Here is a 56,137-nt window from a genome sequence, read left to right as displayed (position 1 = left end):
CGAGCCCTGTGCGTCCGGCCCGCCCGGGTCCGGTCCGCGGCGTTCCGGGCCCCGGGGCCCGGGTCCGCGCGGGTCCGGGCCGTAGACGTCGATGCCGTGCTCGTCGGTGGCGTGCTCCTCGCCGGTCCGCTCCCCGGCCTCGCTCCCCTGCCGGGTGACGACCCAGGGAGCGTAGGCGAGGAGCAGCGAGCCGGCGAACCAGCCCGCGTCGAGGAGCTGGCCCGAGTGGTAGCTGTTGTGCAGGAGCGGCGAGGTGAACAACGCGTCGCACATCACCGTCAGGGCGAGCGCCCCGATCGCCGTGTTCACCGCCGACCGGTTCACCGAGGAGCGCCTGAAGTGCAGGGCGAGCACCATGCTGACGAGCGCGATGTCCAGCAGCGGGTACGCGAGCGAAAGCGCGGTGTGGGCGACGCTCGGCCCGTCGAACCGCGCGGCCTGCGCGAGCGCCAGACTCCAGGACAGGGTGAGCAGCGATCCGCCGATCAGCCAGGCGTCCAGCACGAGGCACACCCAGCCCGCCTTGGTGACCGGCCGCTTGGCGAGCACCAGCAGTCCCACGATGGCGGGCGGGGCGAAACAGAGGAAGAAGAGATCGGCGTAGCTCGGGGTGGGCACGGGACGGTCGAGGACCACCTCGTACCACCCCCAGACCAGGTTGCCGAGCGAGGCCATCGCCGAGGAGAGCGCGAACAGCAGCCACGCGGGCCGAAAGCGGCTTCGGCGCCTGCGGGCGTAGAGGAAACAGGAGACCGCCGCGGTGCCCGCGGCGACGCTCAGCCCGAAGTCGCCCATGACCAGGGCGAGATGTGTGGAGCCCCAGCCGAGCGCGGAACCGACGGCGTAGGCCGCGCACACCAGGGCCAGCACGAGTTGCGAGAACAGGCCCGTCCCGCCGTCGAACACCGTCCGACGGGTCACCAGCGCTCCTGGGGAGCTCACCGGGCCCACCCTGTCCGCGCCCCGGGGTCCAGCCGGTCCCGGCCCGCCGGGTGCCCGTGCCTCCGGCGGCCCGGATGCCTGCGGTGGTGATGGCTGCCGTGACCGCGGCTGTGCGTGGCCGCGCGCCAGGGTCGTCGGCGGCGGCCCCGCCGCGTCGGATCGTTGGTCCATAGGCCGTGCATCGCCCGTCGCCCCCCTCGCAGTCTCAAAGTCCGTCCCCGGCGCCGAACGGTGCGCGGCGCAGCCCCTGTCCGGACGATACACCAGTCTCGTCACTCAGGGACATAGTTCCTCTACGCTCCGTGACGACCAGGGACTATGCCGGTACTGCCCGCATCCGGAGAACTGCGGAGAGTGCCCGAGGCGGGCGGCGAGCGGACAGGGCGTCGCTCAGGTGCCGGTGGTAATGACCACGTTGCGCAACGGCTCCCGGTTCACGAAGCGGGTGAGCTGATCGGCGAGCAGCCGCTTCGCGCGGGGCCAGAACGCCGATGTGGGCCCCCCGACATGGGGGCTGATGAGCACCCCGGGCGCCTGCCACAGCGGGTGGCCCGGCGGGAGCGGTTCGGGGTCGGTGACGTCGAGGGCCGCGGTGATGCGCCCGCTCTTCAGCTCGCCGAGCAGCGCGTCGGTGTCGACGACGGGTCCGCGGGCCATGTTCACCAGGAGCGCGCCGTCCTTCATCCGGGACAGGAAGCCGGCGTCCACCAGGCCGCGGGTGCCGTCGGTGAGCGGTACGGACAGCACGACGACGTCGAACTCGGGCAACAGGGAGGGCAGTTCGGTGAGGGGGCGCACGGGACCGCGCGCGGTGGCGCGGGCGGAGCGTGCGACGCGCGCCACCCGTGCGAGCTCGAACGGCGCGAGCCTGTCCTCGATGGCGGCGCCGATCGAGCCGTACCCCACGATGAGAACGGACTTGTCGGCCAGCGAGGGACGGAAGCCCGAGCGCCACTCCTGCTTGTCCTGGCCCCGCACGAAGTCGGGGATGCCGCGCAGCGAGGCGAGGATCAGGGCGAGCGCGAGTTCGGCGGTGCTCGCCTCGTGCACCCCGCGGGCGTTGCACAACTCCACGCCGGAGGGCAGGGAGTTGAGGCTCGGCAGCACGTGGTCGACACCGGCGGAGAGGGTCTGCACGACGCGGACCGACGTCATTTCGGCCATCGGCCGCTGCGAGACGGCGGGCGGCTTCATGTAGGGCACGACGTAGAACGCGCAGTCGGCGGGATCCGCGGGAAACTCCTGGCCGCCGTCCCAGAAGAGACAGTTGAGGCCCTCGGGGAGTCCGTCGATCTCGTCCGCGCGGAAGGGGAGCCAGACATCGGAAGTCATGGTCAGGAGGTTATGCCAGGCGCCCATGCGCGCAGAGGTTAGGTTGGGAGCCGGCAGAAGGAGGATCACGGCCAGGTGGAGCGCAGAACGATCGGGGCCGCGGCGCTCGGTGTGGGGGCGGTCGGACTCGGATGCATGCCGATGAGCTGGGCTTACACCGGGTCACGACAGCGCGGCGAGGAGTCGCTGCGCGCGGTGAACGCGGCACTGGACCGGGGGTCGACGCTGCTCGACACGGCCGACATGTACGGGCCCTTCACCAATGAGCTGCTCGTGGGACGCGTACTGCGGGAACGGCGCTCCGAGGCCTTCGTGTCGACCAAGGTAGGTCTGCTGGTGGGTGACCAGCACCTCGTGGCCAACGGCCGCCCAGGCTACGTGAAGCGGGCGTGCGACGCGTCGCTGCGCCGGCTCCAGACGGACGTCATCGACCTCTACCAGCTCCACCGCGCGGACCCGGAGATACCGGTCGAGGAGACGTGGGGCGCGATGGCCGAGCTCGTCGCGGCCGGAAAGGTCCGCTCGCTCGGGCTGTGCGCGGTGGGTGCCGGGTCCGGCCGCCGGACGGGGACGCGGCTGCACGACGGAACGATCCGGCTGCTGGAGCGGGTGCAGCAGGTCTTCCCGGTGAGCACGGTGCAGGCCGAGCTGTCGGTGTGGTCGACGGAGGCCCTGGAGGCGCTGCTGCCGTGGTGCGCGGCGCGCGGGGTCGGGTTCCTCGCGGCGATGCCGCTCGGCAACGGCTTCCTGACCGGGACGCTGACCCCCGGCGAGGGCTTCGAGCCCGACGATCACCGGGCCCGCCATCCCCGCTTCACCGCGGAGATGATGGCCGCGAACCAGCCCATCGTCGTGGGGCTGCGGCGCGTCGCGCGGCGGCACGGGGGCGGCGCCCGTCCCGTCACGCCCGCGCAGGTGGCGCTGGCGTGGGTCCTGGCGCAGGGGCCGCACGTCGTCCCGGTGCCGGGGGCCAAGCGGGAGCGCTGGGTCGCCGAGAACGCGGGGGCGGCCGGACTGCGGCTGACGGCGGAGGATCTCGCCGAGGTGGCGGCGCTGCCGGGGGCGCTGGGATCCTGGGACTGAACGGCGCTTCCGGAGCCCGGCGCGGATCTCCCGGCCCGGACCGGGAACCCAGGGGGACGCGAGCGGTGTATGAACAGGAGGACCGCCGCGTCGAAGGGACACAGATGGTGCAAGTTCGAGCAGTGACAGTCGTGTTGGCCGCGAGCGCGCTTCTGGTGACGGCCGGCTGTTCTTCCGGGGAGGGGGGAGGCGCGGACGGCTCGGGCACGCCTCCCGGCATCCAGGGCGGGTCGTCCCACGCGCCGTCCGCCCCGAGCGCCACCGCGACCGCCACCGGTGAGACCCCTCCGGCGAAGGGCTCGGTGAAGGTCCTGCGCACCGTCACCGAGGGCCTGGACAGTCCCTGGGGCCTCGCGCCGCTGGCCGACGGCGGCCTGCTGGTGTCCTCGCGGGACAAGGGGACGATCACCCGGATCGACGAGAAGACCGGCGCGAAGACCGTGCTGGGCGAGGTTCCCGGAGTGGCCCCGGCCGGCGAGGGCGGCCTCCTCGGCATCGCGCTCTCGCCCGACTACGCCTCCGACCACATGATCTACGCGTATCTGACCACGGTCTCCGACAACCGCATCGTCCGCATGCTGTACGACGAGCGGAAGCCCTCCGGCGAGCAGCTCGGCGCGCCCGACACGATCTTCAAGGGTATTCCCAAGGGCATGATCCACAACGGCGGCCGGATCGCCTTCGGTCCGGACCGGATGCTCTACGCGGGCGCGGGCGAGACGGGCGACCGGGGCCTGGCCCAGGACAAGAAGTCGCTCGGCGGGAAGATCCTGCGCATGACGCCGGAGGGCGAGCCCGCGCCGGGCAACCCGTTCCCGGACTCGGTCGTGTACTCGTACGGGCACCGCAACGTCCAGGGGCTCGCCTGGGACGACAAACAGCGGCTGTGGGCCTCGGAGTTCGGCCAGGACACCTGGGACGAGCTGAACCAGATCAAGCCGGGCGACAACTACGGCTGGCCGGTGGTGGAAGGGATCAGCCACAACTCGGCGTACCACGATCCGGTCGTGCAGTGGAAGACCGACGAGGCCTCCCCGAGCGGGATCGCCTACGCCGGGGGGTCCATATGGATGGCGGCTCTGAGGGGCGAACGCCTGTGGCGTATCCCGCTGAACGGCACCGAGGCGTCCGCGGCGCCGCAGGCCTTCCTTTCGGGGAAGTACGGCCGCCTCCGTACGGTCGTCTCCGCGGGCGGGGACCGGCTCTGGCTGACGACGAGCGAGACCGACGGCCGCGGCACTCCCGTGAAGGGCGACGACCGGCTCCTGGAGCTGGAGGTGGAGTAGGGCGGCGGCGGGCCGGGGCGGCTGCCGCGCGACGATCGGGCGGGCCGAAGGGTGACCGCGCTGCGCCCGCGGGCCGACGCGACGCCCGGGCGGGCCGAAGGGTGACCACGACGAACGCGCTGTTCCCCGGCCCGGTCTCCCCCGGGTGCGGCCCTCAGCCGGCCGCCCGGGTGGCCGGGGTGTCCGGCGGGAAGAGCCGGAGCCGGTGGGCCACCGCGGCCGCCTCGCCCCGTCCCGAGACGTCCAGCTTGGCCAGGATGTTCGAGACGTGGACGCTGGCCGTCTTCGGGGAGATGAAGAGTTCCTCGGCGATCTGGCGGTTGCTGCGCCCGGCGGCGACCAGCCGCAGGACGTCGCGCTCGCGGCTCGTGAGGCCGAACGCGGCCGCGGGGTCGGCCGGAGCGGCCCGGGACGGTTCGGGCAGGTGCTCCAGGGTGAGGCGGGCGCGCTGGGCGAGCAGCGTGACGGCCTCGGCGAGCGGGCGTGCCCCGAGGTGTGCGGCGGCGGCGCCGGCCAGCCGCAGGAGTTCCGCGGCGCGGTCGCGCACGTGGTCGTCCGCGCCCGTGAGCAGCAGGGACTCGGCGAGACGCAGGCGGACCCGGGCGAGGTCGTAGGGGCGCTCCAGAGGTTCGACGGCCTCGACCACCTCGGACCACCGGTCCGGGCTGATCGCGCCGTCGGCCCGCCGGAGTTCGGCGCCCAGCCATGCGGCGTGGGCGTTCCAGACGGGTGCCCCGGTGGCCAGGGTCCGCGCGGCCGTGCGGACGCGTTCCAGGGTGGGGGCGCGGCCGGGGGCGGCGACGGGCAGGCCGCGGGCGTCGGCCTCCGCGGTGACGGCGGCCAGCAGCAGCGGCCAGGCGTAGCGCTGGGTGCCGGGCGGGAAGCCGGTGGCCAGGGCCTCCTCCAGGGTGGTGCGGGCGTCGAGGAAGCGGCCCTCGCCCGCCGCGATGCCGATGGTGGTGCACAGCAGCGGCAGGGAGTGCTGGGGCATCGGGTCATGGGTGCCGAAGTGTTCGCGGGCGGCGGCCAGTTGGCGTCCCGCCTCGCCGAGGTCACCGCGGGCCAGGGCCACGGGCGCGAGCCGGGAGGCGCCCACCCCGGAGGCCTTGCCGCCGAGTCCGATGGCCAGGGCGTTGCGGGCGGCTTCGGCGGCCTCGTCCCAGCGGCCGAGCGCGTACAGCGATTCGGACAGGTTGCCCCAGACCCAGGCCTGGGTGTCCAGCAGGCCGTTCCGGCAGGCGAGTTCTATGCCCTCGCGGAGGATGGCGACGGCCTCGCGGGAACGGCCGACCGACTCCAGGTGGGAGGGCAGGTTGATGTGCAGACGGCCCACGACGTACGCGGCGCCCTGGCGGTTGGCCCGCTCCCTGACCCGGTACATCTCCGCGAGTCCCGCCTCGACGTCCCCCGCGTCGACCATCAGGCCGCCGAGGGTGAGCCGGGCGTTCAGCTCGGTGTCCCGGGCGCCCACCATGTGCGCGTACTCCACGGCGCGTTCGGCGGCGGAGAGGGCTCCGTGGCCCGGCTGGTGGACCATGCACCAGGCGGCGACCATGGACAGCACCTCGGCGTGCACCTGGGAGGGCGGCAGACCGCGCACCAGGTCCTGGGCGGTGGCGAGTTCCTTCCAGCCGTTGCCGCGGACCTGCGCCTGTACGAGCCGGGAGCGCTGGATCCAGAACCAGGCGGCGCGCAGCGGATCGCCCTCGTCCTCCAGGAGGTGCAGCGCCCGCCGGGTCGTCCTCAGGGCCCGTTCGCGTTCCCCGCACAGCCGGCCGGCGACAGCGGCCTCCGCCATCAGGTCCAGGTAACTCAGGGGCTTGGAAGGGCAGTCGGGGCCGGCGGGAACGTCTCCGTGGCCGTCGGGCAGCGGAGGGGGATAGGCCTCCACGTAGTCGATGGGGCGCAGTTCGGCCCGTACGGTGTCGGGGACCGCCTCCCACAGCTCCATCGCCCGCTCCAGGAGCCGCAGTTGCTCGGAGTGGGCGTGCCGGCGGCGGGCCTCGACCGAGGCGTCGAGGACGGCGGGCAGGGCCTTGGCGGCGTCGTGGGCGTGGTACCAGTAGCTGGCCAGCCGGGTGACGCGTTCGTCGGCCGGTACGAGCGCCGGGTCGGTCTCCAGGGCCTCGGCGTAGCGGCGGTTGAAGCGGGAGCGCTCGCCGGGCAGCAGGTCGTCGCTGACGGCCTCGCGGACCAGGGAGTGGCGGAAGCGGTAGCCGTCGCCGCCGGGCGAGGCGATCAGGATGTTGGCGCCGACGCAGGCGCGCAGGGCCTCGATGAGGTCGTCCTCGGCGAGCCGGGCCACGGCGGCGAGCAGCGGGTACTCGACGGTGCTGCCGCCCTCGGCGACGATCCGGGCGACCCGCTGGGCGCTCTCGGGCAGTCCTTCGACCCGGACGAGGAGCAGGTCGCGCAGGGTGTCCGTGAGTCCGGTGCGACAGCCTTCACCGGCGGCGACGGCGAGTTCCTCGACAAAGAACGCGTTGCCGTCGGAGCGGGCGAAGATCTCGTCGGCCTGGGCGGTGTCGGGTTCGCGGGCGAGGATTCCGGCGATCTGGCGGCCGACCTCGGCCCGGTTGAAGCGGCCGAGGTCGATGCGGCGGACCGTGCGCAGGCGGTCGAGTTCGGCGAGCAGGGGGCGCAGCGGATGGCGGCGGTGGATGTCGTCGGCGCGGTAGGTGGCGATCACGACGAGACGGCCGCTGCGCAGCGTGCGGAAGAGGTAGGCGAGCAGATGGCGGGTGGAGGCGTCGGCCCAGTGCAGGTCCTCGAGCACGACGACGACCGTGCGGTCCGCGGCGACCCGTTCCAGCAGGCGGGCTGTGAGTTCGAAGAGACGGGCCATGCCGTGCTCCTCGTACTGCCGTTCCCGGGTCGTCTGCGCGAGTTCGGGCAGGAGGCGGGCCAGTTCCTCCTCCTGTCCGGCGGCCGCGGCGGCCAGTTCGCCGGGCAGGGCGCGGCGCAGGGCGCGCAGGGCGGTGGAGAAGGGTGCGAAGGGAAGGCCGTCGGCGCCGATCTCTACACAGCCGCCGGAGGCGACGACGGCGCCCTCGCGGGTGGCGGCGCCGGAGAACTCCTCCAGGAAGCGGGTCTTGCCGACGCCGGCCTCGCCGCCGAGCAGGAACGCCTGTGGCTCTCCCCCGGCGGCGGCGCGGGCGAGCGCGTCGTTCAGCACGTCCAGTTCGGCGGCGCGTCCGACGAACACCGGGCTGACGGACCTGGTCTCCACGGGCCCGAGCATGGCACAGCCGTCCGCCGGCGGGGCACCGGTCGCCGGGACGGCGATCAGTGCCCCGCCGGCCGGACGGCCCGTGGACGGTGGGAGGCGGCCGGCCGCCGCGGGACGGCCCTCCCGCACGGCCTGTGGACGGCCGGAGGGTGCCCGGCCGTCCACGGGTGCCCCGGTGCTCACGCGGTGCGGGCCGACCGGTGCCTGCGGGGGCGGTCGCTATGGGCCCGTTCGGTGTCGCCCTGTGCGGACCGCTGGGCGCGGCGGGCGGCCCGGCGGCCGCCGGCGGCCTCCTTGGCGAGCCGGTAGGTCTGGGCCCTGCGGATCATTTCCTCGGACCGGGCCTGCTGGAGCTCGAACTCGAACATCTCGTACCCCTCGTGAAGTGTCGGTTTCGGTCTCGCTTGTTCGCGATGCCTCAACCTTCGTCTCCCAGGGGGGTGCGCCACATCGGGAGAGTTCCGCATCTTGGGAACGCGAAGGGCCTTAGGGCGGCGGCCGGTTTCCCGTGCCGGCCCTAAGGCCCCTCTGAGGTGTCGGTTCTCCGGTCCTGCCCGGCCCCGGGACTCAGCTCGTGGAGGGCAGTCCGAGGAGGACGTCGGAGTACTTGGCGACGGCGAGCACCAGACCCACGACGCCGAGGGAGACGCCCGCCCAGGCGACGGACTTGATCCAGGCGGCCTGCGGCCTGCCGGGGGCGCCGAAGGCGGGCCTGACCAGCACGAAGACGCCGATGATCAGGGCGGCCAGCGCGAAGAGGCCGCCGACCAGCGCGGTGGTCGCCCAGGCGTCGCCGTAGACCTCCTTGACCTGCGTGGCCACGCTCGCGGTCGACGACGTCTCGAGCTGGCCGACCAGGGTCTCGCGGGCGGCCGCCACGGTGGCGACCCAGCTCCCGGTCAGCGACACCAGGCCGAGGGCGGCGGACACCACGGCGGCGGCACCCTGGCCGACACCGCCGTCCCGGTCCGCCTCGGACTCCTCGGCGGCGGCGAGGGCTTCGTCGGCGTCCTCGTCGGCCTCGTCCTGCTCGTCGGCGTCCTGGTCGGCCTCGTCCCGCGCCTCGGTGTCGGACGCGGGCCCGGCCCCTTCGCCGGTGGACGCCGCGGCCGTGCCGGCCTCGGTGACGTCCACGGTCTGCTCGTCGCGCTCCGCCTCGGTACCGGTCTCGGCCCCGGCCTCGTCAACTGTCTTGGTTCCCATGCGGGCACCGTACGGACGATGTCTGAGAGCTTCCTTAACGATGCGCGGGAGCGGTGTCCGCGCGTGCGGCACGCCACTCGGGGGCGAGCAGGGACCACACCTCGAGGTCGTGCCGGACGCCGTGATGGGGATGCTTCTCGCGGAGCACGCCGTCCCGGCTCATGCCGAGGCGCCGGGCCACGTTCAGGCTCGGGACGTTGCCCGCCGCGGCGACCCACTCCACGCGGTGGATGCCGCGCTCCTCGACCGCCCAGTCGATGAGGATCCGCATCGCGCGGGTGACCAGACCGCGGCCGGAGGCGGCGGGTTCCAGCCAGCAGCCGACCTCGCAGGTGCCCTGGGCCGCGTCGAAGTTCAGGAAGAGCACGCCGCCCACGAGTTTGCCGTCGAGCCACAGTCCGTGCAGGGACCCGGTGTCCGCGCAGCGCATGTCCGCGTACCTCTGGAGCTGTGCCCGCGCGGACGGCACGTCCGTGGACCGGGCCCCGAAGGGGATGAACCGCCCGATGAACTCGCGTCCGCGGTCCAGGTGCGCGAGGAACTCCTCGGCGTGCCAGGGCTCCAGCGGCCGCAGCTGCGCTCCGTCGTCGCCCAGGGATATCGCGTACATCCCGTCACCGCTCCTTGATCGTCACGTCCTTCGCCCCGGCGTCCGGTACCTCGGCGTCCCGCAGGACGGCGCCGGCCGCCGCGTGGCCCAGTACGTCCGCCGCCTCGGCGTCCGTGGCCTCGGCCAGCCTCTCATGCGCGGCCCGGCATTCGGGCGGCTCGATGCTGATGCGCGGCAGCCTCCGGTCGAGCGCCCGGGGCAGCCACCAGTTGGCGTCGCCGAGCAGGTGCATGAGGGCGGGGACGAGGAGCGTGCGCAGGACGAAGGCGTCCAGGGCCACGGCGGCGGCCAGGGCGATGCCGAACATCGCGATGACGCGGTCTCCGCTGAGCACGAAGGCGAGGAAGACCGAGATCATGATGACGGCGGCGGAGTTGATCACCCGGCTGGTCTCGGCGAGGCCGACGCGTACGGCACGCCGGTTGTCACCGGTCTCCAGCCACTCCTCGTACATCCGGCTGACCAGGAACACCTGGTAGTCCATGGAGAGCCCGAAGAGCACCGACACCATGATCACGGGGAGGAACGGCTCGATCGGGCCGGCGCGGCCGAGGCCGAGCAGTTCGCTCCCCCAGCCCCACTGGAAGATCGCGACGACGACTCCGAAGGCGGCGGCGACGGCGGCGATGTTCATGACCGCGGCCTTGAGGGGGATGCCGATCGAACGGAACGCGAGCAGCAGCAGGACACAGCCGAGGCTGATCACGACACCGACGAAGAGCGGGAGCTTGCCGATGATGACGTCCGCGAAGTCGTCGTAGCTCGCCGTCACACCGCCGACCTGTACGTCGAGGGAGGTGCCGGACTCGGCGCGCGGCAGGACGTCCGTGCGCAGCCGGTCGACGAGGTCGCTGGTCTTCTGGGACTGCGGAGCGGAGTCCGGGACGACGGTGAGCAGGGCGGTGTCCCCGGCGCTGTTGTACGTCACCGGGGTCGCCGAGGCGACGCCCTCGGTGGTGCGCAGCGTGGAGTCCAGGTTGTCCAGGGCGAGCCTGTCCTCGGCGCCGCCGACCTTGGTGACGAGGGTCAGGGGTCCGTTCACCCCGGGGCCGAAGCCCTCCGAGACGAGGTCGTACGCCTGCCGGGTGGTCGTCGTCCTCGGGTCGTTGCCCTGGTCGGACGTGCCCAGGTGGAGGGAGAGCGTGGGGAGGGCGAGCACGGTCATCACGACGACGGCCACGACGCCGAGCAGCTTGGGGTGGCGCTCCACGAAGGCGGACCAGCGGGCGGCGAACCCGGTGGCCATCTCCGGCTCGGGCCCGTGCTCCTCCAGCCGCCGCCGCTCGCGGCGGCTGAGCGCGCGCGGACCGATGAAGGAGAGCAGCGCGGGCAGCAGGGTCACGGAGGCCGCGACGGTGAGCACGACGGTCAGGGAGGCGGCGATCGCCACACCGTTGAGGAAGCTGAGCCTGAGGATGAGCATGCCCAGCAGGGCGATGCAGACGGTGGCGCCGGCGAAGACGACCGCGCGTCCGGTGGTCGCCACGGCGTTCTGGGCCGCCTCGGCCACCGTCAGTCCGCGTTTGAGGCCGCGCCGGTGTCTGGTCACGATGAACAGCGCGTAGTCGATGCCGACGCCGAGGCCCACCAGCATGCCGAGCATGGGTGCGAAGTCGGCGACGGTCATGGCGTGTCCGAGGAGCACGATGCCGAAGTAGGCGGTGCCGACGCCGACCAGGGCGGTGGCGATGGGCAGCATGGAGGCGGCGAGCGAGCCGAAGGCGAGGAAGAGGACCACGGCGGCCACGGCCACGCCGACGATCTCGGCCGTGTGTCCGCCGGACGGCTTGGTGAGGGAGATCGCGGTGCCGCCGAGCTCGACGTCGAGGCCCTTGGCCTCGGCGTCCTTGGCGGTGTCGACGACGGCCTGCACCTCGCCCTTGTCGAGGTCCTCGGCCCGGTCGGCGAAGGTGATGGTGGCGTACGCCGTCCGGCCGTCCTGGCTGATCCGGCCGTCCGAGTCCGTCCGTCCCGATCCCTGCTGCGTGTACGGGCTGTCGACGGAGGCCACTCCGGGCAGCTTCTCGATCTTGTCCAGGGCCCGGGTCATCGACTGTTCGACGTCCGCGGAGCGGACCGTGCCCGAGCCGGTGTGCCAGACGACGGTGTCGCTGTCGCCGCCGAGTCCGGGGAAGCCGCTGTTCAGGAGCTGCGTCGCGCGGCCCGATTCGGTGCCGGGGACTTCGTAGTCGTTGGAGTACGCGGAACCCGTCACGGCCGCGGCAGCGGTCACCCCGCCGAAGGCCACAAGCCAGAGCAGAAGGGCGATGAGGCGATGCTGGACGCACCACCGTGCAAGGGCTGCCACGAACGAGCTCCCCGGGGGATTTGTGGATCTTTACCGGGAATTGCCCGCAAAGAACACATGACTAATGCGTCATCACTCTTGCAGCCGGAAGTGATCCTTTGTCGCATTCGTGGGCTTACTCACAGGGCCGCGTCCGATGTCACAGGGAATACGCGTGGCCCCGGTCACCCCGCCCGTCACAGCTCAGTCCAACTGGTCACCCACAGCCATGACCATCACGCCGACGATCATCAGCCACAGTGCCCGCCGGGTGCGGCCCTTGGCGCCGAGCACCGACGCGCCGGCGCACAGAACGGCTCCCGAGGCATAGGAGAGGGGTATGAGCGCGGTGCCCGAGCCGCCGGTGCGCATCACCGACGCGGCGAGTCCGGCGACGGTCAGCAGGACTCCGGTCCCGACTGCGGTCCAGCGCGCCCGGCGCGCCTCCGGATCGTCGCCTTGATCCTCGTCCTGGTCCTCGCCTTGGTCCTCGCGCTCGGCCGGGTCGGGATCCCGGGCCTCCGGGGTCCGGGCCTCCGGGTCCTCGGCCCCGGCGTCGCGGGGCTCGCGGTCCTGCGTCGTGCCGTCCTGCGTCGTACTGTCCTGCCTCGTGCCGTCCTGCGTCGTACGGTCGTGCGCTTCTGTCGTGCGGTCGTGCGTCTCGGAGTCGGTGCTTCCACTCATGGCGCGGGAGCGTAGCGCGTTGACCTGAGCACGCCGACACAGACCCCGGGGGGTGCACCGGTCGCGGCGCACCCCCCGGGATGTGGGAAAACCCTGATCTCAGCCTTCGGAGACGCCCAGCTTCTCCAGGATGAGCTCCTTGACGCGCGCGGCGTCGGCCTGGCCACGGGTGGCCTTCATGACCGCCCCGACGAGCGCGCCGACGGCCTGGACCTTGCCGCCACGGATCTTGTCGGCGATGCCCGCGTTCCCGGCGATGGCCTCGTCGACGGCGGCGGTCAGCGCGCCCTCGTCCGAGACGACCTTCAGGCCGCGCTTGTCGACGACCTCGTCCGGGGTGCCCTCGCCGGCGAGGACGCCCTCGATGACCTGACGGGCCAGCTTGTCGTTCAGGTCGCCGGCGGCGACCAGCTCGGACACCCGGGCGACCTGGGCCGGGGTGATCGGCAGGTCCTCCAGGGCCGTGCCCGACTCGTTGGCGCTGCGGGCCAGCTCACCCATCCACCACTTGCGGGCGGAGGCGGAGTCGGCACCGGCCTCGATCGTCGCGACGATCGAGTCGATGGCACCGGCGTTGAGCATCGACTGCATGTCGTGGGCGTTGACGTCCCACTCCTCGCGCAGCCGGTTGCGGCGGGCCAGCGGCTGCTCGGGCAGTCCGGCGCGCAGCTCCTCGACCCACTCGCGGGACGGAGCGACGGGGACCAGGTCGGGCTCCGGGAAGTACCGGTAGTCCTCCGCCTCCTCCTTCACGCGGCCCGAGGTCGTGGACCCGGTGTCCTCGTGGAAGTGGCGGGTCTCCTGGATGATCGTGCCGCCGGAGTTCAGCACCGCGGCGTGGCGCTGGATCTCGAAGCGGGCGGCACGCTCGACGGAACGCAGGGAGTTGACGTTCTTCGTCTCGGAGCGCGTGCCGAACTTCTCACGCCCGTGCGGGCGCAGCGAGAGGTTCACGTCGCAGCGCATCTGGCCCTGCTCCATACGGGCCTCGGAGACACCGAGCGCCTTGATGAGCTCGCGCAGCTCGGCGACGTACGCCTTGGCGACCTCGGGAGCCCGCTCGCCCGCGCCCTCGATCGGCTTGGTGACGATCTCGATGAGGGGGATGCCCGCGCGGTTGTAGTCGAGCAGGGAGTGCGAGGCGCCGTGGATGCGGCCGGTGGCACCGCCGACGTGCAGCGACTTGCCGGTGTCCTCCTCCATGTGGGCGCGCTCGATCTCCACGCGGAAGACCTCGCCGTCCTCGAGCTGGACGTCCAGATAGCCGTTGAAGGCGATCGGCTCGTCGTACTGCGAGGTCTGGAAGTTCTTCGGCATGTCCGGATAGAAGTAGTTCTTCCGGGCGAAGCGGCACCATTCGGCGATCTCGCAGTGCAGCGCGAGGCCGATCTTGATGGCGGACTCGACGCCGGTCGCGTTGACGACCGGCAGGGCGCCGGGCATGCCGAGGCACGTCGGGCACGTCTGCGAGTTGGGCTCGGCACCCAGCTCGGTCGAGCAGCCGCAGAACATCTTCGTCTTGGTGCCGAGTTCGACATGGACTTCGAGGCCCATGACGGGGTCGTACGACGCGAGCGCGTCCTCGTACGACACCAGGTCGATCGTGGTGGTCACGGTGAAAACTTCCCTCTCAGCCCAGCAGGACGTCGTCGTCGCCCAGGCGCTTGAGCTCCCGGTAGAGGATGGCGAGGCCGGTGACGATGGCGGCGGCGGACACGGCCGCGTCGATGAGACGCAGCGTGTCGTTCTCCTTGCGGGCCCTCTTGACCTGCTTCGCGACACCGAGGGCACCGAACGCCGTGCCCGCCATGGACAGATACGTGCCGGACTTCGACTTCTTGAAACCCTTGGCCTTGGACATTGCCTTGCTCACAGCGACGGAGCCTCCTCAAGCAGCGGGTGGCCCCACTTTTCCACGAAGGCGGCCTCGACGGCGGCTCCGACCTTGTACAGACGGTCGTCCTTCAGCGCCGGGGCGATGATCTGCAGGCCCACCGGGAGGTTGTCCTCGGGGGCGAGACCGCAGGGCAGCGACATGGCGGAGTTGCCGGCCAGGTTGGTCGGAATGGTGCACAGGTCCGCGAGGTACATCGCCATCGGGTCGTCGGCGCGCTCGCCGATCGGGAAGGCGGTGGTCGGCGTGGTCGGCGAGACGATCACGTCGACCTGCTCGAAGGCCTTCTCGAAGTCGCGCGTGATGAGCGTGCGGACCTTCTGGGCGCTGCCGTAGTACGCGTCGTAGTAGCCGGAGCTGAGCGCGTACGTGCCGAGCATGACGCGGCGCTTGACCTCGGGGCCGAAGCCGGCCTCGCGGGTGAGGGCGGTGACGTCCTCGGCGGAGCGCGTGCCGTCGTCGCCCGTGCGCAGGCCGTAGCGCAGGCCGTCGAAGCGGGCGAGGTTGCTCGAACACTCGGACGGGGCGATCAGGTAGTACGCGGAGAGCGCCAGGTCGAAGGACGGGCAGTCCAGCTCGACGATCTCGGCGCCGAGCTCCTTGAGCATCGTGACGGCCTCGTCGAAGCGCTGCACGACACCGGCCTGGTAGCCCTCGCCGCGGAACTGCTTGACGACGCCGACGCGCATGCCGGAGACGCTGCCGTTGCGGGCGGCCTCGACGACCGGCGGGACCGGGGCGTCGATGGAGGTCGAGTCGAGCGGGTCGTGCCCGGCGATGACCTCGTGCAGGAGGGCGGCGTCGAGGACCGTACGGGCGCACGGGCCACCCTGGTCCAGGGAGCTGGAGAACGCCACCATGCCGTAGCGGGAGACCGCGCCGTACGTCGGCTTGACGCCGACCGTGCCGGTGACGGCGGCCGGCTGGCGGATCGAGCCGCCGGTGTCGGTGCCGATGGCCAGCGGCGCCTGGTACGAGGCGAGGGCCGCGGAGGAGCCGCCGCCGGAGCCGCCGGGGATCCGGGTGAGGTCCCAGGGGTTGCCGGTCGGGCCGTACGCGCTGTTCTCGGTGGAGGACCCCATGGCGAACTCGTCCATGTTGGTCTTGCCGAGGATGACGACGTCGGCGGCCTTCAGCCGCTTGGTGAGCGTCGCGTCGTACGGCGGGATCCAGCCTTCGAGGATCTTCGAGCCGACGGTGGTCGGGATGCCCTCGGTGGTGAAGATGTCCTTGAGCGCGAGCGGAACGCCGGCGAGCGGGCCGAGCTTCTCGCCGGCCTCCCGCTTGGCGTCCACGGCACGGGCCTGGGCGAGGGCGCCCTCGCGGTCGACGTGCAGGAAGGCGTGCACCTTCTCGTCGACGGCGTCGATCCGGGCGAGGTGGGCCTCGGTGACCTCGACGGCGGTGAGCTCGCCGGCCGCGATCTTCTCGGCGATCTCGGCCGCGGTGAGCTTGATGATGTTGACGTTGGTGTCCGTCATGGTGATTAGTCCTCCCCCAGGATCTGCGGCACCTTGAAACGCTGCTGCTCCTGGGCCGGGGCGCCGGAGAGCGCCTGCTCGGGGGTGAGCGACGGACGGACCTCGTCCACGCGCATGACGTTCGTCAGCGGCAGCGGATGAGAGGTCGGCGGTACGTCTTGGTCGGCGACCTCGCTGACGCGGGCGACCGCGCCGATGATGTCGTCGAGCTGGCCTGCGAAGTGGTCGAGCTCTTCGCCCTTCAGCTCCAGACGCGCCAGCCGTGCGAGGTGGGCGACCTCCTCGCGCGTGATGCCAGGCATGCAGCGATCCTCTGGGGGTGAGTGCGTGTGTTTTGGCCCAATCCTATGGGGCCCGGCCCCATGCCCGCGCCCGGGTTTGCCCCGGGCCCCCGCGCCCCGCCCCATCCACCCCCGGCCCCCGGCCGGACATCCCCCACCCACGCACCACCCGTTCACCGTCCCCCCGTAGGCGCCGCCGGGCTCCCCCGGCCTCCGGCCGGACGTCCCCCACCCACGCACCACCCGTGACTCCCTGCGAACGGGCGAGCTCTCCCGTAGGGCCGTCCCGCCGTTGGCGGCGCCGGGCTCCACCGGCCTTCGGCCGGACGTCCCCCACCCACGCACCACCCGTGACTGCCTGCGAACAGGCTGGGCTCTGCGGCGGGTCGTCCCGCCGTCGGCGGCGCCGGGCTCCACCGGCCTCCGGCCGGACGTCCCCCACCCACACACCACCCGTGACTGTCTCCGAAAAGGCGAACTCTCCCTCGGGGGTGTCCCGCCGTCGGCGACCCCGCGCCCATGGGGAACAGGCGAAACCGATCGCCGCCGACGGCGGGCCCGGCGCACCGGAGAGCCCAGCTTGTCGGCGGACGGTGAACGGGTGGTGCGTGGGCGGGGAACATTCGGCCGCAGGCCGGTCAGGCGGTCGCCGCCGACGGCGGGACGCCCCACCGCAGAGCCCAGCCTGTCGGCGGACGGTGAACGGGTGGTGCGTGGGCGGGGAGCATTCGGCCGCAGGCCGATCGGGCGGGCGCCGCCGACGGCGGGACGCCCCACCGGAGAGCCCAGCTTGTCGGCGGACGGGTGGTGCCGGGGGCGGAGATGGGCGGTCGGGGTTACTCGGCTGCGGGGAGGGCGGCTCGGGGGCGTTGCCAGCCTCGTACGCCCCGGGCGAGCAGCCACGCCGTGGCCTCGTCCGGCGGCATCGCCGCAGCAACCAGCCACCCCTGAACGGCATCACACCCCAGATCCCGCAACCGCTCCCACGTCTCGTCGTCCTCGACCCCCTCGGCCACGACGAGAAGCCCCAGCGAATGAGCGAGATCGACGGTGCACCGCACGATCTCCGCGTCCTCGGCGTCCACGGCGAGCCGCGCCACGAACGACCGGTCGATCTTCAGCTCACTGACCGGCAGCCGCCGCAGATGCACCAGCGAGGAGTACCCGGTGCCGAAGTCGTCCAGCGACATCTTCACGCCGTGCCCGGTGAGCGCCGCGAGGGTGTCCGCGGCCCGCTGCGGGTCCTCCAGGAGCACATGCTCCGTTATCTCCAGTTGGAGCGCTCCCGCGGGAACTCCGTGCCGGGCGAGACGGGCGGCGACGGCACCGGCGAAGCCCGGGGTGTGCACGTCGCGCGGCGACACGTTCACCGCGACCGGGACGTACAGCCCCTGCGCCCGCCAGCGCGCGACCTGTCCGAGAGCCGTCTCCAGGACGTACTCGGTGAGGTGCGGCATCAGCCCGGACGACTCGGCGATGGCGATGAACTCGTCCGGCGGCACCTTGCCGCGCTCGGGGTGCACCCAGCGCACCAGCGCCTCGAGCCCGGCCACCTGTCCGTCGAAGCGGACCTTGGGCTGGTAGTGCAGTTCGACGTCACCGGTGTCCAGGGCCCGGCGCAGATCGCCCAGCAGGCCCAGCCGGTCCGGGGTGTTCGAGTCCCGCTTGGACTCGTACACCTCCACGCCCGTACGGTCCCGCTTCGCCTGGTACATCGCGATGTCCGCGCGGCGCAGCAGCCCCTCCGCGTCGAGCGCGTGGTCGGGGAAGACGGCGAGCCCGGCGCTGGCCTCCAGGACGAGGGTGAGTCCGTCCAGGTCGAGCGGCGAGCCGAGGGTGGCGACCAGATTGCGGGCGACCCGCGTGGCCGAGGTGGTGGAGTCCGCGACCGGCAGTAAGACGGCGAACTCGTCGCCGCCGAGCCGCGCGGCCTCCGCCCCGCGCGGCAGTGCGAGCCGCAGCCTCTCGGCTATCTGCAGGAGCAGCCGGTCACCGGCGAGGTGTCCCAGCGTGTCGTTCACCGAACGGAAGCGGTCCAGGTCGATGAGCAGGAGGGCGGAGCGCGCGCCGATGCGCTCGGCGTCGTCCAGGGCCGTCCAGGTGCGCTCAAGGAGCCACTGACGGTTCGGCAGCCCGGTCAGCGGGTCACGCAGTTGCTCCTCGGCCCGGGCCCGGGCTATCCACAGGGTGGAGTCCAGGGCGATCAGCGGGATCGAGAACAGCGGCAGCAGCATCGGCTGGGCCACCGCGACGACACAGATCAGCGGCGCGATGCCGAGCAGTGCCACGGCGACGAGCCCGTGCCGGACCAGGGCCGTACGGGCGACGGTGGGGAGCCCTCCGCCGGGCGTGTTCAGGTACCAGAGCAGGGCGCGGGTGACGGCGAGGTAGGCGCCGGCGACGAGCACGACCTGAGGGGCGGCGTAGAGCGTCCAGGTGTCGGGGGCCCAGGGTGTCTCGACGCTCGGGAACCGTCCGAACGACGCGAGGACCAGGGCTCCGGCGCCGATGCCGAGGATGTCGACGGCGCCGTGCAGGACGCCCTGGCGCCAGCGGTTGCGGCGGGCCGTGCCCACCAGGACGACGACGGTGAGGCTGACCATGCCGGCCGGCACCCAGCCGTACAGCAGCAGGACCGCGAGGGTGAGCGCGGCGCCGGAGCCGGTGCCGCCCCACCAGCGGGCCCGGCCGAGGGCGACCAGGTGACCGACGATGACGCCGGTCAGCAGGGCCAGCGCCCAGCCGACGGTGCCGCACGGGAAGAGGGCGTGATGGCCGCTGAACGCCCGGTAGAAGCCCGCGCCCAGGACGAACGCGGCCGTGGCCACGACGGCCGACGGCAGCGCCGGCCAGGACGGATGGCGTTCGGGGTCCTGGCCGGGCAGGCCGGTGCCGGGGTCGGCGGTGAGGGCGCCGGGGACGACGGGGACGGGAAGCCGGGAGCCTCCGGCCCCGCCGCGGGCGGCGCGGTCCGAAGCCCGTCCCGTCCGCAGGCCGGTCAGCCATGCGCCGGTCGTCCGGCGCAGGCGCAGCCGTGAGTCGGGAGCGGCGCTCTCGGTCGGTTCCATTCCCGTCCCTCTTCACTGCCGGCGGTGCCGACGCCACACGATCCGTCGCCGGCGACAACTGCCAACGGCGCCGCGTCGGAAAACCCTTCCCCCGGCTCATGCGGAGTCGAGGATGCGCCGGCCGCGGCCGGGCACGGCAGGCGCACACGTCAACAGTAGGCCGCGGAAGGCTTCCACGGGCAGCGGTCGGCGACGGTTGCCCGAATGCGACCTGGTCACCCGTATGCCCCTGATATGCGCCGAACGGGTGGTCTTCGACCGCTATCCCTCGGCGGGAAGCGCGACGTCCGCGGCCGCTTCGGGTCCCTGCCCCAACAGAACGGCGAAGCCGTCCTCGTTCAGGACCGGAACCTTCAACTGCATCGCCTTGTCGTACTTCGAGCCCGGATTGTCACCGACGACGACGAAGGATGTCTTCTTCGAAACGGAGCCGGTCACCTTTGCTCCACGGCTCTGCAGTTCCTCCTTCGCCCCGTCCCGCGTGTGGTGTTCGAGCGTGCCCGTGACCACGACGGTGAGGCCTTCGAGCGGACGCGGGCCCTCGTCCTCGCCCGCACCCTCGTCCTCCATCCGGACGCCGGCGGCCTTCCACTTGCGGATGATCTCGCGATGCCAGTCCTCGGCGAACCACTCCTTGAGCGAGGTCGCGATGATCCCGCCGACCCCGTCGACCGCGGCGAGTTCCGCCTCGGTGGCCTGCTCGATGCGGTCGATGGAGTGGAACTCGCGGGCCAGCGCCTCGGCGGCGACCGGGCCCACATGCCTGATGGAGAGTCCGTTGATGAAACGGGCGAGCGGCCGGCCCTTTGCCTCGGCGATCCTGTCCAGCATGGCAAGCGCGTTCTTCTTGGGCTCGCCCTGCTGGTTGGCGAAGACAGTGACGATCTTCTCCTCGCCGGTCTTCGGATCGCGCTTGGGCAAGCCGCTGGCCTGGTCGAGGACGTAGGCCCTGATGGGCAGCAACTGCTCGATCGTGAGGTCGAAGAGGTCTCCCTCGTCGACGAGCGGCGGGGCCACGGGCTCCAGCGGACGGGTGAGCGCCGCCGCGGCCACGTCCCCGAAGTGGTCGATGTCCAGGCACTCCCTGCCCGCGAGATAGGAGACGCGTTCTCTCAACTGCGCCGGGCAGGAACGGCCGTTGGGGCACCGCAGGTCGACGTCACCCTCCTTCATGGGCCGCAGCGCCGTACCGCACTCGGGGCACTCGGCCGGCATCACGAACTCCCGCTCGCTGCCGTCGCGCAGGTCGGCGACCGGCCCCAGGATCTCGGGGATGACGTCACCGGCCTTGCGCAGCACCACCGTGTCCCCGATGAGGACGCCCTTCGCCTTCACCACGTCCTGGTTGTGCAGGGTGGCGAACTCGACCTCGGAGCCCGCGACCGTGACCGGCTCGACCTGCGCGTACGGCGTGACGCGGCCCGTACGGCCCACGCCGACGCGGATGTTGACGAGCTTGGTGTTGACCTCCTCGGGCGCGTACTTCCAGGCGATCGCCCAGCGGGGTGCGCGCGCGGTGGAGCCGAGCCGGCCCTGGAGGGGGATCTCGTCGAGCTTGACGACCACTCCGTCGATCTCGTGCTCCACGGAGTGGCGGTTCTCGCCGTAGTACGCGATGAACTCCCGTACGCCGTCCAGGTCGTCGACCACCTTGGCGTACCGCGTGGTCGGCAGCCCCCAGGAGTGCAGCAGGCCATAGGCCTCGGAGAGGCGGCCCAGACCCTCGAACCCCTCCAGGGCGCCGATGCCGTGGACGACCATGTGGAGCGGCAGCGTCGCGGTGACCTTGGGGTCCTTCTGACGCAGCGAACCCGCCGCCGAGTTGCGGGGGTTGGCGTACGGCTTCTCACCGGCCGCCACACGACGGGCGTTGAGCCCCTCGAACTCCTCCATCGGGAAGTAGACCTCGCCGCGGATCTCGACGAGCCGGGGAACGTGATCGCCCTTCAGCCGGTGCGGGATCTCCGCGATCGTCATGACGTTCGGGGTGATGTCCTCACCGGTCCGGCCGGTTCCCCGGGTGGCCGCGCGGGTGAGCCTGCCGTCCTCGTACGTCAGGTTCACGGCGAGGCCGTCGACCTTGAGTTCGCACAGGAAGTGGTAGCCGGACGAACCCACGTCCTTGGCCACGCGGGCGGCCCAGGCCGCGAGCCCCGCGTCGTCGAAGACGTTGTCGAGGGAGAGCATGCGCTCGCGGTGCTCGACCTCGGCGAGATCGGTTTCGTACTCGACGGAGACCTTCTGGGTCGGCGAGTCCGGTGTCCGCAGCTCCGGGTACTCGTCCTCGAGCCCTTCGAGGGAGCGCAGGAGGGTGTCGAACTCCGCGTCGCTGATGACGGGAGCGTCCTTCCCGTAGTACCGGGCCCGGTGCTCCTCGATCTGCTCAGCGAGCCGCGCGTGCTTCTCCCGTGCCTCGGCGGGTACCGATGTGGGCTCTGCGTGCTCTTCGCCGGCCACCGTTGTGTCCTCCCGTTACTCTGGGTTGTCCGCGAGGGATCTCGCCGCCCGGACGCAGTGGGCCAGCGCCCTGCGCGCGAAGTCCGGGGAAGCCCCCGCGAGTCCGCACGACGGAGTGAGCGTGACCGCCTCCGCGAGGAGACCCGGCCGCAGCCCCAGCCTGCGCCACAGCGTCCTGACACCCATGACGCTACCGGCAGGGTCCGACAATGGGCCGTCCACGCCGGGGACGACACCGGCGAACAGCCGGGTACCGCCCTCGACCGCCTCCCCGATCGCCTCGTCGTCACGCTCGGTGAGGAGGGAGAAGTCGAAGGAGATCGCCGCCGCGCCCGCCCGGCGCAGCAGGGCGAAGGGGACGTCCGGCGCGCAGCTGTGGATCACGACCGGGCCGCCCCCGTTCGCCGCGACGACGTCCCGGAGCGTGGCCTCGGCGACCTGCCGGTCGACCGCGCGGTGGGTGCGGTAGCCGCTGGCGGTCGGCACCCGGCCGCGGAGGACGGCGACCAGGGAGGGTTCGTCGAGCTGCAGGACGATCTCGGCCCCGGGGACCCGCCGGCGGACCTCGTCGAGGTGGAGGCGCAGTCCCTCGGCGAGCGAGCCGGCGAGGTCGCGGCAGGCGCCGGCGTCGGAGAGGGCGGACTCGCCGTTCCTCAGCTCCAGGGAGGCGGCCAGCGTCCAGGGGCCGACGGCCTGCACCTTGAGGGGGCCCTCGTATCCCTGGGTGAACTCCTCCAGAGCGTCGAGGTCCTCCCCCAGCCACGACCTGGCCCGCTTGGTGTCCCGGCCCGGCCGGTCCCCGAAGCGCCAGCCGCTGGGCTCCACGCGCGCGTACAGCTCGACGAGCATCCCCGCGGTGCGGCCGATCATGTCCGCCCCGGGCCCGCGCGCGGGCAGTTCGGCGAGGAAGGGGAAGTCCTCGAAGGAACCGGTGACGGTCTTGGCGGCCTCCCGCGCGTCACCGCCCGGCATGGACCCGACGCCGGTGGCGGAGCCGAACCTGAACTCGCTGTTTTCGCTCACCCCGGAAGCCTACGGAATCCCGCGCGGAGGTCAGCCTCCCGGGCGCACCGTCAGGTCGTTGACCTCGGCGTCCCGGGGCAGGTCGAGCGCCATCAGGATCGTCGTCGCCACCGACTCCGGGTCGATCCACTTCGAGGCGTCGTACTCCTTGCCCTCCTGCTGGTGGACCTTGGCCTGCATGGGGCTGGCGGTGCGGCCGGGGTAGACGGAGGTCACCCGGACGCCGGCCGCGTGCTCCTCGTGGCGCAGGGAGTCGGCGAGGGCCTTCAGCCCGTGCTTGGAGGCGGCGTAGGCGGACCAGTCGGCGTGGGCGTTCAGGCCGGCTCCTGAGTTCACGAAGACCACGTGTCCCTGGGCCAGCCGGAGCTGGGGCAGGAAGTGGCGGGTGAGCTCGGCGGGGGCGACGAGGTTGACGTTGAGCTGGTGACGCCAGGACTTGGGGGTCAGATCGCCGACCCGGCCGAGGTCGACCACGCCCGCGATGTGCAGCAGGGAGTCGACGCTGCCGGGGAGCGCCTGGTGCGAGAACGCCCAGGAGAGCTTGTCGGGGTCGGCCAGGTCGCCGACCAGGGTCTTCGCGCCGGGGAACGCGGCGGCGAGTTCCTTCGCGCGGCCCGCGTCGCGCGCGTGGAGCACGAGTTCGTCCCCGCGCGCGTGCAGACGGCGGGCGACGGCCGCGCCGATGCCGGAACCGGCTCCGGTGATCACATGTGTAGCCATGGAGGCCATGCTCGCATCACCGGGCCGGTCCCGGACCACGGGCGGGCACCTCAGCGGATGCCGGCGCTCTCCTCCAAGTGGGCGAGCGCCCCGACCGGCTCCTCGGCGAAGAACACCAGGTCGGTGAGGGGGCGCGGCAGGAAGCCCTCGGTGTCCATCCGCCGGAACTGCTCCTTGAGGCCGTCGTAGAAGCCGGCCGTGTTCAGCACGACCACCGGCTTCTCGGTCTTCCCGTGCTTCTTGAGCTCCAGCATCTCGGTCGCCTCGTCGAGGGTGCCGGTGCCGCCGACCATGACGACCACCGCGTCGGCCTTCGCCAGGAGGAGCGCCTTGCGCTCGGCCAGGTCACGGGCGACGACCATCTCGTCGGCGTCCGGACGGGCCTTGGCCGACAGGAAGTCCACGGAGACTCCCACCAGCCGTCCGCCCGCCTGCTGGACGCCGTCGGCGACGACCTTCATCAGTCCGACGTCGGAGCCGCCCCACACCAGGGTGTGGCCGCCCTTCCCGAGGAGTTCGGCGAACTCCCGCGCGGGGCGTGTGTAGCGGTCGTCGAGGTCGGCGGCGGAGAGGAAGACGCAGATGTTCATGGCTTCACCGTACGCGGGAACGATTCGGGGCCCGCGAGCGCTTTCCCTGTATGGCTGAAGGACACACGATCACCATCGAGCAGGGCGCGCGGCGCGTCCGCGTCGTGCACGGCGGCCAGGTCCTGGCGGAGAGCGACCGCCCCCTGGTGCTGCGCGAGACGGGCTGTCCGGTGCGCTACTACATCCCGCCCGAGGACGTCCGCACGGACCTGCTGACCCCCTCCGACACCCACACGTACTGCCCGTTCAAGGGCACCGCGTCCTACTGGTCGCGTCCCGGCGCGGCCGATCTCGTGTGGGCCTACCCCGATCCCAAGCCCGACGTCGCCGAGATCAGGGACCATCTGTGCTTCTACGAGGTCGACGTGTCCTGAGATCCGGGCGGGCGCGGGCGTGGTGACGCGATGAGTTCCCGGGCGGCGGGCAGTCTGTGCAGGCATGGACAAGAAGACCATCTCGCGCGACGGGACCCCCATCGCGTACGAACGCCACGGTGACGGCCCGACGGTCGTCCTGGTCGGCGGCGCCATGTGCACCGGCGCCACGCTGGCACCTCTCGCCGAGGCCCTTTCGGACCGCTTCGGTGCCATCACCTACGACCGGCGGGGCCGCGGCGCCAGCGGTGACACGGCTCCCTTCGCGGTGGCCCGGGAGGTCGAGGACATCGCGGCGCTGATCGAGGCCTGCGGGGGCAGCGCGGCGCTCTACGGCATCTCGTCGGGCGGCGCGCTGGCCCTGGAGGCGGCCCTGAGCGGGCTGCCCGTCCGCGAAGTCGCCGTCTACGAGACGCCGTTCGCCGTCGACGAGGTCGCGGGCAAGCAGCGGGCGGAGTACACGCAGCGGCTGGCGGAGCTGCTGGGCCAGGACCGGCGCGGCGACGCCGTGGAGCTGTTCCTGACCCTCGTGGGCACGCCCCCGGAGATGATCGCCGGGGTGCGCATGTCCCACGCCTGGCCCGGCATGGAGGCCATCGCGCCGACCCTGGCGTACGACGACGCCGCGCTGGGGACGGGCGAGAGCCGGGTGCCGCGCGAACGGCTGGCCGGGCTCTCCCTGCCGCTGCTGTCCGTCGCGGGCGACGCGAGCCCCGCGTGGATGCGCGAGGCGGCGCGGACCATCGCGGAGGCGGCGCCGAACGGCTCGTACCGCACGCTGGAGGGGCAGACCCACATGGTGGACCCGCGGGCGCTGGCGCCGGTGCTGGAGAAGTTCTTCGGCGCGGACGGCTAGGGCGTGCCAGGGCGTGTCCGCAGCGACCGGGAGGGTGTCCTCTCCCGGTCGCGGACACGCCCGACCGCTCCGGCCGGGCTGAGCGCGTCGGCCGGGCGGAGCGCGTCGGCCGGTCTCTAGACGTCCGCCGTCGCGCGCGTGGTCGTCGCGATCGTCGCCGAGCCCACCACGCGGGTGCCGTCGTACAGGACGATGGCCTGGCCGGGCGCCACGCCGCGGACCGGCTCGGTGAAGGCGACCCGCAGCTCGCCGTCGACCAGGCCGGCGCTCACCTCGGTCTCGCCGCCGTGGGCGCGGAGCTGGGCGGTGTAGGTGCCGGGGCCCGTCGGGGCCGCGCCGCACCAGCGGGGCTTGATCGCGGTCAGCGCGGACACGTCCAGGGAGGCGGCCGGGCCGACCGTGACCGTGTTGTTCACCGGCGAGATGTCGAGGACGTAGCGGGGCTTGCCGTCGGCGGCCGGGGTGCCGATGCGCAGTCCCTTGCGCTGGCCGATGGTGAAGCCGTACGCGCCCTCGTGGGTGCCGATCGTGGCGCCGGTCTCGTCGACGATGTCGCCCTCGGCCTTGCCGAGCCGGCCCGCGAGGAAGCCCTGGGTGTCGCCGTCGGCGATGAAGCAGATGTCGTGCGAGTCCGGCTTCTTGGCGACGGCCAGGCCCCGGCGCTCGGCCTCGGCCCGGATCTCGTCCTTGGTGGTGACGGTGTCGCCGAGCGGGAACAGCGCGTGGGCGAGCTGGCGGTCGTCCAGGACGCCGAGGACGTACGACTGGTCCTTGGCCATGTCGGAGGCGCGGTGCAGTTCGCGCGTGCCGTCCTCGCGGACGATCACCTGGGCGTAGTGGCCGGTGCAGACCGCGTCGAAGCCGAGCGCGAGCGCCTTGTCCAGCAGCGCGGCGAACTTGATCTTCTCGTTGCAGCGCAGACACGGGTTCGGGGTGCGGCCGGCCTCGTACTCGGCGATGAAGTCCTCGACCACGTCCTCGCGGAAGCGCTCGGCGAGGTCCCAGACGTAGAACGGGATGCCGATGACGTCGGCGGCCCGGCGGGCGTCGCGGGAGTCCTCGATGGTGCAGCAGCCGCGCGCGCCGGTCCTGAACGACTGCGGGTTCGCCGAGAGGGCGAGGTGCACGCCGGTCACGTCGTGCCCGGCCTCGGCGGCACGGGCGGCGGCTACGGCGGAGTCCACGCCGCCCGACATGGCGGCGAGGACGCGGAGAGGGCGCTGCGAGGTGTCAGTCATAACCCCTCCAGGGTACGGGGCCGCGGGAACCGGAGCCCGCGAGTATCCGTTGAAGATCGCATGGGGGCGAAAAAGGGGAGTCCGGGAGCGCCGCGGAGCAGTGGAGCCGCGGCGGGAGCAGGGGACGGCGACCAGCCGGTCGGGCGCCGGGTGCTGCTCATCGGCGGTCTGGCGGCCGCCGTGAGCGCGGCCGGGCTCGCCCGGGAGGAGCTGTCGCACCTGTGGTGGCGGCTGCCGGGTGTGGAGAAGTCACGCGTGGCGGGCGCGGTGGACTTCCGGGGCGCGCAGTGGGTGGCGGCCTCGGCGGCGAACTGGCGGCGGGCCGACCGCCCCGACGACTACGGGATAGACCGCGTGGTCGTCCACGTCACGCAGGGCAGCTTCGCGAGCGCGGTGCGGGTCTTCCGGGACCCGAAGCACGGGGCGGCCGCGCACTACATCGTGCGCAAGGACGGCCATGTCACGCAGATGATCCGCGAGCTGGACGTGGCGTTCCACGCTGGCAACCGCGCGTACAACGAACGCAGTGTCGGCATCGAGCACGAGGGATTCGTCGACCGCCCCTCGTCGTTCACGGACGCGATGTACGAGGCCTCGGCACGGCTGACGGCGGGGATCTGCGGGCGGTACGGCATTCCCGTGGACCGCGAGCACATCATCGGGCACGTCGAGGTCCCCGGCACGGACCACACGGATCCCGGCCCGCACTGGGACTGGGACCGGTACATACGGCTCGTACGGCGGGCACACACGGCGGCCGCCTGACACGGGACCAGGGACCCGCCGGGGGCCGGGTCAGGTGAGGCCCGCCCTGCGCGCCCGTTCCACCGCCGGTCCGATCGCCCGTGCCACCGCGGTGACGTCCGCCGGCGTGGAGGTGTGGCCGAGGGAGAAGCGCAGGGTGCCCCGGGCGAGGTCGGGGTCGGTGCCGGTGGCGAGGAGGACGTGGCTCGGCTGGGCCACCCCCGCCGTGCAGGCCGATCCGGTGGAGCACTCGATGCCCTGCGCGTCGAGCAGCAGGAGCAGCGAGTCGCCCTCGCAGCCGGGGAAGGTGAAGTGCGCGTTGGCGGGCAGCCGGCCCCCGGGCGCCGGGTCGCCGCCGAGGATGGCGTCGGGCACGGCCTTGAGGACCGCGTCGGCCAGGTCGTCGCGCAGGGCGCCGATCTCGCGGGCGAACCACTCCTGCCGCTCGGCGGCCAGCCGTCCGGCGACCGCGAAGGACACGACGGCGGGCACGTCGAGCGTGCCCGAGCGGACGTGGCGCTCCTGACCGCCGCCGTGCAGCACGGGCACGGGGGTGTACTCGCGGCCGAGAAGCAGCGCGCCGATCCCGTAGGGGCCGCCGATCTTGTGGCCGGAGACCGTCATCGCGGCGAGGCCGGAGGCCGCGAAGTCGACGGGGATCTGGCCGAACGCCTGGACCGCGTCGGCGTGCAGCGGGATGCCGAACTCTGCGGCGACCTCGGCCAGTTCGCGGACCGGCATGACGGTGCCGATCTCGTTGTTGGCCCACATGACGGTGGCAAGGGCGACGTCCTCGGGGTTGCGGGCGACGGCCTCGCGCAGGGCTTCGGGGTGGACGCGGCCGTGGGCGTCGACCGGCAGGTACTCGACCGTGGCGCCCTCGTGCTCGCCGAGCCAGTGGACCGCGTCGAGGACGGCGTGGTGCTCGACGGGGCTCGCCAGAACGCGGGTGCGGGCCGGGTCGGCGTCTCTGCGCGACCAGTACAGGCCCTTCACCGCGAGGTTGTCGGCCTCGGTGCCGCCGGAGGTGAGGACCACCTCGCTGGGGCGGGCGCCGAGACAGTCCGCCAGGGTCTCGCGGGCCTCCTCGACCGCGCGCCGCGCGCTGCGGCCGGCGGCGTGGAGGGAGGAGGCGTTGCCCGTGACGCTCAGTCGGGCCGTCAGAGCCTCTACTGCCTCGGGAAGCATGGGGGTGGTCGCGGCGTGGTCGAGGTAAGCCATGGTGGGCTCGATTCTACGGGCCCGCTCCCCCTCTTCCCGGCCCCCCTGGGGGTCCTGGCCGCCGCGGCGGCCTCAGAAGCTCCAGGACACGGTGTTGTCGATCTGCATGAAGGCGACCAGGACGACCAGGTCGGCGATGCCGAGGCCGAGGCCGAGGAAGGCGCGGCCGCGGCGGGCCGTGCCGCGCCACAGGGCGACGGAGGCGAGGACGATCGCGATGGGGCCCAGGAAGAGGTTCAGCACGAGCAGACCGAGCAGGCCGAGGACGAAGGAGGCCACGGCCATGCCGTCGGCGTCCTTGACGCCGGTCCGGCGCGTGGCGCGGACGGGCTCGGCGGCACCCGGCATGCGCGGGGCCTCGGCGGTGCGGTCGGCGCCGGCCGTGCGGGTCGGGACGGCGGTGCGGGTCGCGGTGGTGGTGCGGGTGGAGCGGGTCGTACCGGTGGTGCGCGCGGTGAGTTCCATGACGTGAGTCAGCTCCCAACGGTCAGTTGGTGAAGGTGTGGGACCAACGGCCGGGTCGGCGGAGGTGCGGGACCGACGGTCAGTTGGCGGAGGTGTGGCGTCGGCGGGCCCCGCGCTCGCGCAGCGCGAAGACGACCAGCCAGACACCGATGACGGCGGCGGCGGCGAGGGTGAAGCTCAGCGGCGCGTGCGCCACGGAGCCCATCACAACGCCGAGCAGCAGGAGTGCGGCGACGAGGAACAGCATGAGATGCCTCTCGAAGAAGTCTCGAAGTCCGGTCCCGGAACGTCCGGCACCTCAACGGTGAGGGTCCGATGTTTCCGGGACTTGACGACTCAGTGAACGGTTGTAGTAACACTTGTTCACTGACTTTCGAGTCTAACCTGCTTCCCGGCTTTAAAATTCCAGAGAACAGTTGTTAACTGCATGGCATGAGTCACACTCTCGGCATCCGTCAGGCGCAGAAGCAGAAGACCCGACAGGCCCTGCTGGACGCCGCGTTGGGGCTTCTGGAGGATCAGAGCCTGAGCAGCCTGGGGCTGCGCGAGGTCACCCGGGCCGTCGGAGTCGCCCCGACCGCCTTCTACCGGCACTTCCGCTCGACGGCGGATCTCGGGGCGGCGCTGGTCGAGGAGGCGCTCGGAAGCCTGCACCCGGTGATCGGGGACGCGCTGTCCACGGCCGGGGACAGCGACGAACGCATCGCCCGCGCCGTGGAGGTGATCGCCCATCACGTCGCCGCGCATCCGGCGCACGTCCGTTTCATCGCGCGCGAGCGGCACGGCGGCGTCGCCCCGGTGCGGGACGCGATCCGCGAGCAGCTGGCCCGGTTCGCCGAGGAGGTCAGGGACGCGCTGGCCGAACATCCCGAGTCGGCGGGGTGGAGCGACGACGATCTGCTGATGCTGGCGGGACTGTACGTCGACCACATGCTGATGGCCGCGTCGGCGTTCCTGGAGGCGCTGGACGACTCCGAGGCGGAGCGGGAACGGGTCGCCGGGGTGGCGAGCCGCCAGATGCGCCTGATCAGCATCGGCCGCCGCCACTGGCTCGGCTGACCACCGCGGCGACCGCCCGGAAGCGACACCCCGGCATCCCCGGCACCGCGACACCCCGGCACCCCGGCACCCCGGCACCCCGGCACCCCGGCACCGGGGCACCCCGGCACAGTGCAGGCTCAGCCCTGGTTCTGCCCCTGACCCTGCCCCTGGCCCATCTGGCCGGCGCCCGGGCCTCCGCAGCCGCCGGCCCGGGCGCCGTCGGGGGCGCCGCTCGGCATGCCCGAGGGGAAGCCCGAGGGGGCCTTTCCGGTGGGCATGCCCGAAGGGGTGCCGGACCGGGAGGGCATGCCCGTGGGAGCGCCGCTGGGGCGGCCGCCGGGCCCACCGCTCGGCATCCCGGACGGGCGGGTGCAGTTCTGCTCGCCGGTCGTGGTGCCGTCCGAGGACGACGAGTCGCCGGAGCCGCAGGCCGCCAGCAGGGGCGAGAGCGCGAGGACGGCGACGAGGGGAACGAGTCGTGCACGACGGTTCATTGGGGCAACTCCCAGTCAAGTCACGTGGATCGGCCGACGAGAGCCGGTCGAGCGGGAGACAGCGGACCAGATCCACGTAGGGCCGCGCTGTGCCGAGGCTGTGTCTTGCTGTGCGACGCGGCCCGGCTCAGGGTGCTCAATCCCCCTCGTACACCGCGCCGATGGCGGCGGCCGTCGCGGCCAGCTCCCGGCGCGCCTCGGGCGGGGCGAGCACCTCCAGCGCGTCCCCGAAGGCCAGCAGCGTGCGGGACTCGCGCACCGAGCCGAGGACGAGACGCGCAGTCACCCACTCGCCGGCACCGTCGTCCTCGGGCGGCTCCGCGAGGGAGGCCGCGTGAAGGCGTACGAACATGTCGAGGCGCGAGCGCCGTACCCGAACCGTGACATCGACACCCCCCGGCCGCTCCTCGACCTGACGGCGCAGCACCTCCCAGGCATCGGCGAGTTCGACGCCCGGACGGCGCCGCACCGGGTCCGGCAGCAGCGTGGCCGAGCGGACCCGGTCGGCGCGGAACAGCCGCGGACCGCCGCGCCGGTCGGCGACCAGGTACCAGACACCGGCCTTGGAGACGAGGCCGTACGGGTCGACGGTGTAGGTGCGCGGCTCGGCGTCCCCGCCGTGCCGGTAGCGCAGCCGCAGCCGGCGGTCGGCGAAGACGGCGTCCTGGAGCACCTCCAGGTCGACGTCCCGCCGGGGACCGCCCTTCCAGCGGGTGGCGTCGACGAGGACCCGCCGGCTGGTGACCTCGGCGGCGGGCCTGAAGGGCGCGGGCAGCGCGGCCATCACCTTGCGCAGCGCCGAGCCGAGCGCCGCGTCCAGGCCGAGGGCGGCGTGCGCGCCCTGCGCGGCGAGGACGAACAGCGAGCGCGACTCGTCCGCGGTCAGTCCGGTGACGTCCGTACGGAATCCCGCGAGCAGTTCGATGCCGCCGTGCCGCCCGCGTTCGGCGTAGACGGGGACGCCCGAGGCGGACAGGGCCTCGACGTCCCGGTAGATCGTGCGCACCGACACCTCCAACCGGTCGGCGAGTTCACGCGCCGGGACGCGGCCGCGCGTCTGGAGCAGCAGCAGGATCGAGAGCAGGCGGTCGGACTTCACGCGCCCAGGATCGCGCCCGCGCCGGGCCGCCACAAATGCTGACGGAAACTGTCAGGTTATGCGTCGAGAGTGAGGGCACACCGAGACACGGAAGAGGTAGTCATGAACGCGATGGACCCCCGCCCTCTGTACGCCCGAGCCGCCGCGCAGATCGCGTCGCTGATCGCGACCGTCCGGCCGGAGCAGCTGGACGGTGTCACCCCGTGCGCCGAGTTCGACGTACGTCTGCTGCTGTCGCACCTGGTCGGCGGCGCCCGGCGGATCGCCGTGATCGGGGCGGGCGGCGACGGGCTCGCGGTGCGGCCGTTCGCCGACGGCGTGCCGGACGACGGGTGGGGCGCCGCGTACGACGAGGCCGGGGAGCAGGTCCGCGTGGCGTGGGCGGACGACGCGCGGTTGGACGCCGCCGTGCGGGTCCCCTGGGGCGAGGTCCCCGGACGGATCGCCCTCGCCGGCTACGTCATGGAGGCGGTCACGCACACCTGGGACCTCTCGGAGGCGCTGGGGCGGCCCCTCGAACTCGACCCCGAACTCGCGGAGTTCGCGCTCACGATCGCCACCCGTGTGCTGCCCGACGAGGGGCGCGAGGACCCCGGGCTGCCGTTCGGCGCCGTGGTGCCGGCTCCCGAGGGCGCGGACGCCTACGGGCGCCTGGCGGCCTGGACGGGCCGCGGCCCCCTGGTGACCGCCTGAGGCGCGGGGCACCGCGCCAGGACACCCGGCAGGAGAGCACCCCGTCCGCGATCGGACGGCGGACGCGGGACGCGGGACGGACAAGGGTGTGCCGTGCTCGGCCCCCGGCCCGGGGGCCGAGCAGCCGTGACACCCGGCCGGGGTGCACGGCGCCGGCCCCGTCGGGTGACACGAGCCGACCACCCACCGAGCCGTTTGGCGCCGACCACAGCGCCGATCCGTAGGGTGCCGACCACAGCGCCGAGCGCTACGGTCCCGACCACAGCGCCGATCCGTACGGTCCCGACCACAGCGCCGAGCGCTACGGTCCCGACCACGCGGGGAGCGTTACGGTGCCGACCGCGCCGCCGGCGCCCGGAGCTCCCGGGCACCACCCGGGCCGAGGGGTCGCGGCCCCGCCCCGGGCCCGGCCGTGAACGCCCGGAGCGGGTCAGCCGAGGCGGGCGCGGGCGAGCTGGCGGGACTGGGCGACCAGGCGGTCCTCGCTGTCCCAGACCTCCGCGTCCTCCTCGAGGAAGCCCCCGGCGAGGTTGCGGGTGGTGATCGACACGCGCAGCGGGCCGGGTGCCGGACGGCACCGCACGTGCACGGTCAGCTCGACGGTCGGCACCCAGCCGGACAGGCCGATCTCGAAGGCGGTCGGCGGCAGCGCGTCGACGGCGAGGAGCAGCGAGAGCGGGTCCGCGTCCCGGCCGTCGGCGAGCCCGAACCACGACCGCATCTCGCCCTTCCCGGACGGAGCGCCGAGCGCCCAGCCGAGCGTCGCGGGGTCGAGCTTGAGGAAGAGCCGGTCGGTGATCGCCGAGCTGCCGGGGATGGGCGCGGGGGCGTCCTGCGGGCCGAAGCACTGGTCCATGGGCGGGATCGCCGGCGGCAGCGCGGTCGTGCGGACGTCGTCGGGCAGCGCGTCGAGGTCGCCGTACGAGGCGAGCACGCGGATGCGCTCGATCTCGCGGCCCTCGTCGTCGTACTGGAAGAGGGACGCCTGTCCGGTCGACAGCGTCCGGCCGGTGCGCACGACGTCCGTGCGCACGACCGCGGGGCCCGGCTGGGACGCGGTCAGGTAGTGCGCGGAGACCGTGAAGGGGTCGGAGTGCGGGAGGGCGTCGGCGAGCGCGCGGCCGAGGACGGCCAGCAGATAGCCGCCGTTGACGGCGTTGATGATCGTCCACCCGGCGGAGAGGTCGACGTCGTAGACGCCGTTCCCGCGCGGGGTGACGGCCGTGTCCCGGTCGAACTCGCTGTCGCCGATCGTGGCCCGTACGGCCTGTACCGAAGCTGCTTCTGGCATACATGAACGGTACAACAGGAAATTACTAAGCGGTAGCTTTCATGCATTCGGACGTACGGGCACCCCCGCCGTCCGGCCAATCAGGTGAGGATTCGGCAATTTCTTGTCAAGTGTCCGCAATCATCCGTGACCAATCGGTCCGAGTTCTCCTCTGATGGGACATGAGCCTCACCGGGACATCGTTCCTCCTGACCTCTTTCGTACTGTGCGCCGTCGCCCTCCTGCTGCCCCTCGTCCTGTGGTCCAAGGTGCCCGGACCGGCGCCGGTGCGCGCCGCGGCCCGGCTCCTGATGCTGCTCTTCGTCCAGGGGACGGCGATCAGCGTGGTGTTCGTCCTCGTGAACAACGCCAACAACCTGTACGACGACTGGGCCGACCTCCTCGGCACCGGCAACCACGTCCAGCAGGCCCCCGACCTCGGCGTGGACGGCACCGGAGGGATCTCGCTGAAGGACCTGCCCCGGCTGCGGCAGTCCTTCCGGCCGGCCGAGGGACCGCGCATGCGGCGGGCCGGCGGGGTGCGCGTCACCCATCTGAAGGGACGGGTGTCGGGGGTGAACGCCGAGGTCTACGTCTGGCTGCCGCCGCAGTACGACGAACCCGCCTACCGGCACCGGACGTTCCCCGTCGTGGAGCTGCTGCCGGGCTACCCGGGCTCCGCCAAGGCGTGGTTCGGATCGCTGCGGGTGCACGAGCAGCTGCGGCCGATGATGCTCGACGGCCGGGTCGCGCCGTTCATCCTGGTCGCGCCCCGCACCAACCTGCTGGCCCGCGCGGACACCGGCTGCGCCAACATCCCGGGGACGGTGAACGCGGAGAGCTGGCTCAGCGTCGACGTGCCGCGGATGGTCATGGACAACTTCCGGGCCGAGCCCGCCCCGGACGGCTGGGCCACGGCCGGATACTCGGCCGGGGCGCACTGCGCCACCAAACTGGCCGTCGCCCACCCCGACCGCTACCGCGCCGCGGTGAGCATGTCCGGCTACAACGACCCCAAGGGCGAACGCACGTCACTCGCCGGGCGGAGCCTCGACCTGCGCCGCCGGAACAATCCCTACCTGCTGCTGCGCGCCGAGCGCGTCCACCCCCGGGTCGCCCTCTACTTCTCCGGCGAGTCCGGCGACGGCTACCAGGCGGGCGCGGCGATCCAGGCGATCGCGAAGCCGCCGACGAGCGTGGACGTCGTGCTGCTGCCGCGCAGCGCGGGCGGACACGACATGGGGCTGTGGCGGCCGCAGCTCCCGGAGGTGTTCCGCTGGCTGACCGAGCGGTTCGACGCGGGCGGGGAGAACACGGCGAACGCGGGAGGCACGGCGGACGGCGGGGGCGACGCGGATGCCGGAGGCGGCACGGGCGCCGGCGGCGCCGCGGGCACGGCGGACGGTGTCAGGAGGTCTCTTCCTCCCGCACGGTCGAGCGGCGGTTCCACGCGCGCGGAGCTCGCCAGTGGTACCGCATCGCGAACAGGCGCAGCACGAAGGCCGTGACGATGGCGAGGCCGCTGGTGAACGGGGTGAGCGCGTCGTAGCGGATGCAGAGCACCACCATGGTGGCGCCGACGATCGCCGGGACCGCGTAGAGGTCACGGTCCCAGCGCAGCAGGGAGGGGACCTCGTTGGCGAGCATGTCACGCAGCACACCGCCGCCCACGGCGGTCGCGAGGCCGAGGGCGGCGGAGGCGGTCAGGCCGAGCCCGTAGTCGTACGCCTTGACGGTGCCGGTGACACAGAAGAGCCCGAGCCCGGCCGCGTCGAAGACGTTCACGCCGACCTGGATGCGCTCGACCTGCGGGTGCAGGAAGAAGACGAGCAGGGCGGCGACGAGCGGTGTGGTGAAGTACCCCAGGTCGGTGAAGGCGGCCGGGGGTACGGCACCGATGATGATGTCGCGCAGCAGCCCTCCGCCCAGCGCGGTGATCTCCGCGAGGACGGCGATGCCGAAGACGTCGAAGTTCTTGCGGACGGCCAGCAGAGCGCCGGAGATCGCGAAGACGAAGATGCCGATCAGATCGAGCGTGTGCTGGACGGAGGGGCTGAACAGTTGCTGGAACACCCCCACATTCTCACCTGTCGCGGGGTGTGCGCCTTACGAAGGAAGGTCTAGAGGGCCGGCTTGCCTGTGGTGAACAGCCAGGTCTGGAAGAGATCGTCGAGCTGCTGCCCGGAGACCTTCTCGGCGAGGGCGATGAACTCGGCGGTGCTGGCATTGCCGTACCGTTGCAGCTTCGTCCACGCGGGCAGCAGCTTGAAGAAGGCTGTGTCGCCGATGCGTTCGCGCAGCATCTGGAGCGTCATCGCGCCCCGCTGGTAGACGGCCGAGGCGAACATGGTGTCCCGCTGCGGATCGCCGACCGTGATCTGCCAGAAGGCGGAGTCCGCGGGCCGCTGGTTGTACCCGGCGACGAACGAGTCGTGCGCCGAGCGGGTGCCCTTGTGCTCGGCCCACAGCCACTGGGCGTAGGTCGCGAAGCCCTCGTTGAGCCAGATGTCCTTCCAGTGCGCCACCGAGACCGAGTCGCCGAACCACTGGTGGGCCAGCTCGTGCACGATGGTCGACTCCGAGCGCACCGCCGAGTACGCGGGCTTCGACTGGACCTCCAGCGAGAAGCCCGCCTCGGGCATGTCGTCGACGATGGCGCCGGTCTCCTCGAACGGGTACGGCCCGAACACCTGCGACCAGTAGTCGGTCGCCTCGGCGGTGACGGCGTACACGTCGACGCTGTTGCTGTTCGCGAGCACCGGGTCGACGGCGACGTAGATCGGTGTCCCGCCCGGGGTGGTGCCGGTCCTCACGTCGAACGTCCCGATGGTCGCCGTCGCGAGGTAGGTGGCCATGGGCCGGCTCTCGCGCCAGTGGGTGACCGTGGAGGCGCCCTTGGCGCGGGTCGACACCAGGCGGCCGTTGGAGACCGCCGTCAGGCCCTTGGGCGCCGTGATGCGGATGTCGTAGGTCGCCTTGTCGGACGGGTGGTCGCTGGAGGGGAACCAGGTGGAGGCGGCGTTGGGCTCGCACGCGACGAAGACGCCGTCGGCCGTCTTCATCCACCCGTAGTCGGAGCCGAAGACGATCGGACCGTTGAGTGCCTCGGGGACCCCGCCGTAGGTGACCCGCACGGTGAAGTTCTTGCCCTTGGCCAGCGTGCCGCGCGGGGTGACGCGGATCTCGTCGCCCTCGCGCGTGAAGTGGGCGGCTCTGCCGTTCACCTCGACCTTCGTGACGTCCAGCTTCTGGAGGTCCAGGTCGAAGGCGGAGAGGTTCTGGGTGGCGCGGGCGGTGAGGGTCGTGACGCCGTCGAGGCGGTCCGTGGCGGGGTCGTACGCCACGTCGAGGGCGTAGTGGCGGGCGTCGAAGCCGCCGTTGCCGAGCTGGGGGAAGTACGCGTCGCCGATGCCGTCCGCGCCGGGGGTGGGGGCGGAGGAGGCGGCGACGATGAGGAAGGAGGCCGCCGCGGTGGCGAGCGCGCCTAAACGTGCCGAACGGGAGAGTGCCATTTCGCGTCCCTTTCGTACGTGTGCCGATCGTTTCCGATCAGACGGACACGCAGGACTCTGCACTCTCCCGTTCGAGCATGTTCATGACTTTGCCAAGTCGTCACGGCCTACTTGCCGGTTGACTCCTGACGATCGGCTTCCGCGACCGCGGAGTCCTCCGTGGCGGCGGCCTCGTCACCGGCAGCGGTGTCCGACGCCTTGCCGGCCTCGTCACCTTCGGCGGCGAGTTCGGCGGGAGCCTTGCCCGACACCTCGGCGGACTCCACACCGGAGACCAGCTCGACCGCTTCGCGGGCGGCCGAGAGCAGGACGACGTCCTGCGGAGCCTGGTCCGCGGCGTTCTCCGGGTGGTGGCAGGCGACGCGCTGACCGGGCTTCAGCTCGATGAGCGGCGGCTCGGTCGTCTTGCAGACCTGCGTGGCCTTCCAGCACCGGGTGTGGAACCGGCAGCCGCTCGGCGGCGCGATCGGCGAGGGAACGTCGCCGCGCAGCAGGATCCGCTCGCTCTTGGCGCCCCGGCGCTTGGGGTCCGGCACCGGCACGGCCGACATGAGGGCCTTGGTGTACGGGTGCATCGGAGCCTGGTACAGCGAGGCGCGGTCGGCGAGCTCGACGATCTTGCCGAGGTACATCACCGCGATGCGGTCCGAGACATGGCGCACGACGGAGAGGTCGTGAGCGATGATCACGTACGTCAGACCGAGCTCGGACTGCAGGTCGTCCATCAGGTTCACGACCTGCGCCTGGATCGACACGTCGAGCGCCGAGACCGGCTCGTCCGCCACGACCAGCTTCGGCTTCAGGGCGAGCGCGCGGGCGATGCCGATGCGCTGGCGCTGGCCGCCGGAGAACTCGTGCGGGTAGCGGTTGTAGTGCTCGGGGCTCAGACCCACCAGCTCCAGGAGCCGCTGGACCTCCTTCTTCACACCGCCCTCGGGCTCCACGTTCTGGAGCCGGAACGGCGCCGAGACGATCGAGCCGATGGTGTGACGGGGGTTCAGCGACCCGTACGGGTCCTGGAAGATCATCTGGATGTCACGGCGCAGCGGACGCATCTTCGAGGTGCTGAGACGGGTGATGTCCCGGCCCTCGAACTCGATGGTGCCGCCGGTCGGGTCCTGGAGGCGGGTGATGACCCGGCCCATGGTCGACTTGCCGCAGCCGGACTCGCCGACGACGCCGAGCGTCTCGCCCTTGCGGACCTCGAAGTCGATGCCGTCGACGGCCTTGACCGCACCGACCTGACGCTGGAGAACGCCCTTCCGGATGGGGAAGTGCTTCTGCAGCCCCTGGACCCGGAGGAGGACCTCACTGCTGTCCGAGGACTTCGCGCGGTGCGCGGGAGCCGCGGCCTGCTGCGGGATCACCGCGCCGGCGCCGTCCGTCTTGTTGTTCTCACTCACAGCTTCGGCGCAATCTCTTCGGTCCAGATCCGCGTGCGGTCCTCCTGCGAGAGGTGGCAGGCGGTGTAGTGGCCGCTGCCGACGAGCTGCAGTTCGGGGCGCACAGTGCGGGTGACATTGCCCTTGGGCAGGTCCGCGTACGGGCAGCGCGGGTGGAAGGCGCAGCCCGAGGGGACGTTGATGAGGCTCGGCGGCTGGCCCTTGACGGGGATGAGCCGCTCGGACGTCTCACGGTCGATACGGGGCATCGAGCCGAGCAGACCCCAGGTGTAGGGGTGCTGCGGCTGCTCGAAGACCCGCTCGGCGGTGCCGCGCTCGACACACCGGCCGCCGTACATCACGAGGACGTCGTCGGCGATCTCGGCCACCACACCCAGGTCGTGGGTGATGAGGACGACCGCGGAGCCGAACTCCTTCTGCAGATCGCGGATGAGGTCGAGGATCTGCGCCTGGACGGTGACGTCCAGGGCGGTCGTCGGCTCGTCCGCGATGAGCAGCTCGGGGTTGTTGACGAGCGCCATCGCGATCATCGCGCGCTGACGCATACCGCCCGAGAACTCGTGCGGGTAGCTGTCGACGCGCTTGCCCGGCTCGGGGATGCCCACGCGGTCGAGCATCTCGATCGCCCGCGCGCGGGCGACCTTCTTGCTGACCTTGTGGTGGGTGCGGTACGCCTCCACGATCTGGTTGCCGATCGTGTAGTACGGGTGCATCGCGGACAGCGGGTCCTGGAAGATCATCGCCATCTCGCGGCCGCGGAGCTTGCGCACCTCGTCCGGGTGGGCGTTGACCAGTTCCTTGCCGTCGAGCCAGATCTCGCCCGACATCTGGACGTTCTTGCCGCGCGCGCCGAGACGGTGCAGACCCATGATCGCCAGCGAGGTGACGGACTTGCCGGAACCCGACTCGCCCACGACGCAGAGGGTCTTGCCCTTCTCCACCGCGAAGCTGAGCCCGTCGACGGACTTGACCAGACCGTCGTCGGTCGGGAAGTGCACCTTGAGGTCGCGCACTTCGAGGAACGCCTTGGGAGCGTCCGAGGGCGAGGAGACGGGCTCGCCGACAGCGGCGCCGGTCTTGGAAAGTTCGGTCACGAGAGCCTCACCCGCGGGTCGGCGGCGGCGTAGAGCAGGTCCACCAGAAGATTTGCCACGACGACGAAGAACGCGGCGAGAAGAGTCACGCCGAGGATCTTCGGCAGGTCGTTGTCGGTGATGCCCTGCACCGCGTACTGGCCGATGCCGTGCAGGGAGAACACGGACTCGGTGATCACGGCACCGCCGAGCAGCAGACCGAGGTCCATGCCGAAGACGGTGATGATCGGGGTGAGCGCGGCGCGCAGTCCGTGCCGGACCACGACCTTGCCCTCACGCAGACCCTTGGCGCGGGCCGTGCGGATGAAGTCCTCGTTCATCGTCTCCAGCATGCCCGAGCGGGTGAGCCGCGCGTAGATGGCGGAGTACAGGAGAGCGAGAGAACACCACGCGGGGAAGAGGGTGTTGGCCCACTGGGCGGGGTTCTCGGTGAGCGGGACATAGGTGCGGCCGAAGATCGGCCAGTTGACGGTGAAGAGCAGCAGAGCCAGGTTGCCCGTGAAGAACATGGGCAGCGAGACACCGGCGAGCGCGATGCCCATGAAGGTGCGGTCGAAGATCGAACGCGGCTTCAGGGCGGAGATCACACCCGCCGCGACACCGGACAGCAGCCACAGCACCGCGGCACCCGCGGCGAGCGACAGGGTCACCGGCATGCGCGAGGTGAGGTCCGGCCAGACGGCCTGGTGGGTCTTGAAGGAGTACCCGAAGCACGGTGCGTCACAGTGCGCCGTGGTGGGACCCAGGTCGTAGGTAGCGCCGCTGACGATCCCCTTGATGAAGTGCCAGTACTGGACGTAGACGGGCTGGTCCAGACCGAGGTTGTGCTTGACCGCGATGATGTCGGCCTTCGTCGGGCTCTTCCCGATGTACTGCTGCGCGAGCTGGTCGGCGGTCTGGCCGGCCAGTCTTGGCAGCAGGAAGAAGATGGCGAAGGTGACCGCGGAGACGACCAGGAGCAGGATCGCTGCCGCTGCCGTCCGACGGAGGATGTACGAAATCACGGGGATCGGCGCTGGTGCCCGCGGGCTGAGCCCGCGGGCACCAATGCCTTCACCTGCCTTCCGGGGCTACTTCTTCGTGGTGCCGATGTTGAGGTAGTCGTACTGACCGCTGAAGGCCGCCGTGGAGACCAGGTTGGTCGCGTACTGCGGGCGGGCCAGCAGAACCTTGAAGTAGGTCAGCGGCACGAGGACGGCGTCGTCCATGGTCTTCTTGTCGATCTCGGTGTACAGGGCGTTGCGCGCGGCGTCGTCCTGCGTACCGATCGCCTTCTCCAGGAGGGAGTTGACGTCCTTGTTGTCGTACTGCGACAGGTTGGTGTTACCGGACGCGCCGATCGCGGAACCGTTCAGGATCTGCTGCAGGAAGCCGTAGCCGGAGGGCCAGTCGGCACCCCACTGCATCATGATCAGACCGATGTTGTTCTTCTCGGTGAACTTCGGGACACCCGCGTAGTCGGTGAAGTACTTGCCCGACGGGTACTGCTTCAGGCTGGCGTTGATGCCGACCTTCTTCAGCGAGGCGATGATCGCCGTGGCGGCGTCGATCTCCTGCGGGCGGTCGCTGCGCGCGGAGATGTTGGTGTTGATGGTCTCCTTGCCGCAGGCCTTGAGCTGCTCCTTGGCCTTGGCGGCGTCACCCTTGTTGCCGGCCGACGCGTAGACGTCCGACTTGGCGTAGCCCGGGATGTCCGGCGGGAGAACCGTGGAGGCGATGTCGCCGCGGATCGGGCCGCCCTCGGCCGTCTGGACCGAGACCTTGTCGATCGCGAACTGCACGGCCTTGCGGCACGCGACGTTGTCGAACGGCTTCACCTTGGTGTTGATCGCCATGTAGACCAGACGGCCACCGTAGGTGTTGTCCGTGTTGGCCTTCTTGGCGGCGGAGGTGAGCACGTCGGCCTGGGTCGCGGCCTGGACACCGCCACCACCGAGGTCGATCGCGTCGCCCGCGAGGACGTCCTTGTCGATCGTCTCGGCGTTGACCTTCAGGTTGACGACGATCTTGTCCGGGTACTGCTTGCGCAGCGGGTCGGTCGCCGCGTCCCAGTTCTCGTTGCGCACGAGGACGGCCTGCTTGCCGTCGGCGTAGCTCTGGAACTTGTACGAGCCCGAGGACACGATGTTCTTGACGTAGTCGACGCCGTTGTCCTTGGCCTGCGGGACCGGAGCGGTCTGCGGCGAGGCGACCAGGTAGTCGAACTCCTGGAAGGCCGTCTTCAGGTGGAAGACAACCGTGGTGTCGTCCGGGGTCTCGATGGACGAGAGGCCCTTGGCGCTCTTGTCCTTGTAGGGACCCTTGTACTTGTCGCCGCCCACGAGGAACTGCTGGAAGTAGTTCGGACCGAGGGAGAGCACGTCACGCGCGAAGTTGGAGCGCTCGACCGCGTACTTGACGTCCTTGGACGTGATCGCGGTGCCGTCCTGGTACTTCAGGCCCGAACGCAGCTTGTACGTCCAGGTCTTGCCGCCGTCGCTCGGGACACCCTTGGAGGCCGCGAGGTCGGGGACAAGGGTGTTGCCCTTCTCGCCGGCGCCGGGCTGGAACGTCATCAGCGGGCGCGCGTACAGGCGGCTCAGGTTGTACATGTACGCGTAGTACGTGTTGCCCGGGTCGAAGGAGTCCGGCACGTCCGAGTACTCGTACGTGACCGTGCCCCCCTTCTTGGTGGAGGCGTTGACGACGTCCTTGGTCGCTGCGTTGGCCCCAGCTGACTTCGTGTTGTCGGTGTTCTTGTTGTCATCGGCCTTGCTGCAGCCTGCAACGAGCAGACTCGCGGAGCCGATGGCCGCAATGGCGGCCAGCGTTGACCTACGCATGATGGGCGGGTTCCCCTCCATTGTCGGAAACTTGGTGATCTCTCGGTGTCCGTCAGGCATCAGCGGCTGCGCGGGTCGAGAGCGTCGCGGAGACCGTCGCCCAGAAGGTTGAAGGCGAGGACGGTCACGAAGATGGCGAGGCCGGGCACGATCATGAACTGCGGGTCGACCTCGTAGTAGGTCACCGCTTCACGCAGCATGCCGCCCCAGGAAGCCTGCGGGGGCTGGATGCCGACCCCGAGGAAGCTCAGGGACGCCTCGAAGAGGATGTTGGTCGGGATGAGCAGCGTCGAGTAGACGATGATCGGGCCGACCAGGTTGGGCAGCAGCTCCCGGAACAGGATGTACGGGCCCTTGGCGCCCATGCCCCGGGAGGCGTCCACGAATTCGCGCTCGCGCAGGGCGAGGGTCTGACCGCGCACGATCCGGCCCAGGTAGGGCCAGTTGAAGAAGCCGATCACGAAGATCAGGACGCTCAGGTGGAGCGGGAGCCCTTCGAGGCCGAACGCGCCGCCCTGCAGGGTGGCGGAGATGGCGATCGCGAAGAGCAGGAGGGGGAAGGCGAGGAAGGTGTCCATCAGTCGGCTGATGATCGAGTCGACCCGCCCGCCGTAGAAGCCCGCGACGACGCCGAGGATCGCGCCGATCACGTTCGACAGGATCGTGGCGCCGAAGGCGACGACCAGCGAGACCCAGGAGCCCTCCAGGAGGCGGGTGGCGAGGTCGCGGCCGAACTTCGGGTCCACACCGAGCGGGTGGTCCGCGGACATGCCGCCCATCCCGCCCTTGGGCAGCGAGGTGTTGGCGTCGATCAGGTCCTGGTTGAAGGCGTTCGGGTCCAGACCCAGCATCGACTGGATGGGCCGGGCGAGGATGGCCATCAGGATGAGCAGCACGACGATGACACCGCCGGCGACCGCCACCTTGTCGCGCTTGAAGCGCGTCCAGGCGATCTGTCCCAGGGAACGGCCCTCGATCCGCCCCTTGCCGGCTCCGGCGAGCGCGGCCTCTGGCTGCGCTTCCGTTGCCGCCGCGGTGGTCTCGATCGGTGCGGTCACAGTGACCCGACCCCTCTCGCCGGTGGTGACCGGCCTACGACTGCCGCTGTCTGCGGCTTGGTTCACTTGCTCGCCGGGAAGTTGACCGCAGATGGTGCGGTCCGGTGACCCGGCTGATGATTCGGCTTGCACTCGCTCACAGGATCGACGACCCCGTGTCTGATGGGCGAGTCTTCAGTGCCGCCACGATCAGTTGCCAGGCCTCATGGAGAAAGTATGCGTAACCGTGATGCTTGTTGGGGGATTCCGTTATCCGAACAGTGGGTAACGGGAGCCGGACGACTGCCAATTGAGCGCGAAGGCCCCAAAGAGGTCTTTTTGATCAGAAGTCCCGCCAAAACGGGACATCAGGCACATCCGTCCGCTACCCCGCAGGTCAGCAGCATGCAACGCACGTCTCGTGAAGGCCGTGTGCAGAATCATGATGCCAGTCGTTCTCGCACGCGCATGCGACAGGTCCGCGATTCGGGACGCTCTCAGTAGCCGCCGCGGGCCGGTGGATAGCCGTAACCGCCCGCGGTCGGCGCCTGTGCCGGGGCCCCGTGTGCCTCACGGTCGTAGAACGGGCGTGCGTTGGCGCGCAGCCACATCGCCACCGGGTCGAACTCGTCGGACATGGCGACGGTGGAGACGGGCAGCCCGTCCGGGACCGCGCCGATGGACTGCTGCATCATCGCCCGCACCGAGTCGACGGCGGGCGGCGAGGTGTCGTACACGTCGAGGCCGATGGCCAGATACGGTGCCCCGACCGTGGGTTGGACCCAGGCGCGGCGCAACGACCGTACGGACGGCGTCCGATGGGCGTTCTGCGTGAGCAGGGCGTAGAACTGCGGGATCTCGATGGCCGGTTCGGACAGCCGCAGCGGGCCCGCGGGCTGCCGCTCCAGGCCCGTGGCGATCCGGCGCAGATCCAGCCACGGGATGCCGAGACCGCCGTTCGGGGCGTGCGGATTGAGCCAGAGGCCGAAGTGGTCCGGGTACAGGGTGCGGGCGACGTCCAGCCCGTCCACGACCTCGTAACTGCGGTTCCAGCCACTGGCCGAGAGCTCCTGGGCGGAGGTGACGCACGGGGCGTAACCGAAGCCGTCCACGTGCATGTTCCCGTACTGGGCGTCCGGCGAGCCGGCCTGGCCGTGCCACAGCAGCATCCACACCTGGCCGGACGACGGGGTCGCGAGCGCGCGAAGGAGCGCCTCGTAGGCGTCGTAACGCCCGGGAGTCACCTGGCGCAGCATGTGCTCGACCTGCCCGGCCGCGGCCGTGCCCGACGCGCTCACCTTCAACCGCCCCTTCGCGAACAATTCACGACGAACTCATCCCTTACGCCCGAGGTACCGGTTACCGACATGCGTCAACACCCCGACCGGGCCATGAAACCAGCTTATGCGGCGATCGTGCTCCGCCGGGGGAAGCAGTCGAGAGCCGGGAACCGCCGCGCGGGGCGGCCGGGCCCCCCGCGCGGCGGGTGTGCGGCCTCTCGGGGCACCTCCGCCGCCCGCGCCGTTCAGTGACCGTGCTGGTAGAAGGGCCGCACCTTCGCCCGCATCCAGTCGCCGACCGGGTCCTGCGCCACGTCGAGAAGAACGAGGTTCACCGCGATGTTCACCGGAACCCGGCCGAGCGCGCGGCCCAGGGCGTCCAGGGGCAGTGCGCGGGCGTCGCCCTCCCACGCCGAGAGTTCGACGCCGATGAACATGACAGGCGCGTCGCCCTCGATGCTGGCCAGACACCGGCGGGCGCTCAGGACGACACCCGTCGCGGCGAACTCCGCCGAGGCCGCGGCGAGGAAGTCCATCGGGTCGTCCTGCCAGTCGGGCTCGAAGAGCCGCACACGGCCCCCGCTGGCCGCCCCGTCCAGCTCGCTCCGCCCGGCTCTGCACAGCTCCGCGACGGCGATCGGCGGCAGCGGTACGCCGACCACGCCGTCCGGGTTCACCGCGATGCCGACCTGCGGGGGAAGTCCGCGGGCGAACTCCACGGCGGGCGCGATCGTGTACGACATGTGGCTGCCGACGACCTGGCGGAACTGCTCCTCGGAGCTGAAGACGGGGACGTAGACCTGACCGCCGATGTCCATCGTGGGCAGGTCGAGCGCGCCGCTCCGCGGGCCGCCGCCGTTGGGCAGCGGCACCCACACGAAGCTGCGGCCGAGCACCTCGACGATGCGGGCGGCCGCCGAGGGCCCCGCGGGCACGCCGAGGGAGGAGGACAACACCTCCTCCAGCTCGTTGCCGGGCCAACCGCCGTGCGGATGGGGGTGCGCCTGTGCCGGAAAGTCCATCTGTCTACCGTCCGCTTCGAACCGTTGTTCCGGCTGGAAAGGTTAGTGGGCGGCCACCGCGGGTCAGTGGCCGAATCCGATCCTGCCCGGCACGCTCCCGGTCAGTCGCCGAAGCCGGTACCGCGCGCCGCACTTGCGGACAAGGGCCGAAGTCGGTCGCGCGCGGCACTTCCCCGGTCAGCGGGCGAAGTCGATCCTGCGCAGTACGTCCGCCGCGTCGCGGTCGATCAGCACCGCGGAGCCGCAGCCCTCGGGCAGGTCTCCCCGCTCGGCGGAGCGCAGCAGCCGGGCGACCCCGCCGCGGTGGCGGGCGAAGGCGTAGCGCGAGACGCCCCGGCCGCGCTCGCGCTGGCCGTCCAGCGCGGTGTCGGGCGTGACGTCGAGCAGCAGCAGGTGCAGCGCGCCGCCGCGGCGCCGGGCCTCGCGGGCGAGCCAGCGGCGCACCCAGGCCTGGGTGCCGCAGTCGTGCACGACGAGTCCGCCGCCCTCGCGCAGGGCGCGGCGCAGGCCGGCGTAGTGCGCGAGGCGGACGAGGGGGCGGTAGAGCGCGTAGGGCAGCAGCCCGGACATCCGGCCGTCCCAGCGGTCCCGGGTGTCCTGCGAGTCGACCCGCGCGCCCCGCACGGCCCGCCGCATCAGCGTCGACTTGCCGCTGCCGGGCAGTCCGCTGACCACGACCACGTCGTGCGCACCGAAGCGGAGGCCGTGCGGACTGTGCCCGACCCGCTCGCGGAGGTCCCGCACGACGGCCGCGGGGCGGGGCCCGCGGGCCTCCCGGGCCGGTGCGCCGGTCTGCTCGGGCAGCGCGAGACCCGAGGTCGTCGCGTACGCCCTGGTCCTGTTCACCGTGACCGTCCTCCCCTTCGATGTGGAGTCCCATCCCCGTCGAGTGTAAAGAGAAGGTAATGGCAGGCGCTTCCCCATTTCGTACGCGGACTGCCACAGAGCGGTCACAGATGGCGGGCTGCCGTGATCCGACAGCGCGTGCGATGATGGCCGCGCCAACTGCATACCGGCCGCTTGAATCCGCGCGGGAGAGTCCTGGGTACGTGTACCCGGGCGCCGAAGGAGCAAGTCCCTCCCTTGAATCTCTCAGGCACCGTTACCGCGCGGGCGAGGCACATCTGAAAAGCGGGCCGCCCCGGCGGCTCCACCCAAGGTGCAAGTCAGGACCACCGTTTCGTGGGGTCTTGATGAACCTCTCAGGTTCCGATGACAGATGGGGAGGAACGACCTCGCCGTCATGCCCTGGGAGCCAGACCGATGAGCAGCAACGCACCCCGTCACACCGCGCTCGATGCCCTGCATCGTTCGCTCGGCGCGACCATGACCGACTTCGCGGGCTGGGACATGCCCCTGCGCTACGGCTCGGAGCGCGACGAGCACGTCGCCGTCCGCACGAAGGCCGGTCTCTTCGACCTCTCCCACATGGGCGAGATCACCGTCACCGGACCGCAGGCGGCGGAGCTCCTGAACCACGCGCTGGTCGGCAACATCGCCACCGTCGGCACCGGCCGCGCCCGCTACACCATGATCTGCCAGGAGGACGGCGGCATCCTGGACGACCTGATCGTCTACCGCCTGGCCGACCACGAGTACATGGTCGTCGCCAACGCCTCCAACGCCCAGGTGGTGCTGGACGCCCTGACCGTGCGCGCCGCCGGTTTCGACGCCGTGGTGCGCGACGACCGTGACGCCTACGCGCTGATCGCCGTGCAGGGACCGGAGTCCCCCGGCATCCTCAAGGCGGTCACCGACGCCGACCTCGACGGCCTGAAGTACTACGCGGGCCTGCCGGGCACCGTGGCCGGCGTTCCGGCCCTGATCGCGCGCACCGGCTACACCGGCGAGGACGGCTTCGAGCTGTTCGTCGCCCCCGCCGACGCCGAGAAGGTGTGGCAGGCGCTCACCGACGCGGGCACCCCGGTCGGGCTCGTCCCCTGCGGTCTGTCCTGCCGCGACACGCTGCGTCTGGAGGCCGGCATGCCGCTGTACGGGCACGAGCTGACCACCTCGCTGACCCCTTTCGACGCCGGTCTCGGCCGGGTCGTGAAGTTCGAGAAGGACGGCGACTTCGTGGGGCGCGCGGCGCTCGAGGAGGCCGCCTCCCGTGCCGAGCAGAACCCGCCGCGGGTCCTCGTCGGCCTGATCGCCGAGGGACGCCGTGTGCCGCGCGCCGGGTTCTCGGTCGTCGCCGGCGGCGAGGTGATCGGCGAGGTCACCTCCGGTGCCCCCTCCCCCACGCTCGGCAGGCCGATCGCCATGGCGTACGTCGACGCCGCGCACGCCGCGCCGGGCACGGCCGGTGTGGGCGTGGACATCCGGGGCAGCCACGAACCGTACGAGGTCGTGGCGCTGCCGTTCTACAAGCGCCGGAAGTGACACTGGTCCGTAAGGGCCGGACATGACACGGGCGCCTTCCGGGCGCCGCCACCGGCGGACGCCCCCGGGCGCCGGCACCGACAGGCGCCGGACGTGACCCTGGGCACATCCGCCCGGTCACCCACGCCTCCCTCCATCAGCACTCCACCGCGTACAGGAGAATTCAGGTCATGAGCAACCCCCAGCAGCTGCGTTACAGCAAGGAGCACGAGTGGCTGTCCGTCGCCGAGGACGGCGTCGCGACGGTCGGCATCACCGAGTTCGCGGCCAGCGCGCTCGGCGATGTCGTCTACGCCCAGCTCCCGGAGGTCGGTGACACGGTGACCGCGGGCGAGTCCTGCGGCGAACTGGAGTCGACCAAGTCGGTCAGCGACCTGTACTCCCCGGTGAACGGCGAGGTCGTCGAGGCCAACCAGGACGTCGTGGACGACCCGGCCCTGGTCAACTCCGCCCCCTTCGAGGGCGGCTGGCTGTTCAAGGTGCGCGTCGCGGACGAGCCCGAGGACCTGATGTCCGCCGACGAGTACACCGCCTTCACCGCCGGCTGAGGAGAGTCACCCGCATGTCGCTCATGAACACCCCCCTGCACGAGCTCGACCCGGACGTGGCCGCCGCCGTCGACGCCGAGCTGCACCGCCAGCAGTCGACGCTGGAGATGATCGCCTCGGAGAACTTCGCTCCGGTCGCGGTCATGGAGGCCCAGGGCTCGGTCCTGACCAACAAGTACGCCGAGGGCTACCCGGGCCGCCGCTACTACGGCGGCTGCGAGCACGTCGACGTGGCCGAGCAGATCGCCATCGACCGGGTCAAGGACCTGTTCGGCGCCGAGTACGCGAACGTGCAGCCCCACTCGGGTGCCTCCGCCAACCAGGCCGCGCTGTTCGCGCTGGCCCAGCCCGGCGACACCATCCTCGGCCTGGACCTGGCCCACGGCGGCCACCTGACCCACGGGATGCGGCTGAACTTCTCCGGCAAGCAGTTCGACGTGGTCGCGTACCACGTGGACGAGCGCGGCCTGGTCGACATGGCCGAGGTCGAGCGGCTCGCCAAGGAGCACCGCCCGAAGGTGATCATCGCGGGCTGGTCGGCGTACCCGCGTCAGCTCGACTTCGCCGAGTTCCGCCGGATCGCGGACGAGGCCGGCGCCCTGCTGTGGGTCGACATGGCCCACTTCGCGGGCCTGGTCGCTGCGGGTCTGCACCCGAACCCGGTCCCGTTCGCGGACGTGGTCACCTCCACCACGCACAAGACGCTCGGCGGCCCGCGCGGCGGCATCATCCTCGCGAAGAAGGAGTTCGCGAAGAAGCTGAACTCCTCGGTCTTCCCGGGCTTCCAGGGCGGCCCCCTGGAGCACGTGATCGCCGCCAAGGCCGTCTCCTTCAAGGTCGCCGCCTCGGAGGACTTCAAGGAGCGCCAGCAGCGCACGCTGGACGGCGCGCGCATCCTGGCCGAGCGTCTGGTCCAGGGCGACGTGAAGGCCGTCGGCGTGGACGTCCTGTCCGGGGGCACCGACGTGCACCTGGTCCTGGTCGACCTGCGCAACTCCGAGCTGGACGGGCAGCAGGCCGAGGACCGTCTCCACGAGGTCGGCATCACGGTCAACCGCAACGCCATCCCGAACGACCCGCGCCCGCCGATGGTCACCTCGGGCCTGCGCATCGGTACGCCCGCCCTCGCCACCCGCGGCTTCACCGCCGAGGACTTCGCCGAGGTCGCGGACATCATCGCCGAGACGCTGAAGCCGTCCTACGACGCGGACTCGCTGAAGGCCCGGGTGTCCGCTCTGGCCGACAAGCACCCCTTGTACCCCGGCCTGAAGTAGTTCCGCAGGGTTTCTGTCCTGCGTTTTCACCCCGTACGGTTGTTTTCGTACGGACATCCGGGGCACCGCGCACACTGGAAGCAGAGCGCGGTGCCCCGTTCCATGCAGTCCCGCACCACCTCGGCCGGACAACGGCGTCCGGCGAAACCAGCAAGGAGTTCCCGTGGCCATCTCGGTCTTCGACCTGTTCTCGATCGGCATCGGCCCGTCCAGCTCGCACACGGTGGGTCCGATGCGCGCCGCGCGCATGTTCGCCCGGCGGCTGCGCAACGAGGACCTGCTGGCGTCGGTCGCCTCGATACGCGCCGAGCTGTACGGCTCCCTGGGAGCGACCGGGCACGGCCACGGCACCCCCAAGGCGGTGCTGCTCGGTCTGGAGGGCTCCTCGCCCCGGACGGTGGACGTGGAGAACGCCGACGAGCGGGTCGAGCAGATCAAGGCCGCGGGCCGGATCCGGCTGCTCGGCGAGCACGAGATCGGCTTCTCCTTCGACGACGACCTGATCCTGCACCGCCGCAAGGCGCTGCCGTACCACGCCAACGGCATGACGATCTTCGCGTACGACGCCTCGGGCGGGCTCGTCCTGGAGAAGACGTACTACTCGGTGGGCGGCGGCTTCGTCGTCGACGAGGACGCGGTGGGCGAGGACCGCATCAAGCTCGACGACACGATCCTGAAGTACCCGTTCCGCACAGGTGACGAGCTGCTGCGGCTCACGAAGGAGACCGGTCTGTCGATCTCCGCCCTGATGCTGGAGAACGAGCGGGCCTGGCGCACCGAGGAGGAGATCCGCGAGGGACTGCTCGGGATCTGGCGTGTGATGCAGGCGTGCGTCTCGCGCGGCATGACCCGCGAGGGCATCCTGCCGGGCGGCCTCAGGGTCCGCCGCCGTGCCGCCCTCTCGGCCCGCCAGCTGCGCGCCGAGGGCGACCCGCTGGCCCACGCGATGGAGTGGATCACCCTCTACGCGATGGCGGTCAACGAGGAGAACGCGGCGGGCGGCCGGGTGGTCACCGCCCCCACCAACGGCGCGGCGGGCATCATCCCGGCGGTGCTGCACTACTACATCAACTTCGTGCCGGGCGCCGACGAGGACGGGGTCGTACGGTTCCTGCTCGCCGCCGGGGCCATCGGCATGCTGTTCAAGGAGAACGCCTCCATCTCGGGCGCCGAGGTCGGCTGCCAGGGCGAGGTCGGCTCGGCCTGCTCCATGGCGGCGGGCGCGCTCGCCGAGGTGCTGGGCGGCAGCCCCGAGCAGGTCGAGAACGCCGCCGAGATCGGCATGGAGCACAACCTCGGCCTGACCTGCGACCCGGTCGGCGGTCTGGTCCAGATCCCCTGCATCGAGCGCAACGGCATGGCCGCGGTGAAGGCCGTCACGGCGGCCCGGATGGCGATGCGCGGCGACGGCTCGCACCTGGTGTCCCTCGACAAGGTCATCAAGACCATGAAGGAGACCGGCGCCGACATGAGCGTCAAGTACAAGGAGACCGCGCGCGGCGGGCTCGCGGTGAACATCATCGAGTGCTAGGGAAAAGGGGCCCTGACCGGCGCGTGCGTGTCTGTCAGCGCCAGGAGACGGGACTGCGGTAGCCGGCCACGCGCTCGAGGCGTCGCCAGCGGGCCTGCGGGCGGCGGTCGCCGTGGGCGAACCGCGGAGTGGCGGCGCGCTGGGCAGCGGTGCGGGCCGCCAGAACCGCGATCACCGCGGCGAGTTCCTCGGGCGTGGGATCGCCGTTGATGACGCGGAGGTCCCCCTGGTCCATCTGCTGCCCCTTCGGTGCGCTCACTGAGGTGGGTTGCCGTGCTTGCGGGCGGGCAGGTCCGCGTGCTTGGTGCGGAGCATCCGCAGGGAGCGGATGAGGACCTCGCGGGTGGCGGCGGGGTCTATGACGTCGTCGACCAGTCCGCGCTCGGCGGCGTAGTAGGGGTGCATCAGCTCGTCCTTGTACCGCTGCACCATCTCCACGCGCTTGGCCTCCGGGTCGTCCGCGGCGGCGATCTCACGGCGGAAGATGACGTTGGCGGCACCCTCGGCGCCCATCACCGCGATCTCGTTGCCCGGCCAGGCGAACGCGAGGTCGGCGCCGACCGAGAGCGAGTCCATGACGATGTACGCGCCGCCGTACGCCTTGCGCAGCACCACCGAGATCCGCGGCACGGTGGCGTTGCAGTACGCGTACAGCAGCTTGGCGCCGTGGCGGATGATCCCGCCGTGCTCCTGGTCCACGCCCGGCAGGAAGCCGGGCACGTCCAGCAGCGTGACCAGCGGGATGTTGAAGGCGTCGCACAGTTGCACGAACCGCGCGGCCTTCTCCGAGGCGTGGATGTCCAGCACACCGGCCAGCGACTGCGGCTGGTTGGCGACGATGCCGACGACCTGCCCGTCGAGGCGGGCCAGCGCGCAGACGACGTTGGTGGCCCAGCGCTCGTGGATCTCCATGAACTGGCCCTCGTCGGCCAGCTCCTCGATCACCTTGCGCATGTCGTAGGGGCGGTTGCCGTCCGCCGGGACCAGGTCCAGCAGCGCCTCGCAGCGGCGGTCGGCCGGGTCCTCGGTCGTCTCGGCCGGCGGGGTCTCGCGGTTGTTCTGCGGCAGCATCGACAGCAGGAACCGGACCTCCTCCAGGCAGGTCCGCTCGTCGTCGCAGGCGAAGTGCGCCACGCCGGAGACCTCGGCGTGCACGTCGGCGCCGCCCAGACCGTTCTGGGTGATCTCCTCGCCGGTCACCGCCTTGACCACGTCCGGGCCGGTGATGAACATCTGCGAGGTCTCACGGACCATGAACACGAAGTCCGTCAGCGCCGGACTGTAGGCCGCACCGCCCGCACACGGACCCAGCATCACCGAGATCTGCGGGATGACACCCGAGGCCCTGGTGTTGCGCTGGAAGATGCCGCCGTAACCGGCCAGCGCCGAGACGCCCTCCTGGATACGGGCGCCGGCGCCGTCGTTCAGGGAGACCAGCGGCGCACCGGCCGCGATGGCCATGTCCATGATCTTGTGGATCTTCGTGGCGTGGGCCTCACCCAGCGCACCGCCGAAGATCCGGAAGTCGTGCGCGTACACGAACACCGTACGGCCCTCGACCGTGCCCCAGCCGGTGATCACACCGTCCGTGTACGGCTTCTTGGCCTCCAGGCCGAACCCGGTCGCCCGGTGCCGGCGCAACTGCTCGACCTCCTGGAACGAACCCGCGTCCAGCAGCAGCCCGATACGCTCCCGGGCGGTCAGCTTGCCCTTCGCGTGCTGCGCCTCGGTCGCCGCCGCACTCGGCCCCGCCAACACCTGCTCACGTATCGCGAGCAGCCCGGCCACGGCGGACATCCCGTTCTCCCCTCGGAGCTTCCTTCGCTGAACCCTCTTCGAGTCCGGCGAAGGAAGCGGCGGTGACATGTACGAACACGCGGCCCGGGGCCGAAGCCCTGGGCAGACAGCGCGATTACTCGCGAAAACTCCAGGAATTCACGAATAATCGCGGTTCCCGAATGGCCGAGGTCAGCCGACCGGCGTCTCATTGGTCGACAGGAGCCGGCGGTATTCCTTGGCGTTCAGGACGAGGTCCTCGTCCAGCGGGTCGAAGATCATGCCGTAGACGGAGTGGAAACCCTGATAGTCGAGCTGGCAGAACTCCAGCGTCTGAGCGACCGGGGCGAGGTACTCCTCGAGGGTCCGCCGGGCGAGGCCGTCCGCGGCGTAGGTCTCCAGGGTGCTGCCGACCGTGACGGCCAGCCAGGCCTTCTTGCCCTGCAGCGCGGAGGCGGAACCGTCGAAGGTGAAGGCGAAGCCGTGCACCAGCACCGCGTCGAACCAGGCCTTGAGCAGCGGGGTCACGCTGTACCAGTAGACCGGGAACTGGAGGACGACGGTGTCGTGCTCGCGCAGCAGCTCCTGCTCGCGCGCGGCATCGATCTTGAAATCGGGATAGGTCTCGTAGAGGTCGTGGACGGTGACGTTGTCCAGGTCCTTGATCCCGGCGAGCCAGGCGGCGTTGCCACGGGATTCCGCGAGGTTCGGGTGGGCGACAATGACGAGGGTGCGATTCGTGGTCACTGAATTTTCCATTTCTCGTGTAGGACGCGAACCCGTGTGCGTCATCACTGTCAATGTCGGCGAGCGGGTCGGCAGTGTCCGCGGTCATGCGTTCTTCTCGAGCGCTTCGAAAGGGCGATCGTTTCGGAACGAGCGGCTGTGTCCCTTTAAGTAAAGGCAGTCGGTGATCCGAGCGGTATTTATCACGCAAGATTGACGGACTCGTTCCACCGGAGACCGTCCAGGTGGTGGATATTCACGCGCAACCTCGACGGAACGGGGCTTCGGGGTACCGACAGGCAGGCGGCGCACTCGCGCCGGGGGTACGGGGCGTCGGCGGTCACCACGGTCCCGAACGCGTGACAGGCACGGCCTTCCGCTCGGATCAGGGGACGTGGAGAAGTCCCTGATCCGGGAGACCGTGCCTGTCACGCTTCCCTGGCCGGCGGAACGGCGCATGCCGCGCGGGCCGGGGATCGAGCATGGACCGACCTCACGCGTGCCGGTCGTTCGCCGCTCGGGGAAGTGGCCCGATGGGCCTCATGGGGTGAGGAGTTCGCAGTCCTTGATGACCAGCACCGTCCCGTCCTCGCTGAAGACCCGGCACTCTCCCTTGACGGTGACGGTGACGCCCAGGGGGACGCTTCGCACGAGCCGGAACGACTCCTTGATCCGGTGGTCGAACGGCAGCACGAAGGTGGCGATGTGGGGGCCACCGTCGACGTCCGACACCTCCACCACCGGCGTACCGTACTGGCTCTCGCCCGTTCGGACGGAGATTCCCTCAAGGGTGAGGTATTTCCCGTAGTAGGCACGCTCGGCGGCGGCGCGGTCCGCGGTGAACTCGTCGTGGAGGTCTCGAATTTTCATGGCTTGCCGCCTTCTGTCGTCTGCTGTGTCGGTCCAGGTGCAGGGGTGGGCGCGGCCGGTCCGGCCGCCGGCGCAGGCGCGGAGCCGGGCGTCGGGGTCCTCGACCGGGGCGGCCCACGGGGTCACTGCCCGATGGTGTCGAGTTCGGCGATCGCTTCGTCGGGAAGTTGGAGGTCGGCCGCGGCGATGTTCTCCCGCAGGTGAGCGACGCTGGAGGTTCCGGGGATCAGCACCGTCGACGGCGAGCGCCGCAGCAGCCAGGCGAGCGCCACCTGCTGCTCGGAGGCGCCGACGCGGCGTGCGACGTCGCGCAGGATCCGCGACCGCAGTGGGTGGAATCCGCCGCCGAGAGGGAAGAACGCGGCGTAGGCGATGCCCTCCTCGGCGCAGCGGTCGACGAGGTCGTCGTCGGCGCGGTCGGCCAGGTTGTACTGGTTCTGCACGGTGACCACGGGGGCGATGGCCTGGGCCTCGGTGAGCTGGGCGTCCGTGATCCCGCTCAGGCCGAGGTGACGGATCAGGCCCTGCTCACGCAGGTCGGCCAAGGCGCCGAACGGCTCGGCGACGGAGGACCCGTCACCACCGAACGCGGCCGTGCGCAGGTTGACCACGTCCAGGGTCTCCAGGCCGAGGTGCCGGAGATTCTCGTGGACCTGGGCCTTGAGGTCGGCGGGGTCCAAGGAGGTGATCCAGCCCCCGCCGGCGCTGCGGCGGACGCCGACCTTGGTGACGATGTGCAGACCGGCCGGATAGGGGTGCAGGGCCTCCTTGATCAGTTCGTTGACGACGGTCGGCCCGTAGAAGTCGCTGGTGTCGATGTGGGTGACGCCGAGCTCGACCGCCGCGCGCAGCACGGCGATCGCCCGAGTGCGGTCCTCGGGCGGACCGAAGACACCGGGACCGGTCAGCTGCATCGCGCCGTATCCCATCCGGGTGATGCTCAGGTCGTCGGCCAGGGTTAACTTCTGGAGGGCGGGGTTGCTCATCGGGGGCCTCTCGGATCGTTCGCGGCATCGTTGCGGACCGCTCGGAGCGTCCATCGGGCACGTTTCCACATGTGCGGCGAAGACAGGGACGCGGGGGGGGGGGGGGGGGGGGGGGGGGGGGGGGGGGGGGCGCCGGGCCGGCGGGCGGGGGGGGGCGCCCCCCCCCCCCCCCCCCCCCCCGCCACAGACAGAACGCGGCGCCCCGCCGC

General features: G+C 71.4%; 51 protein-coding genes and 1 riboswitch (1 of these 52 only partly in view). Of the genes, 12 read left to right on the top strand and 39 right to left on the bottom strand.

All coding sequences use genetic code 11. The features are described 5' to 3' along the window. A protein-coding gene (locus tag ACFYYF_RS36060) for an EAL domain-containing protein (protein ID WP_388782468.1) crosses the window boundary here: on the bottom strand, positions 1-1,113 show its 5' end (the start). The gene continues 2,268 nt to the left of window position 1, outside the view; 1,113 of the gene's 3,381 nt are visible here — the first part of the coding sequence; the start codon lies at positions 1,111-1,113; its stop codon lies off the left edge, out of view. Between the two features lie 219 nt (positions 1,114-1,332). After that, on the bottom strand, positions 1,333-2,274 hold the full coding sequence (locus ACFYYF_RS36055) for a 2-hydroxyacid dehydrogenase (RefSeq protein WP_388782465.1): 942 nt from the start codon (positions 2,272-2,274) through the stop codon (positions 1,333-1,335). 75 nt (positions 2,275-2,349) lie between these two features. Here ACFYYF_RS36055 and ACFYYF_RS36050 point away from each other — a divergent pair, with 75 nt between their 5' ends. Together ACFYYF_RS36050 and ACFYYF_RS36045 are read left to right on the top strand one after the other, a co-directional pair. Further along, positions 2,350-3,357: an aldo/keto reductase gene (locus ACFYYF_RS36050; protein ID WP_388782462.1), complete on the top strand. Its 1,008-nt coding sequence runs from the start codon at positions 2,350-2,352 to the stop codon at positions 3,355-3,357. 104 nt (positions 3,358-3,461) lie between these two features. Further along, positions 3,462-4,643, top strand: coding sequence for a PQQ-dependent sugar dehydrogenase (locus ACFYYF_RS36045; protein ID WP_388782459.1), 1,182 nt, complete (start codon positions 3,462-3,464; stop codon positions 4,641-4,643). A 154-nt stretch (positions 4,644-4,797) separates the two neighbouring features. Here the strand turns inward: ACFYYF_RS36045 and ACFYYF_RS36040 are convergent, their stop codons facing one another. From ACFYYF_RS36040 to ACFYYF_RS35970, 15 genes are all read right to left on the bottom strand, one after another. Continuing rightward, on the bottom strand, positions 4,798-7,884 hold the full coding sequence (locus ACFYYF_RS36040; RefSeq protein WP_388782456.1) for an AAA family ATPase: 3,087 nt from the start codon (positions 7,882-7,884) through the stop codon (positions 4,798-4,800). A gap of 167 nt (positions 7,885-8,051) precedes the next feature. After that, positions 8,052-8,240, bottom strand: coding sequence for a hypothetical protein (locus ACFYYF_RS36035; protein ID WP_361692689.1), 189 nt, complete (start codon positions 8,238-8,240; stop codon positions 8,052-8,054). Between the two features lie 199 nt (positions 8,241-8,439). Then, positions 8,440-9,075 (bottom strand): hypothetical protein, encoded by a 636-nt coding sequence (locus ACFYYF_RS36030; RefSeq protein WP_388782453.1) that lies wholly within the window; start codon positions 9,073-9,075, stop codon positions 8,440-8,442. 34 nt (positions 9,076-9,109) lie between these two features. Next, positions 9,110-9,685, bottom strand: coding sequence for a GNAT family protein (locus tag ACFYYF_RS36025; protein ID WP_361692694.1), 576 nt, complete (start codon positions 9,683-9,685; stop codon positions 9,110-9,112). Between the two features lie 4 nt (positions 9,686-9,689). Next, the gene (locus tag ACFYYF_RS36020) at positions 9,690-11,993 is read right to left on the bottom strand and encodes an MMPL family transporter (protein WP_388782449.1); all 2,304 of its coding nucleotides are present in this window, start codon (positions 11,991-11,993) and stop codon (positions 9,690-9,692) included. Positions 11,994-12,176: 183 nt separating this feature from the next. Further along, entirely contained in the window at positions 12,177-12,656 is a 480-nt protein-coding gene (locus tag ACFYYF_RS36015; RefSeq protein ID WP_388782446.1) for a hypothetical protein, read from the bottom strand. Between the two features lie 99 nt (positions 12,657-12,755). Next, the gene (gene gatB, locus ACFYYF_RS36010) at positions 12,756-14,270 is read right to left on the bottom strand and encodes an Asp-tRNA(Asn)/Glu-tRNA(Gln) amidotransferase subunit GatB (RefSeq protein WP_388782444.1); all 1,515 of its coding nucleotides are present in this window, start codon (positions 14,268-14,270) and stop codon (positions 12,756-12,758) included. A 16-nt stretch (positions 14,271-14,286) separates the two neighbouring features. Then, complete coding sequence (locus tag ACFYYF_RS36005) at positions 14,287-14,517, bottom strand: hypothetical protein (RefSeq protein ID WP_361693558.1); 231 nt, start codon at positions 14,515-14,517, stop codon at positions 14,287-14,289. An 8-nt stretch (positions 14,518-14,525) separates the two neighbouring features. Further along, positions 14,526-16,031, bottom strand: a complete 1,506-nt coding sequence (gene gatA, locus ACFYYF_RS36000; protein WP_388782441.1) for an Asp-tRNA(Asn)/Glu-tRNA(Gln) amidotransferase subunit GatA — start codon at positions 16,029-16,031, stop codon at positions 14,526-14,528. A 5-nt stretch (positions 16,032-16,036) separates the two neighbouring features. Then, complete coding sequence (gene gatC / locus ACFYYF_RS35995) at positions 16,037-16,333, bottom strand: Asp-tRNA(Asn)/Glu-tRNA(Gln) amidotransferase subunit GatC (protein WP_037622623.1); 297 nt, start codon at positions 16,331-16,333, stop codon at positions 16,037-16,039. Positions 16,334-17,148: 815 nt separating this feature from the next. Then, positions 17,149-19,380: a putative bifunctional diguanylate cyclase/phosphodiesterase gene (locus ACFYYF_RS35990; protein ID WP_388782438.1), complete on the bottom strand. Its 2,232-nt coding sequence runs from the start codon at positions 19,378-19,380 to the stop codon at positions 17,149-17,151. 261 nt (positions 19,381-19,641) lie between these two features. Further along, positions 19,642-21,837 carry an NAD-dependent DNA ligase LigA gene (gene ligA, locus ACFYYF_RS35985; protein WP_388782435.1) on the bottom strand — a complete coding sequence of 732 codons (2,196 nt, stop codon included), beginning with the start codon at positions 21,835-21,837 and terminating at the stop codon, positions 19,642-19,644. A gap of 15 nt (positions 21,838-21,852) precedes the next feature. Next, positions 21,853-22,860 carry a methionine synthase gene (locus tag ACFYYF_RS35980; RefSeq protein WP_388782432.1) on the bottom strand — a complete coding sequence of 336 codons (1,008 nt, stop codon included), beginning with the start codon at positions 22,858-22,860 and terminating at the stop codon, positions 21,853-21,855. A 30-nt stretch (positions 22,861-22,890) separates the two neighbouring features. Next, the gene (locus tag ACFYYF_RS35975; RefSeq protein ID WP_388782429.1) at positions 22,891-23,589 is read right to left on the bottom strand and encodes an SDR family oxidoreductase; all 699 of its coding nucleotides are present in this window, start codon (positions 23,587-23,589) and stop codon (positions 22,891-22,893) included. A gap of 41 nt (positions 23,590-23,630) precedes the next feature. After that, complete coding sequence (locus tag ACFYYF_RS35970) at positions 23,631-24,170, bottom strand: TIGR00730 family Rossman fold protein (protein WP_388782426.1); 540 nt, start codon at positions 24,168-24,170, stop codon at positions 23,631-23,633. Positions 24,171-24,220: 50 nt separating this feature from the next. On the opposite strand from ACFYYF_RS35970, the gene ACFYYF_RS35965 reads away from it, so the two are divergent. Continuing rightward, a complete protein-coding gene (locus ACFYYF_RS35965) occupies positions 24,221-24,544 on the top strand; it encodes a DUF427 domain-containing protein (RefSeq protein ID WP_365491706.1) in 324 nt (107 codons plus the stop codon). A gap of 64 nt (positions 24,545-24,608) precedes the next feature. Continuing rightward, positions 24,609-25,400 (top strand): alpha/beta fold hydrolase, encoded by a 792-nt coding sequence (locus ACFYYF_RS35960; RefSeq protein WP_388782421.1) that lies wholly within the window; start codon positions 24,609-24,611, stop codon positions 25,398-25,400. Positions 25,401-25,516: 116 nt separating this feature from the next. Here ACFYYF_RS35960 and mnmA read toward each other — a convergent pair whose 3' ends face one another. Then, positions 25,517-26,638: a tRNA 2-thiouridine(34) synthase MnmA gene (gene mnmA / locus ACFYYF_RS35955; RefSeq protein ID WP_365491712.1), complete on the bottom strand. Its 1,122-nt coding sequence runs from the start codon at positions 26,636-26,638 to the stop codon at positions 25,517-25,519. 60 nt (positions 26,639-26,698) lie between these two features. Here mnmA and ACFYYF_RS35950 point away from each other — a divergent pair, with 60 nt between their 5' ends. Continuing rightward, positions 26,699-27,403, top strand: coding sequence for an N-acetylmuramoyl-L-alanine amidase (locus ACFYYF_RS35950; RefSeq protein ID WP_388782418.1), 705 nt, complete (start codon positions 26,699-26,701; stop codon positions 27,401-27,403). A 30-nt stretch (positions 27,404-27,433) separates the two neighbouring features. On the opposite strand, the gene ACFYYF_RS35945 is transcribed toward ACFYYF_RS35950, so the two are convergent. From ACFYYF_RS35945 to ACFYYF_RS35935, 3 genes are all read right to left on the bottom strand, one after another. Next, positions 27,434-28,603 (bottom strand): cysteine desulfurase family protein, encoded by a 1,170-nt coding sequence (locus tag ACFYYF_RS35945; RefSeq protein WP_388782415.1) that lies wholly within the window; start codon positions 28,601-28,603, stop codon positions 27,434-27,436. Positions 28,604-28,675: 72 nt separating this feature from the next. Then, positions 28,676-28,951 carry a DUF4190 domain-containing protein gene (locus ACFYYF_RS35940; protein WP_388782533.1) on the bottom strand — a complete coding sequence of 92 codons (276 nt, stop codon included), beginning with the start codon at positions 28,949-28,951 and terminating at the stop codon, positions 28,676-28,678. 196 nt (positions 28,952-29,147) lie between these two features. Further along, a complete protein-coding gene (locus ACFYYF_RS35935) occupies positions 29,148-29,315 on the bottom strand; it encodes a hypothetical protein (RefSeq protein ID WP_361693528.1) in 168 nt (55 codons plus the stop codon). 185 nt (positions 29,316-29,500) lie between these two features. On the opposite strand from ACFYYF_RS35935, the gene ACFYYF_RS35930 reads away from it, so the two are divergent. Continuing rightward, positions 29,501-30,127 carry a TetR family transcriptional regulator gene (locus ACFYYF_RS35930; RefSeq protein WP_361693526.1) on the top strand — a complete coding sequence of 209 codons (627 nt, stop codon included), beginning with the start codon at positions 29,501-29,503 and terminating at the stop codon, positions 30,125-30,127. A 119-nt stretch (positions 30,128-30,246) separates the two neighbouring features. On the opposite strand, the gene ACFYYF_RS35925 is transcribed toward ACFYYF_RS35930, so the two are convergent. Together ACFYYF_RS35925 and ACFYYF_RS35920 are read right to left on the bottom strand one after the other, a co-directional pair. After that, positions 30,247-30,603: a hypothetical protein gene (locus ACFYYF_RS35925; protein ID WP_388782411.1), complete on the bottom strand. Its 357-nt coding sequence runs from the start codon at positions 30,601-30,603 to the stop codon at positions 30,247-30,249. A 136-nt stretch (positions 30,604-30,739) separates the two neighbouring features. Further along, positions 30,740-31,702 (bottom strand): YafY family protein, encoded by a 963-nt coding sequence (locus tag ACFYYF_RS35920; protein ID WP_361693522.1) that lies wholly within the window; start codon positions 31,700-31,702, stop codon positions 30,740-30,742. 102 nt (positions 31,703-31,804) lie between these two features. Here ACFYYF_RS35920 and ACFYYF_RS35915 point away from each other — a divergent pair, with 102 nt between their 5' ends. Further along, positions 31,805-32,395, top strand: coding sequence for a TIGR03086 family metal-binding protein (locus ACFYYF_RS35915; RefSeq protein WP_388782408.1), 591 nt, complete (start codon positions 31,805-31,807; stop codon positions 32,393-32,395). A 430-nt stretch (positions 32,396-32,825) separates the two neighbouring features. On the opposite strand, the gene ACFYYF_RS35910 is transcribed toward ACFYYF_RS35915, so the two are convergent. Continuing rightward, on the bottom strand, positions 32,826-33,686 hold the full coding sequence (locus ACFYYF_RS35910; RefSeq protein WP_361693518.1) for a thioesterase family protein: 861 nt from the start codon (positions 33,684-33,686) through the stop codon (positions 32,826-32,828). 161 nt (positions 33,687-33,847) lie between these two features. Here ACFYYF_RS35910 and ACFYYF_RS35905 point away from each other — a divergent pair, with 161 nt between their 5' ends. Beyond that, entirely contained in the window at positions 33,848-35,173 is a 1,326-nt protein-coding gene (locus tag ACFYYF_RS35905) for an alpha/beta hydrolase (RefSeq protein WP_388782405.1), read from the top strand. On the opposite strand, the gene ACFYYF_RS35900 is transcribed toward ACFYYF_RS35905, so the two are convergent. From ACFYYF_RS35900 to ACFYYF_RS35855, 10 genes are all read right to left on the bottom strand, one after another. After that, positions 35,073-35,738 (bottom strand): trimeric intracellular cation channel family protein, encoded by a 666-nt coding sequence (locus ACFYYF_RS35900; protein ID WP_388782402.1) that lies wholly within the window; start codon positions 35,736-35,738, stop codon positions 35,073-35,075. The genes ACFYYF_RS35905 and ACFYYF_RS35900 overlap by 101 nt on opposite strands. A 47-nt stretch (positions 35,739-35,785) precedes the next feature. Beyond that, on the bottom strand, positions 35,786-37,177 hold the full coding sequence (locus ACFYYF_RS35895) for a M1 family metallopeptidase (RefSeq protein WP_388782399.1): 1,392 nt from the start codon (positions 37,175-37,177) through the stop codon (positions 35,786-35,788). 107 nt (positions 37,178-37,284) lie between these two features. After that, entirely contained in the window at positions 37,285-38,580 is a 1,296-nt protein-coding gene (locus ACFYYF_RS35890) for an ABC transporter ATP-binding protein (protein WP_388782396.1), read from the bottom strand. Then, complete coding sequence (locus tag ACFYYF_RS35885) at positions 38,577-39,674, bottom strand: ABC transporter ATP-binding protein (protein WP_388782393.1); 1,098 nt, start codon at positions 39,672-39,674, stop codon at positions 38,577-38,579. Before ACFYYF_RS35885 ends, ACFYYF_RS35890 begins: the two co-directional genes overlap by 4 nt. Then, positions 39,671-40,678, bottom strand: a complete 1,008-nt coding sequence (locus ACFYYF_RS35880; protein ID WP_361693508.1) for an ABC transporter permease — start codon at positions 40,676-40,678, stop codon at positions 39,671-39,673. The genes ACFYYF_RS35885 and ACFYYF_RS35880 overlap by 4 nt, the downstream gene beginning before the upstream one ends. 66 nt (positions 40,679-40,744) lie before the next feature. After that, positions 40,745-42,517, bottom strand: a complete 1,773-nt coding sequence (locus tag ACFYYF_RS35875) for an ABC transporter substrate-binding protein (protein WP_388782390.1) — start codon at positions 42,515-42,517, stop codon at positions 40,745-40,747. Between the two features lie 38 nt (positions 42,518-42,555). Further along, entirely contained in the window at positions 42,556-43,554 is a 999-nt protein-coding gene (locus ACFYYF_RS35870; RefSeq protein WP_361693504.1) for an ABC transporter permease, read from the bottom strand. Positions 43,555-44,030: 476 nt separating this feature from the next. Beyond that, entirely contained in the window at positions 44,031-44,831 is an 801-nt protein-coding gene (locus tag ACFYYF_RS35865; RefSeq protein ID WP_361693502.1) for an enhanced serine sensitivity protein SseB C-terminal domain-containing protein, read from the bottom strand. A 227-nt stretch (positions 44,832-45,058) separates the two neighbouring features. Further along, positions 45,059-45,835 carry an enhanced serine sensitivity protein SseB gene (locus ACFYYF_RS35860; protein WP_388782386.1) on the bottom strand — a complete coding sequence of 259 codons (777 nt, stop codon included), beginning with the start codon at positions 45,833-45,835 and terminating at the stop codon, positions 45,059-45,061. 177 nt (positions 45,836-46,012) lie between these two features. Next, positions 46,013-46,681: an AAA family ATPase gene (locus tag ACFYYF_RS35855; protein WP_388782383.1), complete on the bottom strand. Its 669-nt coding sequence runs from the start codon at positions 46,679-46,681 to the stop codon at positions 46,013-46,015. 175 nt (positions 46,682-46,856) lie between these two features. Continuing rightward, a riboswitch (glycine riboswitch) is annotated at positions 46,857-46,953 on the top strand. A gap of 145 nt (positions 46,954-47,098) precedes the next feature. On the opposite strand from ACFYYF_RS35855, the gene gcvT reads away from it, so the two are divergent. The 4 genes from gcvT to ACFYYF_RS35835 all read left to right on the top strand — a co-directional run bounded on the left by gcvT (position 47,099) and on the right by ACFYYF_RS35835 (position 51,570). Next, entirely contained in the window at positions 47,099-48,217 is a 1,119-nt protein-coding gene (gcvT, locus tag ACFYYF_RS35850) for a glycine cleavage system aminomethyltransferase GcvT (protein WP_388782379.1), read from the top strand. Between the two features lie 170 nt (positions 48,218-48,387). Further along, positions 48,388-48,765 carry a glycine cleavage system protein GcvH gene (gcvH, locus tag ACFYYF_RS35845; protein WP_339131724.1) on the top strand — a complete coding sequence of 126 codons (378 nt, stop codon included), beginning with the start codon at positions 48,388-48,390 and terminating at the stop codon, positions 48,763-48,765. Positions 48,766-48,779: 14 nt separating this feature from the next. Next, a complete protein-coding gene (gene glyA / locus ACFYYF_RS35840; protein ID WP_361693494.1) occupies positions 48,780-50,039 on the top strand; it encodes a serine hydroxymethyltransferase in 1,260 nt (419 codons plus the stop codon). A gap of 163 nt (positions 50,040-50,202) precedes the next feature. Then, a complete protein-coding gene (locus ACFYYF_RS35835) occupies positions 50,203-51,570 on the top strand; it encodes an L-serine ammonia-lyase (protein WP_388782375.1) in 1,368 nt (455 codons plus the stop codon). A 34-nt stretch (positions 51,571-51,604) separates the two neighbouring features. Here ACFYYF_RS35835 and ACFYYF_RS35830 read toward each other — a convergent pair whose 3' ends face one another. The 5 genes from ACFYYF_RS35830 to ACFYYF_RS35810 form a co-directional block, all read right to left on the bottom strand. Further along, positions 51,605-51,805: an acyl-CoA carboxylase epsilon subunit gene (locus ACFYYF_RS35830; RefSeq protein ID WP_388782372.1), complete on the bottom strand. Its 201-nt coding sequence runs from the start codon at positions 51,803-51,805 to the stop codon at positions 51,605-51,607. A 20-nt stretch (positions 51,806-51,825) separates the two neighbouring features. Then, entirely contained in the window at positions 51,826-53,367 is a 1,542-nt protein-coding gene (locus ACFYYF_RS35825) for an acyl-CoA carboxylase subunit beta (protein WP_388782369.1), read from the bottom strand. Positions 53,368-53,538: 171 nt separating this feature from the next. Further along, the gene (locus ACFYYF_RS35820; RefSeq protein ID WP_365491765.1) at positions 53,539-54,093 is read right to left on the bottom strand and encodes an NAD(P)H-dependent oxidoreductase; all 555 of its coding nucleotides are present in this window, start codon (positions 54,091-54,093) and stop codon (positions 53,539-53,541) included. 519 nt (positions 54,094-54,612) lie between these two features. Further along, positions 54,613-54,942 carry a hypothetical protein gene (locus ACFYYF_RS35815; RefSeq protein WP_388782365.1) on the bottom strand — a complete coding sequence of 110 codons (330 nt, stop codon included), beginning with the start codon at positions 54,940-54,942 and terminating at the stop codon, positions 54,613-54,615. Positions 54,943-55,064: 122 nt separating this feature from the next. After that, positions 55,065-55,928 carry an oxidoreductase gene (locus ACFYYF_RS35810; RefSeq protein WP_388782362.1) on the bottom strand — a complete coding sequence of 288 codons (864 nt, stop codon included), beginning with the start codon at positions 55,926-55,928 and terminating at the stop codon, positions 55,065-55,067. Between the last annotated feature and the right edge of the window lie 209 nt (positions 55,929-56,137).

Source organism: Streptomyces sp. NPDC001914 (assembly GCF_042891215.1).
Lineage (GTDB): Bacteria > Actinomycetota > Actinomycetes > Streptomycetales > Streptomycetaceae > Streptomyces.
Note: the sequence above shows the minus strand (reverse complement) of the source record. Positions and strands in the feature narration are given on the sequence as shown.

What these genes read in the sequence shown, in the direction of transcription:
- ACFYYF_RS36055 (WP_388782465.1), bottom strand. Translation starts at nt 2,274, where the DNA reads ATGACTTCCGATGTCTGGCTCCCCTTCCGCGCGGACGAGATCGACGGA.
- ACFYYF_RS36045 (WP_388782459.1), top strand. Translation starts at nt 3,462, where the DNA reads ATGGTGCAAGTTCGAGCAGTGACAGTCGTGTTGGCCGCGAGCGCGCTT.
- ACFYYF_RS36040 (WP_388782456.1), bottom strand. Translation starts at nt 7,884, where the DNA reads ATGCTCGGGCCCGTGGAGACCAGGTCCGTCAGCCCGGTGTTCGTCGGA.
- ACFYYF_RS36035 (WP_361692689.1), bottom strand. Translation starts at nt 8,240, where the DNA reads ATGTTCGAGTTCGAGCTCCAGCAGGCCCGGTCCGAGGAAATGATCCGC.
- ACFYYF_RS36030 (WP_388782453.1), bottom strand. Translation starts at nt 9,075, where the DNA reads ATGGGAACCAAGACAGTTGACGAGGCCGGGGCCGAGACCGGTACCGAG.
- ACFYYF_RS36025 (WP_361692694.1), bottom strand. Translation starts at nt 9,685, where the DNA reads ATGTACGCGATATCCCTGGGCGACGACGGAGCGCAGCTGCGGCCGCTG.
- ACFYYF_RS36015 (WP_388782446.1), bottom strand. Translation starts at nt 12,656, where the DNA reads ATGAGTGGAAGCACCGACTCCGAGACGCACGACCGCACGACAGAAGCG.
- ACFYYF_RS36005 (WP_361693558.1), bottom strand. Translation starts at nt 14,517, where the DNA reads ATGTCCAAGGCCAAGGGTTTCAAGAAGTCGAAGTCCGGCACGTATCTG.
- gatA (WP_388782441.1), bottom strand. Translation starts at nt 16,031, where the DNA reads ATGACGGACACCAACGTCAACATCATCAAGCTCACCGCGGCCGAGATC.
- gatC (WP_037622623.1), bottom strand. Translation starts at nt 16,333, where the DNA reads ATGCCTGGCATCACGCGCGAGGAGGTCGCCCACCTCGCACGGCTGGCG.
- ACFYYF_RS35990 (WP_388782438.1), bottom strand. Translation starts at nt 19,380, where the DNA reads ATGGAACCGACCGAGAGCGCCGCTCCCGACTCACGGCTGCGCCTGCGC.
- ACFYYF_RS35975 (WP_388782429.1), bottom strand. Translation starts at nt 23,589, where the DNA reads ATGGCCTCCATGGCTACACATGTGATCACCGGAGCCGGTTCCGGCATC.
- ACFYYF_RS35970 (WP_388782426.1), bottom strand. Translation starts at nt 24,170, where the DNA reads ATGAACATCTGCGTCTTCCTCTCCGCCGCCGACCTCGACGACCGCTAC.
- ACFYYF_RS35965 (WP_365491706.1), top strand. Translation starts at nt 24,221, where the DNA reads ATGGCTGAAGGACACACGATCACCATCGAGCAGGGCGCGCGGCGCGTC.
- ACFYYF_RS35960 (WP_388782421.1), top strand. Translation starts at nt 24,609, where the DNA reads ATGGACAAGAAGACCATCTCGCGCGACGGGACCCCCATCGCGTACGAA.
- mnmA (WP_365491712.1), bottom strand. Translation starts at nt 26,638, where the DNA reads ATGACTGACACCTCGCAGCGCCCTCTCCGCGTCCTCGCCGCCATGTCG.
- ACFYYF_RS35950 (WP_388782418.1), top strand. Translation starts at nt 26,699, where the DNA reads ATGGGGGCGAAAAAGGGGAGTCCGGGAGCGCCGCGGAGCAGTGGAGCC.
- ACFYYF_RS35945 (WP_388782415.1), bottom strand. Translation starts at nt 28,603, where the DNA reads ATGGCTTACCTCGACCACGCCGCGACCACCCCCATGCTTCCCGAGGCA.
- ACFYYF_RS35940 (WP_388782533.1), bottom strand. Translation starts at nt 28,951, where the DNA reads ATGCCGGGTGCCGCCGAGCCCGTCCGCGCCACGCGCCGGACCGGCGTC.
- ACFYYF_RS35935 (WP_361693528.1), bottom strand. Translation starts at nt 29,315, where the DNA reads ATGCTGTTCCTCGTCGCCGCACTCCTGCTGCTCGGCGTTGTGATGGGC.
- ACFYYF_RS35930 (WP_361693526.1), top strand. Translation starts at nt 29,501, where the DNA reads ATGAGTCACACTCTCGGCATCCGTCAGGCGCAGAAGCAGAAGACCCGA.
- ACFYYF_RS35925 (WP_388782411.1), bottom strand. Translation starts at nt 30,603, where the DNA reads ATGAACCGTCGTGCACGACTCGTTCCCCTCGTCGCCGTCCTCGCGCTC.
- ACFYYF_RS35915 (WP_388782408.1), top strand. Translation starts at nt 31,805, where the DNA reads ATGAACGCGATGGACCCCCGCCCTCTGTACGCCCGAGCCGCCGCGCAG.
- ACFYYF_RS35910 (WP_361693518.1), bottom strand. Translation starts at nt 33,686, where the DNA reads ATGCCAGAAGCAGCTTCGGTACAGGCCGTACGGGCCACGATCGGCGAC.
- ACFYYF_RS35905 (WP_388782405.1), top strand. Translation starts at nt 33,848, where the DNA reads ATGAGCCTCACCGGGACATCGTTCCTCCTGACCTCTTTCGTACTGTGC.
- ACFYYF_RS35895 (WP_388782399.1), bottom strand. Translation starts at nt 37,177, where the DNA reads ATGGCACTCTCCCGTTCGGCACGTTTAGGCGCGCTCGCCACCGCGGCG.
- ACFYYF_RS35875 (WP_388782390.1), bottom strand. Translation starts at nt 42,517, where the DNA reads ATGGAGGGGAACCCGCCCATCATGCGTAGGTCAACGCTGGCCGCCATT.
- ACFYYF_RS35860 (WP_388782386.1), bottom strand. Translation starts at nt 45,835, where the DNA reads ATGGACTTTCCGGCACAGGCGCACCCCCATCCGCACGGCGGTTGGCCC.
- gcvT (WP_388782379.1), top strand. Translation starts at nt 47,099, where the DNA reads ATGAGCAGCAACGCACCCCGTCACACCGCGCTCGATGCCCTGCATCGT.
- gcvH (WP_339131724.1), top strand. Translation starts at nt 48,388, where the DNA reads ATGAGCAACCCCCAGCAGCTGCGTTACAGCAAGGAGCACGAGTGGCTG.
- glyA (WP_361693494.1), top strand. Translation starts at nt 48,780, where the DNA reads ATGTCGCTCATGAACACCCCCCTGCACGAGCTCGACCCGGACGTGGCC.
- ACFYYF_RS35830 (WP_388782372.1), bottom strand. Translation starts at nt 51,805, where the DNA reads ATGGACCAGGGGGACCTCCGCGTCATCAACGGCGATCCCACGCCCGAG.
- ACFYYF_RS35825 (WP_388782369.1), bottom strand. Translation starts at nt 53,367, where the DNA reads ATGTCCGCCGTGGCCGGGCTGCTCGCGATACGTGAGCAGGTGTTGGCG.
- ACFYYF_RS35815 (WP_388782365.1), bottom strand. Translation starts at nt 54,942, where the DNA reads ATGAAAATTCGAGACCTCCACGACGAGTTCACCGCGGACCGCGCCGCC.
- ACFYYF_RS35810 (WP_388782362.1), bottom strand. Translation starts at nt 55,928, where the DNA reads ATGAGCAACCCCGCCCTCCAGAAGTTAACCCTGGCCGACGACCTGAGC.